Consider the following 56,087-nt stretch of genomic DNA (forward strand, 5'->3'; position numbering starts at 1 on the left):
CGACCGTGTCCCATTCCTCATCGATGGGATAAAATCTCCTGGCTCGTATACCTGGATATCCATGGCATCGGCGCCATCGTTCTGCCAGTCTTCCTCCAGGGTCCAGCCGGCAAATGTCTGGCTGAACAGGCTGATGCCGCTGGCGTCAGGGCTGGTAAGTTCCGATGGACATTCCGGGGCCGTCAGGGCGCCTTCTGTGATGGGAAGGGTCATGGATACGTCATCCAGGGAGACCTTTACCATCCGCTCCACACGCTTGTAGCCAGCGGCTTCCGTTGCTTCTATAAAGGTGATATTTTCTTCACTGCACTGGTAAATGCCGTTCTGACCGATGTAGAAAATCTCTTCGCCGATTTCCTGCTCGGTGATGGTCTCTACCAGGTATTCTTCTGTTTCCTCTGTTTCTTCGGTGGATAATTCCTCCGGCAGGGATTCGTCTGGGCCTGCGCCGTTGCCTGACAGACCGTCTCCCGCGCCATTGCCCGACAAACCGTCTCCTGCGCCGGCTCCGCCGCCTTGCAGACTTTCGCTGTCTTGCATGCCTTCGCTGTCTTGGAGGCCCTCGCTGCCGTCCAGACCTTCGCTTCCTTGCAGTCCTTCTTCGGTGGCAGATTCTCCGTTAGCATCTGTCGTATCCTCCATGCCTTCCAGTGAAGTTTCTCCGTCGACTCCATTGTTGGCACCGGAGGAGGCGCTGGTATCAGCATTATTGGCGTTGGTACTGTTATTGGGATTGGTACTGGTATTACCGTTGGTACTGCCGTTGCCGTTAGTCGTGTCATTGCCGTTAGCAGCGTTATTACCATTATCAGTTGTATGAGTGTTATTGGTGCTACCAGTGGTATCTGTGGTATCTGCTTTCGTTCCACCGTCTATCTTTTCCGTAGTATTGGATGCGGTTCCGCTGTTTCCTGTTCCCGTACTTCCTGAGGAGTTATTTCCACCCGTATTCGCAGTACCACTGCCTGGTTTGGAAGTTCCGCCGGATGTCTGGGAAGAATTGGTCTCTTTAGAGGTCGATGAACCGCCTCCCTGCGCTGTGTTTGATCCTTGGGAATCATGTGATTCAACGCCATCTGACAGTTTGGACGTCACCCAGACATGGTCTCTGGCGCTGCGTCGCACCATGGCAGTTCCCTGCATGAGAATCGGTGCTATATCCGTTGTCTGATAGCCAAAAATCTGGATATTGTCCGGCACCTGCTGATTGTCCTCTGCTGGTTGGTCAGACGCTCCATCACTGCCATTTCCAGAATTCCCGCCGGACTGGGAATCTCCCGCCGAGGCTTCCGGAACATGTGCATCCGAAGCAGGGGCTTCCGAAGCAGGTGCATCTGTCTGACTGCTGCCGGATTGGCTGTTATCGCCGACGTTCTGGTCACTTCCCTGTCCGTCATTGGACTGATTGCCATTATCCTGACTTTCATTTCCACCATTATCAGAATGGCTTTCTTTATTTTGGTCGCCGGTTGCATTGGTACTGTCGCTTGGCTGAGTTTCAGCGGCATTTCCATGGTTTCCATTCGTTGGCTTTTCTTCTGTATTGGTATTCGGTTTACTATCTGATGTGCCGGAACCGCTCTGGTTTCCGTCAGCATTTCCACCAGTCTGACCAGCATTCTGTCCACCACTCTGGCTTCCACTCTGCCCCTTCTTATCTTCCTCCCCAGCTTCCGTCTCACCCGCCGAGTTCTCCCCCTCAGCGCCATCGCCGGCCGCATGTTCTCCACCTGTCAGGCCTTCTCCGCCCTCCGGACTTTCCACCGCCTCAGTCGTCTCCCCTTCCAGCCCTTCTCCCAGGCCATCCAGTTCCTCATCAAGAGGCGTCACAACCTCCGCTTTTGTGAATTTATTAACGATATCATGAAACTTCGGTGCATCCTCCTTGCTGTCGCCGCTGAACGCATAATCCCCTATCCGCACCAGCGTCCCCGGAAGCACCAGTTCTCCTGACAAATTGCCGCAGTTATACAGCAGGTAGTCACCGATAGAGGTTACCCCCGCTTTTATCTCCAACGACGTAATCTTCCCCACATAATCCGCAAACGGCACTGTTTCCTCCGTGTAATCCAGAGTTTCCCCGTGCCCGCTGATAGTCAGGTGTCCGTCGCTGGTCAGCACCGCCGTCACATTGTCCCCGTCGACGCCGATGTCCATCTTCATTTCCCTGCTGGTCGCAAACGTAAGAAAGAGGGGGCCTTTGATTACGGTTGTAATCAGGGCACATATCAATAATATGGAGATTGCCCTCCTCAAACGTCCTTTTGTCTTCATGCAGTCTTCCTCCTACCGCGGTATCATAACCGTTTTCACCACGTTATCCGCAGTTACCGTAAATGCATCCGTATCCCCCAGCGCCCCCGTCATCAAAAATCTCAGGCGGCAGCTGTCTACTGTCTCAAACCCAATCCGGTAAGGCGGTGTCGTCGCCTCCGTCAGATAGGGGTTGGTATTGTCCGGCGTCAGCCCTGCGGGCCATTCGATGGAAACGCTTCCCGCCCCACTGACACCCAGCAGCAAATCCACATAGTCCGTGTGGTTCTCCGCCTCGCACTCCACATAGCTCTCCCCCTCCACCAGAAGGAACCGGAGGCTGATGGTCTTCACATATCCTTTTCCAGCCGCGTCCTGCACCGACTGAATCACCACGTTGAAGGCGGGATAAGCCGCGTTATCCGGCGTCCAGCCCGCGGGAACTGTTATGGCAATGGTCTGGTTCTCCGGGCTTCCATCCCCGCCAATCTTCCCATTCATATCGGAGTCCCCATGTATTTTATAAGTAAATGACGACGGCGTTTTCACCTCATAGTAAATCGGCTCCTCCGTCACATGGTATGCGTCCGTATAGTTTTGCACCCCCACCAGGAAGGTGTACTCCTCCCCCGGCGTCCAGCCGTACAGCTCATGGACCGCACTGGCCGACCGGCTTCGGTAAAGACTCTGCTCCTGCTCCAGCTCGCTGGTGAAATAGAAGCTCTTGGCAATCCCGTTGCCGTTGCTGGTAAATTCCTTCCGGTACCTGGAAAATGTTCCCATCCCCACCATCATCAGCAGGCAGTAGATCGTGATAATCCACAGCCCGATTCCCATGGAAATGTGGTGACGTCTGGGTTTTCCGGAGGAACCATGCTCATTTTTTGCTCTGTCTGTCCTGTCATGGTGCAATCTTTTTCTTTTTTTCAATTGACCGCACCTCCTGTTATTCTGCCATACTTGGTTCCGTTTCTTTTATGGATGGGTCTGCCTGGGAAATGTCCACCTTCAAGGTGACTGCGTTGGTGGACGCCGCATAGACCGCATCATTAGCCTCTTTCGGCCACGTAACTACCAATTTATAGGTATGAGTTGTCGGTACTCCCATGGGAAATGTCCCCTTCTCACTGTCAATAATGAGGTTTGTGGGGTCACCTACTCCTGCCTTTAAAACCACTCTCGTTCCATTTTTCTCCATATTCTCTGCCGTCATGTCTACCAGCGCAAATTCAAAGGGCACCTCCCCTACAAATGCGACCTGAGTTGTGTATTCCAGTGCCACTTCGCTGACTTTCCCATCGGCATCTATATTAGACACCTGAAACTGTGTGGAGGCCGATTTACCGACCTCAGTTGGCACCGCCACCGTCATTCTCTCATCTACATTGGAATTCACTGCAAATCTAGCCACCGTCGCCGTCCCAATTCCGGTCACCTGGGACGTATACCTTGCATAGGTCGTCGCCCCGAAGATTCCTCCTATCAGAATCACATACACCAGATACATCCAGAGAGGTCTGCGCCCCCTGTTTCTCCTATGATTCTTCCTCATTTCATGAATCCCCCTCTTTATCTCCAATCCAGTATGGCAGCTCCACCAGAACCACGCCGGCGAAGACCAGCACCACCAGGCCAACCGGTGTTCTCAAAAATGATATCAGCCAGCCCAGATAAGGAATCACAGCCACCTGTTTTCCCAGAATCTGCTCCTTCTCCACCGGGTCAATATCAGGCGTGTTGTTGGCGTCCCCCTGCAACAGGAACTGCCCGTCTTCCTCCCCGATAATCCGGTGGGTCACCGTCTGGCTCCCCATCTGGTAGGTCACTACATCGCCCACCTGGTATTCCGGCTTCTCCGTGATGAGAATCATATCCCCTGCTGAAAATGCCGGCTCCATACTGCCTGACAGCACATATACCGGGGTATATCCCAGAAATGACGGCATGGTCTCGTGAAACAGAAAGCGCTGGGCCATCAGCCACAGATTTACCACTACCAGAAATCCAAGCACCACGTACCCGGCTGCCTGTAATATTTTCACCACACGTCTCATGTCCGTATCCCCTTTGTCATGTCTCTCGTCTTAATTGTCCTCTGTATAGATGCCCATATTCAGCAAATACGTCCGCTCCGCCACGGATTCCCGGCTGGCTACGGCAGTATCATTTTCATCATCCCCTGGAATTCCGGTCTCGTAGGGCCACACCCACTCGATTCGGTAATGGCTGGTGGTGTCCGCCCCTATCTGCTGTCCGTCCAGCAGCATCACGCTGTGCCCCCGTGTCATGGGGGTGGTCCAGTCGGTGATGACGTTCTCGCCGCTTTCCGAAATCTGGAGAAGCCGGAAACGCAGCGGCAGGTGAATAGTGTCCTCCGTCATGCGGATAAACATGGTGACGGAACGGTGATTGGTGTTCTGCACGTCGAAGGAATACCAGCCGGAGGAGCCGGGGCGAATCACAGGGATTTCCCCGTTCTCGGCAGTCTCGTTCTGGTGGTAAAACAAATCAATCTGCTGGTTTTCCACCCAGGCATTCCATTGGCCATCCCGGTTTTCACCGGATATGGTGAGAGGGGCTTGGCTCTCCGGCTGGGTGGGGTTGTCATTGCCGCCATCGTCGCCGCCACTATTGTCTCCGCCATGATTGCCACCGTTGTTGCCACTGCTACCGCCACTATTACCGCCACTGCTGCCACCGCTGGAGCTGTGGTTGGGATCATTTTTGTCGTTTCCATCTATGATGGTAACGTTGTCGTTGGTAAATCCATTGTCGGCGTTGGTTTCTCCGGGAAGCTGAATTGCTCCGGAGCCATTCTGGCCGTCGGATGATGGTGGGTTTCCGCCTTCCTGTCCGTTAGCGGGGTTGCCGGCGCCGTCCGTGTCGCCTGTGTTGCTCATGTTTCCGGAAGATGCCGCTCCCGCTGTGTCTTCCTGACCGGGCTGCCGCTCATCCGGCTTTATCACTTCTCCGCCAGACTTCACGGATGTGCCATCCGGCAAAGTTACTTCCTCTTTTGTAATAATGGTGCCATCGGGCAATGTCATGCCCTCTTCCGGTATCCGCACCACCGTACTATCACTCTGAACCACAACGGGGTAGTGAATGACCTCGCTCTGCTGGTTGATAACGGTACCGGATGGAAGGATGATAATGCCGCGGCTGACGTCAAGAGCGCCATCTGCGGTGTATACACTTCCCTCATGACTGGCCCCATAGCATAAATCCGGGTTCACTGTCAAAGTGCCGCTGCCGGTATCCAGTTTGATATTCATTTCGATATAAAAAACATCAGAGGACAGAGCAACATTGACTCTCCCGTCCTCCATATCTTTCACTTTGAAGCTATTTCCCTCATTTTCAAGGCGTAAATCGAGAATCACAGACGCGATGGAATTGCCCTGGTCATCAACGGCAATCAGTTCGTGCCGTACCGGACTTGCGTGTTCAAATAAGAACCAGCCCTTCTCGTCGGTAACCGTCTCCTGGACCACGCTGTGAAGCTGGATTTTGTGATTGGGGATGGGCGTGCCGTCCGGATAGCTGACAACACCTGCTATCTGAATAGGGGTGGCTTCCTCCCCCTCACTGCCTGCTACGATGACGCTGGATGGAGGAGTTTCGATGTTGTTTTTCGTATAACTTCCTATCAGGATGCTGGAGGCGAAGAGTAAGCACACCATAACCAGGCTTAACACCAGGAATATAGGCGTTAATATGTTTAGTCCGTCGTTATCTTCTTTTTTCCCGGTACTCTCCTGTTCTGTCATCCGCTGATTTCCTCTTTATCACAATCGTATCTGCCCATGTCAAAACGTATAAGCCGGTATGTGGCTTATACGCTTTGATATGGGCCGTGCCTGGCACAGGAGGCACGGTCCGATTGATATGTTTCTGATATTATGCTGCTGGTGCTGGTGCAAGGTCAATCTGAGTTGCTGTGCAGGTGATAGTAAAGGAAGCATCGGCAGCCGCTTTCACACCATCTGCTGTATCATCTGCATCACTACCATCCGCAGCCCATTTCCAATAAACAGTAGTCGGTTCCACAGTTCCACCAACTTTCACATTGCCTGAAGCAAGCTGACATATGCCACTTACTGAATCAAAATTCAGTTCATCACTTGGTTCACATTTCTCGGCAGAATAAAATTTCAGATTTTTAGGCATATTTGTAATGGCAGAAATAGCAACTGTATAATCGAATGCCACCTCTGACCCCCCCTGCCCTACTTCGATTGCAAAACTACCTTTAGTCCCTGGCGCTATTTTACCAGTAGCCAATTTTGTATTATCAGTTATAGTGCTATCACTTAAATTTACTTCAAAACTCTGCCCATCGGTTCCAGCAATACCGTTAAATGTTGGTGCCCACTTTGCAACTACTGCCGTACCGTTTCCAGTCACCTCGCTGGTATACTTCGCCAACGTACTACCAACCATACAAGCACTAACCAACGTCAATGCAACTGCCGCCATCCCCAAACTCTTAACTACTTTCCCTGCTTTCATCTTTTAACATCCTCCTTCATTATCCTTCGCCGCCGATTGTGCCGACCCTCTGGGTCCCCGGCCTTTGTTTCACATACATTGTTTGTACGTCTACTCTATGTAGTCAGCTTTCTTCATATTCCGAAGCTGGATACACCTAATCTCAGGCATCTCCCGATGTCTTCTCCTTCTGGGCCGCCTTTAACGCTTCCAGTTCTGCTTCCAGCTCTTCCGCCCGTTTCTTCTCCTTGCTGCCATTTTTTCTCCGCTTCAGCAAATCCCACAGAAGCAGCGCTGCCAGCGGACAGATAATCAACACCAGCATTCCCATACTGGTCTGGGCGAACATAAGCACATTTCCAAGGGCCGGGATTCTGGTTCCGCTCCAGACGCCTTCTATCTGCTCCGGCTCCACGGCCAGTCTGTCCTCCACGTTGTTGTTGTCACCCTTGGTCACATAGGATACCTTTCCTTCCGTCTCCAGCACCTGCACCACTCTATGGGTGGTTGCCTTCCCGGAATACTGGTAGCAGATGACATCTCCCACCTGCAGGGCGCTGGGGTTCTCCGTGTCCTTAATCAGAATCACGTCCCCCGGATAAAACGCCGGCTCCATGGAACCGGATAACACGATGGTAGGTCGATATCCCGCCACCCCCGGCAGATGCGACGGGTCCTTGAAATTGTTGACAATCAGGACCACATTTACCACAATCACCGGTATCAATATCACACACAGGACAATCCCAAGTATATTCCAGACAATGCTGCCTGAACTGCCCTTTTTCTTCTGGCTGCGCCGTTTCCCCATATCAAAATCCTCCACTTTTCTCCGTTTTAAACATAAAAAAAGGGCATAAACATGCCCTCCGCTAATAAATATATGTGCAACTGGCTGGCATACCATTCGTTTCCAAATGGGTTAGCCCCTAAAGTTTTGCGACTCTGCTTTTCAACAGATGTGCCGAATATGTAATTGTCATTGTATTGCTAGGACGAAAACTCATCTACGCACCTTTATTATCGCTCATGTTGTCAGATTTTGCAAGCGGAAAATGAAGAAATATTAAGAATTTTATAAGAAATTGTGTTTTCTTCGCACTCCAGCCACAACTAGTTGGGCTTTCCGCTAATATTTTCATTTTTCTATGATTAATTGTCTATTTTTTTCTCAAATAAGATTATTTTTTACGCAATTCTACCTTTTCGAAAGCAAAATTACGGCACCCGGAAGTATATTCCAGGCGCCATAACTGTTGTAATTGCTGCATTTTTCGAAAATTATCTGAATATTTATAGCGGATAAATGTTCAGCCGTTTGATTTTTCCCTTGTCATCCACCTCCGACAGAAATGCCGTTACCGGCACCACGTGGTCGTTGTAGGTGATGAAATACCAGACGGTGTTGTCCCCTTTGTAGCGGATGCCCTTGATGGGAAATGGACCGCCGTTGAAGCCGAATTTGTGGTGGAACATCATTTCCACGGCCATCTTCCCTTCCAGATGGATGGTGTCCATGCCGGCCTTCATCACAGAGGAGTCGTGAAGGACGCCGTACTCGTTAAACAAATCCGCCAGCGCCACGGCATTGCCCTGCTGCATACAATCGATAAACTGTTCTAATATGGTCATGTCAAAACCTCCTTATCCTTTCCTTAAATCTGCTCGGAGCGGAGCAGCGCGTCGATGCCGCCGTCCACAAACAGAATCACACCGTTGATACCACTTGCCATAGGAGACGCCAGGAAAACGATTCCGTTGGCAATCTCCTCCGCATCCAGAAACTCCTTGCGGCCGTAGCGGGTGGGAATAGGAATCAGGAGAGCCGCGTCCATCTGCTCTGCTGTCATGCCCTGGGTCATAGGGGTTGTGGTGTTGCCGGGGGCTACGGAATTGATGCGCAGTCCGTCAACCGCCCAGGACGGGGAAATCCGGCGCACCCAGCGGGCCAGCGCCCGTTTGGAGGAGCTGTAACAGGATGGTGTCAGGTTCCGTGGAATGTCCTCCGCGAATTCCATGACTCTCTCCTCGTCCATCACGTTGGACAGCATATCCACCCAGTCCGGGCGGACGGTCATGTTGGTGATGGAGTTGGAGGAAGTGATGACGCAGTTGCCGTGTTTCTTCTTCAGCAGCGGCCGCAGTCCCTCCGCCAGCTGCACGCTTGCGAAGAAGTTCAGCGCGAAGATGGTCTTGGGCGGCGCCGTCGGGCCGACGCCTGCATTGCAGATTAACACGTCGATTCCATCCGGGTAACGGCGGAATACTTCATCAATGGCGCCCTGGCGTCCCTCCACGGTGGATAAGTCGGCCAGGTAATCGCCTCCCTTGTAATCAATATTAAATACCTCATGTCCCTGCCCCTGAAGCAATTTCCGAACGGCAGCTCCGATTCCGGTTGTCCCACCGGTAATTACATATGTACTCACATTCATTCCTTCCTTTCCTGTTTCTATTTTAATAATGATAACTTTTACTGTTTTAAGGATAACAGATTTGAAAATATTTGTCAATTAAAATAAATATTTAACAATAATCAGTATTATGTGATATTATTTTCACAATTGCCGGACGATTCTGAAATTCCGGCAGGACAACCGGAATCCTAATTTGATTCCTTTACCAATATATGCACCACTCTCCCCGGCAAGTCTTTCCCGCACAAAAAAATAACCGCTTGCGCGGTCATTTTTTTGAAACACCATTATTTCGGTAAAACGCCAATTTAAGTTCTTTCTTGCAACCATTTATAATAGAGATTCGTATCATCTGATTCATTTGCCTTGAGCGTTGCATTGTATTCCTCTAAATCTCTACTGAGCGGAAAGGATTTTTTGAAACAATTTACAATATCCTCATCTTTACTTATAAACAAAGTTAAATAACCATCCCATGCAACGAGTTCTACTGAAGCAAGCGGATGTTGAATTGAAAGAGTTTCTTTCCAAAATCCACCATAACCATCTGCATATGGTAATTCATACTTCAAAATATCATCTTTTGAACAGCTTTTATCAACCCCTGATAATACAGCCCACACCCATTGAAAATCATCTTTATTAATAATTCCGGTTAATTCCTCTCCACTTATCCATGCATATTTTCCATGCTTAGATTGGTGTATACGTTCTTCGTGCCCCCATTTTTCAGGGCATGCCTCACAATCTGTTATTAACCAATTATAGTCTTTTTGAAAATTGTTAAGAGCTTTGAATATCTTTTTGAAAGAAGTGTACCTATCTTCACCTTTATTAATAATTGCCCCTTTAATCATCTGAAATACCTCGCATACCTTGAAAGCATTCATCAATGCAATGTTCCGATAAATGGGAAATTATCAGTTTACCTTATTAAAAATAACCATCTGCTCTTTCATGGATATTTTTCCAACTTCATATCCATATTCCGTAAGTTCTTTTTTGTATTTCAGAAAAGAGTGGTCGATTGGGATTCCAGCAATATTCTGTATTTCTGCAAATGTCATTTTGAATGATGAACTTCCGTTTTTCTGAATATATTTCCACAAAGAATTATATTTGCTCATAATTATTCTTTCCTCCAAATACCGATTTGTCGTTCTGCACATTATCCGCCAAAAGCGCTCGTTGTCTTTATCCAATAAGGCGAAATTAAATCAGCACGACAAACTGGAATTTGTCTAATTTAAATCGATAGCTTTTCGTCGAATGGCAAAGATAATATCAATCGTCGGTTGCTTTTCCTTGCTTCTTTCTGTGTGATACTCATATTCCAAATTCAATGCTTCAAAGGAACTTTTAGGCAACCATTTTGTATAGAAATATTGTTTTGCCTCTCCAATAGAAGCCCCCCACAAAAATCCCAATTTAGGCTTTACTGTGATTTTGGCATACTCGCCGGCTGAAAGGACGTAGCTTTCTAAACCGCTTTTGTCAATCGCACTGCCAATAAACAATTCAAAATCGCGACTTTGCTCATTGTAATTTTGGGTCAGGACAAAATAGGGTAACACCTCTCCCCCCGGCATGGAAACCACGGCATAATACTGTTTAGACAGAGCATTTATATCTTTGGAAATAGTTCTGTCATTTGACTTTTTCCACAATCCATATATTGTTTGTTGTTCGATGTATTCTATGTTCACTTCTAAACTTGACATTACTATTTCTTCCTCCAAATTAGAATTTGTTGAGTACGCCTTAGTCCTCAAAGGCGTACTATGTCAAATGCTTATAATATATAGCTCAGAATATCCAAAAGATTATCGGTGTCAACAGAATGTGTTGACTTACTTTTCACTTTATCAGAAGCATTTAATGCAATAGATTTTCCGCAATACCTGAAAACAGGTATATCTGTTGAACCATCGCCTACTGCTATGCAGTCACAAGCAGCAATATTGTTTATCTGGCAAAAATCTTTTAAACAATCGACTTTATTTCCTGCTTTTATGTATTTAACTATTTTACCTGTGAATTTTCCGCATACAACCTCATAATCGCTTCCGTAATATTTATCAAATCCGTATATAGATGCCACAACCTTTGCCACTTGCAAAGGTCCTACGGTAATTAATAAACATTTAATACCGTAGCTGTGCAGAGTATTAATTGTTTCGGAAATATTTTTTAAAGGCTTGGCTACTTCTAAAAATCGTTCTGCTATTACAGCCTCATCAAGTCCTAAAAGAAGCTCCGCTCTAAGGTGGTCAGCAGTTATGTAATCAAGTTCACCTGTTTCCTCCCTTTCTTGTATGACAGAGTGCTCTTTCTCTTTTCCGTTCAATATACAAGGCAGCATAACAGAATGAATTTCTCTGATTAGAGTATCGTCTAAATCAAAACAAACAGCTTTTGTTGTCATAAAAAACCTCACATAATTTATATAACCTGTGGTGCGCCTTCTCCAAGGCATTACTATCACTTGGGCACCAAACAAGGCACCATTTTCTCATCCACCCCATGACCTGCTTCTTATAAACCCAGCACCCACGCGCATTTGCGGTTAAGCAGGCGTCCTTAAACAGCTGGTACAAACACTATTTTTTATCATCTTCCAATTCAATTAAGTAAAATCACGTCCACACCCCTTACATGTCAGAACGGACTTTCCGTTCAACTCCCCGCAGTCCGGGCAGTACCAGCGGCCATCCTCCATTGGGGATACCTTGACCAGGGTCCGGTGGACGGTCACTTCGCCCAGCTCCTCGGCCTGCTTTTCGACGGCCATGGCCCCCAGGGGCGCCATGGAGGTGCCTTTCTGTCCGGCTCCCGCCCAGGGCTTGGTATCGCCCCAGGCGAAGAGGGGCCTGTGGGCTTTCAGTTTCTTTCCGCAGCGCTGACAGTAGCGGGTTCCTTCCGCATTTTCAAATAAACATGTCTCACATTTCATAGGGTGTCCTGCCTTTCGCAAAGTATCATTGTTTTCAGGGGAACGCGGGGAAATGTCACTGGGGCTCGGTTTCTTCCCTGCGGGTCTTCATGGCTTCGTACAGTTCGTCGTCTGTCATGTGATTCTCCTTGTTGGTAATCAGAATCGCATGGCTGTCCTCCGGCGCGTAGGATGCCTGGCGCTGCCAGAGGTAGAAATAGGGGCCGTCGCCCAGAATCCGGATGTAGGACATGACGCGGCGGAGCAGGTAGACGGTCTCTTTGACGTCGGTGAGACATTCATTTTCATAAAAGCCCTTCCACTTGTCGTGGGAGCAATGATCCATGGCTTCCACGGCCGCGCGGTAGTAGTCCGCGGACTGGCCCAGGAGATAGAAACAGTTGTAATACTCCTCTTTCCGGTACTCCTCAAAGGCCCGGCAGAATTCCACGGCTCCCTTCATGCAGTTGTAATAGATGCGGACCTGGAGCAGCAGGGAATCCTCCCACAGCTGCCCGGCTTCCGCGGCCAGCTCCTCGCACTGCTCCAGCAGGCTGGCATAGCCAGGGATTCCGCCCTCGCAGAAGGTCCGGTACCACTGAATCTGGCCATCCAGGGTCTCTTCTTTGGTGCACCAGGATAAATTCCCACAGGGGGTCTTGCTGTCTTTCACCCAGCAGCAAGCCAGTTCCCTGGTGACGTAATTGTAGAACTGCTCTCCCGCATGTTCGTCCTCAAATTCCCCGTAAACAAGGGCCGCCTCGTGATATCCCCGGAAGCAGGCTTCCATCTTGTCCCGCAGGGTCGTGTCCTTGTTCGGTGTCACGCAGGCCGGGAAATATTCCTCCAGATAGCGTCTCAAATGCTCCTCCATGGACTCCCTGCTTCCGCTCCACTGGCTGGCAATGAAATCCAGCATGAACACGTGGGGTTTGATGTTGGAGGAATCGATCAGCCACATATCACGGATGCCGTTGTCGTAGGCCTCCTGAAGCTCTTTTCCCACGAACTCCGTGGAACTTGGCAGCATGGTGATGTGGTTGGCGGCCTGAAGGTCGTAGTAGGACACCCGGTAGTTGGCGCCGTGGCCCAGAGCATCCATGGTCATATCCGGCAGGGACGGGGTTCTGGGATTGTCGGCGCCCTGGCGTCTCGATACCATTTTCCCGTATCCGTTATCTGCCCATATGAGAACCACATTTTCAGGCAGGGTCAAAAGGCCCTGGCGGTACAGCTCCATGGTCTCGTCGTCGAAGCTGACGCTGAATACCGGTGAATCCACGTACTGCTTCACCAGATTGCTCTGCTGTTTCATGATGCTGCCCAGAATCTTTCCTCTCTTCTCCGGCGTGTCGAAGGAGGGGTCCTCCACCCATATGGGCACATCACCCTGGCCCCGGTAGCCGATGTTCCAGATAACCTGTTTGTCCGCCTGGCGTTTGACCGCCTCCTCCCACAGCTTGTAGAAGGCCAGCGGGTGGTTCTTGTAGGAGGGTGTCTTGTCCGGGTACACTCTGCTAAACTGCTCCGCTCCCAATGGCTCCGAGTGATGGTGGGAAATCCACAGTCCCATGGCGGATGCCAGCTCTTCGTATTTTCTGGCGTTCTTATCCATCCCCGGTATCACCAGGTTGCCGCCGCACCGCAGCAGGGTCTCAAAGGCCATCTCCCACGGGTATTCACTATCCACGCCGCCGTTCCAGTGGTCGAGCAGCACCTCGTCGTTGATAAACCAGCCCCGGTATTTTACCGGAAATGGCTCCGATATGTAGATGGAATCGGTGACGCACACCGCCTGTTTCTTCTCAATCACCTGGTCATTCCAGAACCAGAAGGGCAGGATTCCCAGATATTTACGACTCAGGTAGCAAAAGCCATAAATAATTCCCAGGTTATTGCCGGCCTCTATCACCAGCTCGTCCCGCTCCGAGATGCAGATGCGGAAATCGTCGTCCGGCAGCTTCCTGCGGCTGAGCCGAATCATCCCATAACTCCCCCGCTCCATTTTCCCAAGCGGCCGGAGCGCCATCTCCATATCCCGCCGAAACCGTTTCACCGCCCGAAGCACCGGCTCCTCCGGAAAATCCGTATTAATAATCACTGTCGCCAGGTTCAGTATAAAACTCACCATAACTGTGGCCTCCTTTGTAACCTTCGCACTGGAACTAAATTCCATAATCGTATTTATTATACCCCACTCTGCTCCTACATGGCAACAGTTATAATCTGATATATCTGAAAAACAGCAGTTGGCTCTTCTCCAACTGCTGCAAATTTATCCCCTCTCACCAGGTTCTTCCTGTAAATTCAAATCACAATACTGCTCCACCAGTTGAATCAATTCCAGTGCTGTTTCTAGCTGCTCTTTTGCCTCCTCCAAAGTCGCAATATAAAAATCATCATAGTCACTGGCATGTCGGATTACTTCGGCGGCGGCAATTCTTCTTCCAATTGTTCTTGGAAAAATCTCTGTTTTAATATAATCTTTATTAAAATTGGCCAGCGCATCTTTGTGTCTCTTGTAACTTCTTCCATCCAATGCATGAATAGCAGAAACAGCATGATAGATTGCATAATACGCCCTGTTGTTGGCTCCTCTGTATTCTTTTACATCCAACAGGACCTGTGCCGCTCTGCAATCACTTTTTGCGGTTTCTATCCTATATAATACCAAATCTTTTTTGGTTCCCTTCTCATTATGCTGCTCCAAATAACCGCACCCCTTCCCTGGCTACATTTGTGTAAAACGGATATACATCCAGCCATTGCTCAAAATGACTTTTATTCTTTGCAATCGGCTTGATATCCAAATCATTATCCATATTAAAATCATAGGTCAGGTCAGATAATTGGTGCCGATACTTCTTAATGTCCATATCAGATAAATCCAGAAGAATCATAATGTCGATATCTGAATCATCCCGGTAATCGCCTCTTGCATAGGAACCATACAATATGACTGCTTTCAGATGACTGCCATAAACTGTTTTCAAATTTTCCGTATACTGTTTTAATAATGTCTGCATGGATACTGGCATAATGTCCTCCCTTCTATTTCTTATCACAATTATACCCTCCACACTGTGATTATTCAAGGAAAAGATATCTGATTATTTTCTGCAAAATGAGATTTGGGACTAGCCATCCCTCGAACAGCTTGGTACAATAATCTTAACGTTTACCAGCAGAGAATTCGAAGTTATTTCAGGAGGGATACGGATGATTGACCAGGCGGGGCTTTTGATGGAGCAGGGGAATCAGATTGCTACGGAGAGGGTTCAGGGGATGAATGATAATATGGTGAAATCTCATTATCATGAGTACTTTGAATTGTATTATCTGGAATCGGGGAAGCGGTTTCATATGGCGGGGGATGAATTGTACTGTATCAATCCGGGGGAGTTTATTCTGTTTCCGCCTTATGTGATGCATTATTCTTATGGGGAGAGCGACAGCGCGTTTAAGAGGCTGGTACTGTATTTTACGAAGGAAATGATTGCGGTGCCGGGAGCGTTGGAGGCCCTTGGAGGGGCGGCCCACGTCTACCAGGCGGATGAGAAGAGGGAGATTCACGGGCTGATGTGCAATATTTTGAAGGAGCAGAAACTGATGGATCATTACTCGGAGGAGGAAATGTATCTGCTGCTCAACCAGCTTCTGATTCAGCTGGTGCGCACGGTCTCCGATACGGCGCGGCCGGAACAGGAAAGCCGGATTACCGGGATTCTTCATTATTTGCAGGAGAATTATACGGAGACGGTGACATTGAATGAGATTGCTTCCCTCTTCTATCTGAGTCCCTACTATCTGTGCAGGGAGTTTAAGAAGCATACGAACAGCACGATTATCCAGTATGTGAACAGTCTGCGCATCAGCCATGCGCAGCGGCTGTTTCATGAGACGGATAAGAGTGTGACGGAAATCAGCAAGATTGTGGGGTTTGCAAATGTGACCCACTTTAACCGGATTTTTAAGGCAGTGACCGGACAGTCGCCCTCCCAGCACCGGAAGCAGGCTCTGGAGAGGAAACAGGCAATTGAAAACAGCAGCTTTCCCATGGCGCCCATCAGTAAAAACTGATGGGCGTTACTGTTTGCAACGGCTATCTTCTCTGCATTTCCCAGAATCCGGCCGCTTCCTCCAGCCAGCCGTGCATCTGGGTGTGATTGCCTACGCCGAAGCTGTGGCCGCCGGTCTCGGCGATTCTGGATTGGTGGGGAATGTGGTGGTCTTCCAGGGCTTTTAACAGGACATAGCTGGATTCTATGGGCACCACCGGGTCGTCCTTGCATGCCAGCAGATAGACCGGCGGATAGCTGTCATCCATGTGATACTCAATGCTGTACTCTCTCAGGCTTTCTCTTGTGAAATCAGGACCTCCCACACGCTCCAGGTAGTTTCTGCCGGATGCCATCTGGGCTTCACTGGCTCCGGCCGCTTTGGCCTGCTCCAGGGCATCGCAGAACACGTCGTTGGAGGCGCTTGGGTAGGCGAGGAACAGGGCGCCGGGTTTTGGAAGGCCGTAATGGCTCCAGCCGTGGTTGGTCGTCCCCCACTCCGCCGCCAGGTGGCCGCCCGCTGAAAATCCGGCTACGGCATAATTTCCCTTTTCCACCCGGAACTCTTCCGCCCGCTCTTCGATCATCCTGATGGCCGCCGCCAGATCGTCTATGGGCTTTGGCAGCAGCGGTTTCTGCGCCGTCCGGTAATACAGAATAAAGGCGGGATACCCCAGCCGGTTCCACACGGCTCCCACTGCGATGCCCTCAATCAGTCCCCACTGTCTGGCGTAGGCGCCACCGGGACAGACTACCACATAGGGCAGACTGCCATCCACTTTGTTATCCGCCTTGCCAACTGTCTTGCCATCCGCCTTGTTATCCGCATTTTCACCGATAGCTGGCATATAGATAAGTTTGACCTCCTCGGCCCCCACATTATAAACCATGGGAATCTTCTCCGCAAGAATCGTTCTCACCCGCTCCAGGGCTTCCTCAAAGCCGCATTTCTCATATCCATAATGTTTCAACGGATTCTCCCACACATCCTCCGTCATGTTTGTGAAAAAATAGTCAGATACCGGGCGGTATTCCTCATACCCGCACAACTCGCCAATGGTCGTATTCTCTGTTATCTGATGCATCTGCGCTCTCCTCCATTTCTATTTCCATCTGCACTTATAGTAATACTTTCCTCCCCATAATACAATACTCCGGCACATTCGTGCCGGAGTATCCTCTCCTCTTAAACCAGTCCCATCAACCTCGGAAGCGTCAATGAAATCTCCGGTATATATGTCACTAACAGCAACACCAGCAGCAGCGCTCCCACATAAGGCAGCAGCGGCTTGACCACCTCCTCGATGGACACCTTGCTGATACCACAGGACACAAACAGCACGGAGCCAACCGGCGGGGTCATGGTTCCCATACACATATTGAAGGTGAGAACCACGCCGAACTGTACCAAATCCATGCCCAGACTCTGCACAATCGGCAGGAATATCGGGGTGAAAATCAGGCAGGCCGGAGTGATATCGAGGAACATTCCCACCACCAGCAGCACCAGGTTCATCATCAGCAAAATCACATACTTATTGCTGGAAATGGACATCATCGCGTTGCTGATAGCCTCCGGTATCCCGGTATATGCCATCACCCATGACATCGCCGAGGAGGCGGAAATCAGGAACAGGATAATCCCGCTGGTAGCCGCGCTCTTTAACAAAATATTCATAAAGCTCTTCCAGTTGATAGAGCGGTAAACCAGAGACAGAATCAGGCAGTACAGCACACAGATGCCCGCTCCCTCCGTCGCCGTGAAGATACCGCCCACAATTCCGCCGATGACAATCACAATCAGCAGCAGGCTTGGAAGCGCATCCAGAGTAATCTTCATGGCCTGGGACGCGCTGACCTTCTCGCAGACCGGGTATTTATGTTTCTTCGCATAGAAGTAGGCAATCAGCATCGTCGCCACGCCCATCAGAATTCCAGGCACATAGCCGGCCATAAACAGGGCTGATATGGACACGCCGCCCGCCACCGTGGAGTACACGATAAACGCGCTGGTTGGCGGAATCAGAAGCCCGGTTGGCGCCGACGCAATATTCACACAGGTGGAAAATGCGGGGTCGTAACCATTTTCCTTCTCCATCGGGTCCATGATACCGCCGATCGCGGAAGCCGCCGCCACAGCCGAGCCGGAAAGGGCCCCGAAAAACATGTTGGCCAGCACGTTGGTGTGGGCCAAGGAACCGGGAATCCGCCCGGACAGCAGCTGGGCAAAGTTAATCAGCCTTCTAGCAATCCCGCCGTTGTTCATGATATTTCCGGCAAGGATAAATAAGGGCACCGCAAGCAGGGAGAAACTCTCCACACCGCTGTTCATCTTCTGCATCACGATGAACGAGGTCTGGTCCCAGGGCAGGTTAATCAGCGTGGTTGCGATGGAGGATATGGCAATGCTTATGGATATCGGGCATCCCAGAATCAAAAGAATTGCAAACACCCCAAACAGTACAAGAGCCGTAATAGCAATATTCATCCTTAAATCTCCTCCTTAATCGTAATTCCGGTCAAATCTTCCCAGATATTGATAATCTGCGCCGCCATGATAAACACACCGGAGACCGGCGCCATGCTGTACACAAGGCTTCGTGAAATTCCAAGAAGTGACGAAAATTCCTTCCGCGCGCTGAAGGCCAGCTTTGCGCCACCAACCGTAAGCACCGCCAGGGCAAACACGAACACCAGAGCATCGATGAAGCACATCAGATATTTTCTCCGCTCTGGCGCCAGCTTGTTGTGGACAATCAACAGCGCCATATGCTGGCGTGTGCTAAAGCCGTAGGCCGCGCCGATAAAGCCGGTCCATATCAGTAAATATCTCACGATTTCCTCGGTAAAGTCGCTGGGACTGTTGAGGACATAGCGGGTAAATACCTGGTAAATCACCAGAACACTCATGGTAATCAGCAGCGCCGCCGCAATCCAGGCTAATAAACGGTTCATCCCGTGTTTAAACTTTGTAAAAAACTGTTCCATAATCCCCCTCCTATTCTACGGAATCAATGATATCCAGCACGGTTCCCACCTTCGGATACTGTTCCCGGTACTCGCCAATCATGCCGGCCGTCGCCTGGCGGAAGGCTTCTTTGTCCACGTCCTCCACAATGGTGACACCCATCTCTGTCTTGGCCGTCTCAAGGGCGTCATTGACAGCCGCCTCCCATTCCAGAATATGGTTGTCCGTGGAGTTTCTCGCCGCGTCCAGCAGTATCTGGCGGTCCTCCTCCGACAGACTGTTCCAGGTGTCCGTCGCAATCACCAGTACATCCGGAATCATGGTGTGCTGGTCGACAGAAAAGTATTTACAGATTTCGCCGTGCATGCCGGTGGTGAGAACGGTCTCGTTGTTCTCACTGCCGTCGATAATGCCGGTCTGAAGGGCCGTGTAGACATCGCCCATAGCCATGGCAACCGGGGTTCCTCCCAGGGCCTTCATCATGTCGGTCTGGGATTTCATATCCTGCACCCGCATTTTCAGCCCCTTCAAATCCTCCGGCTTGCGGATGGGTTTGTCTATGGTGTAGAAGGAGCGGGAACCGGAGGTGTAGTAGGTCAGCGTCACGAAGCCGTCCGCCTCACTGGAGCGGAAGAATTCTCCCATGGCGTCCGAGCCCATCACCTTGTAGTAGTTCTCATTGTCATCAAAGATGTAGGGAAGGCCAAATGCATGGTAGCCCTCGTTGTAGGTGGCCAGTCCCGGAGCCGACACACGGGTCATATCCACCACTCCCGCCATCAGCTGCTCCAGCACCTCGGTCTCGGAACCGAGCGTGCCGTTGGGGAATATCCTGATTTGCAGGCGTCCCCCGCTTTTTTCATTTACCTCATCCGCAAACTGCTGGAGCGCGATGGAGGTGATATGGCTCTCCGCCAGATTGTGGGCCAGATTCAGCACCATGGGATTCTCCGCCGTCGCCTGCGCGCTGTTCGCCGCGCCCGAATCCGCGCAGCCGGACAGCATGGACACCGCCAGCGCAGCCGACACGAATAACCCTGCCAATTTTTTCTTCATAACCGTTCTCCTTTTCCTAATCTATGTATTTTCAAACACTCGTCATTGACTCATCTATCACTCTCTTACATCCCAATCATGTCAAACATTTCAAAGGACACCACCAGTTCATAATCCTTCTTCGGGTTTGGATATTTGATCTGAACGGACTTCAGTGTCTGGCTGTAATACCAGCCCTGCTCCGCCGCCTCGAACTTCTTCCTGTGAAGGAAATGCGGCAGCTCCTGACCGTCCACCAGCACGCCAAACGGCGCTTTCTCCCGGTGAATCATGTCCACATACATATCCTCCACCGTGGTCTCGTAGGTTCCCTCATGGGTAAAGGCCAGCGTGGTCTTCACTCCCGCGTTCATGGTGATTCTGGTCTTTAAGTAAATGCCATTCTCATACTCCCTGGTGCATCCGTCATCCTCATACAGCGTAAAGGTATTGTCCTTGTCTGGCGCACACACAAGATGAATGCCGGTCTCCTTCTCCGTCGCCAGGTTGTTGAGCTGATTCAGCGCCAGCGGGATAATGCCGCCACCCCGGACGAACATGGGGATACTGCCAAGGGTCACCGGATACTCCATCGTCTGGCCGCCCTCATAGCGCTCTCTGGTGTTAAAGTCGTAGAATATCTCTCCCTCCGGCAAATAGATGCTTCTCACGGAAGCCCCCTTCTCCACCACATTGGCAACCAGAAGGGAATCGCCTATCATGAAGTCCACACCCTCGTCGTAGCACTTTGCATCCTGCTGGAAAGCGCTGCACATGGGCTCCATAATTGGAAGTCCTGTCTCGTGGGCCCGCTCCATCAGAGAATAATAATATGGTATCATGCGGTAGCGCAGCTTCATGGCCTCCCGGATATATTCCGTGCAGTTTCCATACATCCACGGCTCCGTCACCGTGTTGTCCGTATTGACGGAATGCACCGAAAATCTTGGCTGGAAGATACCGTTCTGCACCCAGCGCACAAACAGCTCCGCCTCCGGCGACGGCCCGTAGAAGCCGCCGATATCGGCTCCCTGGTTTGCCACGCCGGACAGACTCATGCCGAGAATGGTCGCAATGTTGTATTTCAATGCCTCCCAGCAGGTCAGGTTGTCGCCCGCCCAGGTCTGTGCATACCGCTGGATTCCGGCATGGCCGGAGCGGCACACGATAAAGGGTCTCTCCTGCTCAAAAGTCTCCTCAATGGCCTCCGCCGTCACATGGCACATCAGGTTGGACATGGTGGCCTTAATCTGGCCGATGGTGATGCCCTTTCCGTCAAAGTCACACCGGCAGTCCTTGTCCGCCAGGCTGTCGTACTCGCAGTTGTCGTTCCACACGGAGCTGGTTCCCATTTCCAGAACCGCCTCCTTTAACATCTGCTTCCACTCAGCCCTCGCTTTCGGATTGGTGAAATCTACAAACACGCCAGGGCCGCCCCACCAGGTTCCGACGCCGTCTTCCCCGCTTTCGCTGTCCTTCACCAGAATCCCCTTCGCCTTGATCTTCTCGATGTCCGGATGGGCCAGCAGAATGCCCGGTTTCACATTGGGGGACACGGTGATGCCCCGTTTTTTCATCTCCGCAAAGAACTGTTTCGGGTCCTTAAACCGTTTCTTGTTCCAGGTGAACACGCAGCGTCTGAGTCCGTCCTTCGTCTCCTGCTGGGTGTAGCCGGAGGAGAGCTGGAACCCGTCCACCGGGATGTCCTCCTCTTTGGTGGTGTCGATAAATTCCAGTATCGCGTCATCGCAGTTTTCATCCAGCTCCGGGTAATACATGGAGGAGCCAAGATATCCGAGAGCCGTCCTCGGCAGCATGGCGGACTTTCCGGTCAAATCCGTGTACCGCTCCACCACCTGTCGCACCGTCGGCCCGGCGATGAAGAACAGGTCGATATCTCCCGCGTCCGCCCGGTAACTGCTGTGCATCTTCCAGTAATTGCTCTTTGCCCGGCCCATATCAAAATCACATTCCGCCGTGTTGTGGTAGAAATAACCGGCCGCCTTCCTCGTCTCCCGGTTCAGCTTGATGTAAAATGGAATATGTTTGTAGAGGGAATCCGTCTCCTTCGGGTCGTAGCCCATGCAGTCCGCCGGACTCATGGTCATGTACTTCTGCGCCTTGTTCCACTCGCCGCTCTTCTCCCCAAATCCGTAGAAACAGTCGGAGGGCGATATCTCGCTGGTGTGGATTCTCCGGTGGTTGGAATCCTCCCGGTAGCCAAGCTCCACAATGTCTTTGTGAATCGGGGTGCCGTCCTCATCATAGATATTGATAGCAAACGGTTCCTTCTCGATGACAACCTTTAAGAGACGCCCCTGAATCACCGCTTCTCTCTCGCCGTCCACCAGTGTTGTCTTCGCCGGCTCCACCCGCTTTCTGTACGATTTCAGCAGGTCATCCATGCGGTCCTCCCACGCTGTCATCACCAGATTGTAGGATTCCTCCGCAAAATCCCCGTCGAATCCCGCCCGGATTCTGACGATGGAATCTGTCAAAAACCACAGCCTGATTTCCACACAGTTTGTCATAATGGAATAATAGCTGTCACACGGTTTAACAGATAGTGCCTTTTTACATAGCTTCATAATTCCCTCTCCTTTTCCCTGATTAAAAGCTCGTTGATTCGCTGCTTTTATCTTACGAAAATCCGGGTGTAAAAACTAGACAGATTTTGCATTTTTTATCTCTATTCTTTACCTATCTTGCTATTTTGTGTTTTAGAGTGTTTCTCTCGTATGATTGCTTTTTCTTTAGTTTCAACTATCTTTTCCTTATTTAATATCAAATTATCCCTCTTTTCTTCTCTGTTCTCCACGTTCAAAACGCAAAATAAGTAAATTTACAGGCTAAATACAGCAAGATGCGTCTGGTTTTTCATTTTGCATTCCGCTATAATATTGGTTAATTTCAAGTAACAGTTCAGACGGCGGAGATATCGGTAGAAGAATTCGTGTCAAGCTTGCTTGAAAGCGGATTTTTCTATCGATATCCCCATCGGATGGACATCCGATGCTTCTTGACCAGCTTTTTCGGTCAAGAAGATGAGCCGTCTGAACTGTTACAATTTATTTCAGGAGGTAATTTCAAATGGCTTGTATGACCTGTCATTATTATAGTTCCGTTCTGGGAAGCAACATTGCAGTCAACGTCATTATCCCGACGCCCAGCGGAAACGAGCAGATTGTAGATAAGAAAATTCAGAAACAGTACGGCTACGAATCCGGCCTTCCCGTGGTCTACCTGCTCCACGGCGCCTACGGGGATTTCAGTTCCTGGCTCCGGTTCAGCAACATCGAGCGCTACGCCCAGGAGCGGTGCTGCGCCGTAGTCATGGCATCCGCCGGCAACAATTTCTATCAGGATATGTACCGGGGCCTTAAATACCGCACCTTCTTCACCGAGGAGCTGCCGGCCTTCATCACCAACGTATTCCCGGTCTCCAAAAAGCGGGAGGACACCTTCATCGCCGGTTTCTCCATGGGCGGCTACGGCGCCTGGTATCTAGCACTCTCCACGCCAACGCTGTACGCCAAATCCGCCAGCATGTCCGGCGCCCTGGATATCGCCGCCCTCTATGAGCAGGCCATGAACGGCTCCGTGGACAGCCCATTCCCATGGGATGACATTTACGAGGACCCGAAAAAACTGGCAGGCAGTGATAAAGATTTGTTTGAATTATATTCCGGATGTCAGAAAAACGGACTGGTACCGGAACTCTACCAGACCTGCGGAACCGAGGATTTTCTCTATGATCTCAATGTCTCCGTGAAGAACCGGATGGAGCAGATGAATGCCAGTCTCGTCTACCGGGAAGGCCCCGGCGGGCATAACTGGGATTTCTGGGATGTTGAGATTCGTGATATTCTGGACTGGATGCTGAAGGGGCGATAGCTCGCCCTCCCAAAAATAGAGCGCAAAAAAAGAGGATGATGCCAAACCGTATTTTCACCGGTCAAACATCATCCTCTTTTGTTAAGCTCCTGCCCCAATCAGTCACTTATTCTTTCATAATCTTCACTAATCTGCTGGTCCCCAAACGGTCCGCCCCAAGCTCCACAAACCGCTCCGCGTCCGCAAAGTCTTTGATACCGCCGGCGGCCTTCACCATCTTGTCGGCCCCGGTGTATTTTCTCATCAGCTCCACGTCCTCGAAAGTCGCGCCGCCCGTGGAGAAACCGGTGGAGGTCTTGATATACTCCGCGTCGGACTCCGTAACCACCCGGCACAGTTCCTTCTTCTCCGCCTCCGTCAGCAGGCAGGTCTCGATAATCACCTTCAAAAGCCGGCCGTCGCAGGCTTTCTTAATCTGCTGAATCTCGTCCTTCACCAAATCATACCTGCCTTCCTTCACCCAGCCGAGGTTCACCACCATGTCAATCTCTTTGGCCCCTCCGGCCACCGCGTCCGCCGTCTCAAAGCATTTCACCCCCGTGGTATTGTATCCGTTGGGGAAACCAATGACCGTGCAGACCGGCATCCGCTCTCCTAAATATTCCGCCGCCTGTCTCACATAGGAAGGAGGAATGCACACGGAAGCAGTATTATAAGTCACCGCGTCATCACAAATCTCCTTAATCTCCTGCCAGGTAGCTGTCTGAGCCAGCAGGGTATGGTCTACCCGTTTCAGAATTTCCTGTCTGTCCATATCGACTCCTCTTTTCCGTTATTTCGCCTTATCTTCCTGAATCAGAATTCTCAGCGCCTCCACAGCCACCTTGATGGCCGCATCCGTATCATGAACCACCGGATTGTCAAGACCGGCCTTCTCTCTCTCCTGGTTTGCCACCACCAGGAAGTTGGAGCCGCAGCGCACTCTCAGATAATTGGCAACCACAAACAACGCTGCCGATTCCATCTCCGAGGCCTTGCAGCCAAGTCTCAGCCATGCCTCCCACTTATTCATCAGCTCGTAGCTGACCGGCTTCGTCTCCGGCTCGTGCTGGCCGTAAAAGGCGTCCTTGCACTCCACCACGCCCGCATGGTAGGTCTGGCCCAGCCGTTTCGCCGCTTCCACTAACGCGTGGCTGACTTCAAAATCGGCAACCGCCGGATACTCGATAGGCGCGTACTCCTTGCTGGTGCCCTCCATCCGGATTGCCCCGGTGGACACCACAATGTCGCCGCCCTTCACATCCAAATCCATGCCGCCGCAGGTTCCCACCCGGATAAAGGTGTCAGCCCCGCTCTTCACCAGCTCTTCCATGGCGATGGAGGCGGATGGACCGCCGATACCGGTGGAGGTCACGCTGACCTTCTCCCCATCCAGGTAGCCGGTATAAGTCACATACTCCCTGCTGTCCGCCACCAGAACCGCATCGTCAAAGTAGGCGGCGATTTTCTCGCAGCGCTTCGGGTCTCCGGGCAGCAACACATATCTGCCCACATCCCCTTTTCTGATATTTAAATGATACTGAACTCCCTCTTCTGAATAATTCATCTCTATTTCCCCTTTCCTGGAACCGCTCTGTCAGGCCGGTGTCAGACGTTTGGATTAAATCTCTGAAATGCCATGGGAAGCAACTCCCCCAGCGTGCATTCCTTCCAATCCGTCTCGTCCACCGCCATAATAATCTTAAATGTATCCAGACTGCAAAACTGTGCCATCAGCTGGCGGCAGACACCGCAGGGCGGACAGTAATCCGCCAGCGGCTTCCCCTTCGGTCCCCCGACAATGGCAATGGCCCGGAACTTTAAGCAGCCCTCGCTGACCGCCTTGAAAAATGCCGTCCGCTCCGCACAGTTGCTGGGTGTCAGCCCCGCGCACTCAATGTTGCATCCGCGATAAATCGTCCCATCCTCTCCCAGCAGCGCAGCCCCCACCGCAAAACCGGAGATCGGGCTGAACGAATACTCCCTGGCTCTCAGCGCTTCCCGAATCAATGTCACCCGCATGGAATCTGTCATATCCGCCATATTACAGCACCTCGACAGGGTCATCGGTCCGCACCTGCCATGCCCGCAGACGTTTGATCAAATCTTCTTTTATCTCCTTGTACTCCTCGTCGTCAATCCGGTTGTGCAGCTCATATGGGTCTTCCCTTAAGTTGTAAAGCTCCGCCTTCTGTCCCTTGGTCACCACCAGCTTATACTCGTCGTGAACCACCAGACGGCAGTCGATATCGTCCCCATAGCCGTGACCGAAGGTCTCCGACATCACATCGTCATCCCACTCCGTGGACTTCCCTGTCACCAGAGGAAGCAGACTGCGCCCGTGAACTTTGTTCTTCGTGAACTTCGTGCCTGCCGCGTCCAGAATCGTCACCGGATAATCCACGGTGTTGATGTACTCATGGCGCACCTGGCCCGCCGGAATCACATCCTTCCACTTGATTGCAAACGGAATTCTCATCACTTCCTCAGATAAGAAAGAGCCCTTATCAAAATGTCCGCCGTGGCTGGCCAGCGCATCGCCGTGGTCGGTGGTCCAGATAATCATGGTATTCTCATCCAGTCCCAGTTCTTTTAACTTATTGAGAATCATTCCGCCTGCCGCGTCTATCATCGTGATGTGGGCGAAGCAGTGGCGGATAATCTCTTTCCACTCGTCCCATGACACCGGACTTGGAATAATCAGCTCGTTGTCCTTGCCAAACGGCGTACTTCTCTCCCGGAAATAGGTCTCCGGCTTTCCTTCCAGCTGGGAGCGGAAGTTTCCGTACTCTGGCAAATCAAAGCTCTCCGCCGGATACATATCCAGGAATTCCTGTGTCGGGAAATGCGGCTGGTGAGGTCCCCAGAAATCCACTCTCAGGGAAAATGGCTTGTCGCTCTTCTCCTTCGCCAGCTTCTCCAACTGCTCGCAGGCCAGGGTCGCCAGGAAGAAGGACTCGTGGGTCTCCTTCGGCGTCTTGGTGATGCCTACGGCGTGCTCGCCACACCAGTTGGCCTTGCACTGATAGTCCACGTCATCGGCACACTCCGCCCAATCGCCGCGGATACTGATTTCCGGAATGTCAAAGTACCGGTCGATGTGATGTACTGCCTGAGGCAGATTGTAACGCTCCAGATACGCCTTGTACTCCGGCTGGATGTAGGGGTTGCTGTAATCCGTTCTGGAAAAACCGCTACAGTGATGCTCGTTGGCCGCCCCGGGACCTGCATGCCATTTGCCGAAATAATAGTTGTCATAACCGGCCTCCGCCAGCGTATCCAGATATACCTCATGGTTGTATGGCGGGTCCGTGTAGTTGTGGTGCTGTCCATGGGTATGGGCATAGAGGCCGGTCAGCATGGTTCTTCTGGTTGGTCCGCACAGCGGTGTGGAACAGTAGGCATGGTCAAACATGGCCCCCTCTTTTGCAAGCTGGTCAAAGTTGGGACGCATAGGTTTTGGCCCGTCGTTCCACTGCCAGCGATAAAACGCCTGATGGTCATTTTGGATAAAAATGATGTTCGGTTTTTGTGACATTTTTCTAGTTCCTCCTTTATTTTTGCTTCTTCAGCGTATAAAAAACACGCGGTCAGCGGTTTTCACACAGACCGCGCGATATTGAAAACTTCTTAACCTATCATCGCTGTTGTACAAATTTCGTATAGGGCTTTCCGCTTGCGGCAATGCCAACCTGCCCGCCCTTATTCTTCTTAAGGCTGAGTGCCAGCACCACCAGACTTGCCAGATAAGGTATCATCTGGATAAACTCACTTGGTACCGGGTTGTTCGGAATAGTCTGCACATAGAGCTGAATGGCGCTGAACAATCCGAAGAACATGGCCGACGCGAATGCTCCGATAGGAGTCCACCGTCCCATGGTAACCGCTCCGAGAGCCAGGTATCCACGGCCTGCCACCATTCCTTCCTGGAACAGGTTCATCTGTCCAAGGGATAAGAAGGCGCCGCCAAGACCGCCAAGCACACCGGATAAAATCACGGAAAAATAACGAATCTTATGAACCGAAAGTCCGGCTGTCTCCGCCGCTCTCGGGTTCTCACCGACGGTGATAATCCGAAGTCCCAGCGGGGTGTATTTAAACAGACAGTGAACCAGCGCCAGCACGATAAACGCAATGTACACAAAGGGCGATAAATCGGCCAGGAACCCGCCAATCACGGGGATTCCCGATAAGATCGGTGTATGCTCCAGACTTGCCACCTGTGGAGAACTTCCCTGCTGTCCGAATATGGATTTCAGTCCCACACCGGAAAATCCGGTTGCCAGAAGCACCAGCGCCATGGAGCTGACCGACTGGTTGCCGCCCCAGGTGATGGAAATCACCGAGTGGATGGCGGATATCAGCACGCCCACCAGGATGGCAAACAGCACGCCGATCCAGGGATTGCCGGTCAGATAGCTTCCAATGACTGCGCCAAAGGCGCTGGCCAGCATGATGCCCTCCAAACCGATGTTAACCACGCCGGAACGCTCGGAAGCCAGACCGCCCATAGCCGTAAGCGCAATCGGCGTCCCCATACGCAGAGTAGAAGCCAGCATGAATATTAAAAAATTAGCCATTCTATTTTCCTCCTCTACGTTTCTTGATATAGTAACGAATCACATTTTCCGCACACAGGAAGACGATGACCAGTCCCTGTATGATATCCACCATGTTCTTGGAAACGCCCACGCTGGACTGCATCATCAGCGAGCCGCTGCGCATGCTTCCCATCAAAAACGCGGTGATAATGATGGCAAATGGATTGTTGCGGGCCATCAGGGCTACCGGGATTCCACTGAATCCGTAGTTGGCCGAGAAGCCGTTGATTACCTTGCCCATAGTTCCGGTTACTTCAATTCCGCCTGCCAGACCGGCAAGTGCGCCGCTCATCAACAGGGCCAGGAACATGTTGCGCTCCACATTGATCCCGTTGGTATAAGCCGCATTCTTGTTCAGTCCCACCGCGCACATCTCATAACCGAGAGAAGTCCGGTTTAACAGGATGTAGACCAGAACCGCCGCTGCCAGCGCAATCACAATTCCCAGATTCAACACGAAGGGTGATGGAAGCAGCTTCGGAAGTCTTGCCGTCTCCGCAATCGCTTTTGTGGCGGAGGCCGCTCCCTCCTCCTTGAACGGGCCCAGAATCAGGTACTGCACCAGATACTGCCCCACATAGTTAAACATAATAGTACTGATAACCACATTGACGTCCGCTTTCTGTTTCAACACGGCCGGGAAGAACGCCCACACCATACCTGCCAGCATGGAAGCCGCCAGTACGATGGGAATGTTTAAAATCGCCGGCAGATGAAGGGCATGCCCCACAATTCCTGCTGTGATGGCTCCCACAAGCAGCTGTCCCTCAGCACCGATATTGAACACCGTACATTTGTATGCCAGCGCCACGGCAAGACCGGTCAGTAACAGCGGCACCGACTTGGTCAGAGACTGGGTAAATGCCATCGGCGTTCCGAAGGCTCCTTTCACCAGTGCGCCGTAAGCCTGAAACGGATTGTTGCCAAACAGGGCGATGATGATTCCGCCTGTGACAATTGCCAGTACAAGGGCAATCGCCGATATTAAAAAGTTCAGTGCCAGCTCTTCGAACTTATGCTGGCCCGCCTTCTGTACTTTAGCCTGCTGTGCCAACTGCCGCACCTCCTTTTCCTTTGGAGGACCCCAGCATCATCATACCCAGTTCCTGTCTGGTGACACTCTCCGCGTCCACAATGTCGATGATTTCCCCCTTGAATATGACTGCAATTCTGTCGCTGACAGATAAAATCTCATCCAGCTCCAGGGAGAATAACAGGACTCCTTTTCCCTGGTCCCGCTGCTCAAGCAGCGTCTTCTGTACAAATTCCATGGCTCCCACGTCCAGTCCACGGGTGGGCTGCACTGCCACCAGCACGTCGGGATTGCGGTACGCCTCCCTGGCGATGATAATCTTCTGCTGGTTGCCGCCTGACAAGGTTCCGGCGTTGACGTCCACATTGGCGCAGCGGATATCGAAGCGCTCTTTTAAGGTCTCTGCCGTCTCATGAATCTTCTTGAAATCAAGCCACACATTCTTTTTGGCGTATGGCTCCTGGTACTGGCAGCCCAGTATCAGATTGTTGGCGATGCTGTACTCCAGCACCAGGCCGTCTCTGTGGCGGTCCTCCGGAATCAGGCCCAGGCCGTTATCCTTTCTGGTGCGGATTTTCTCGCGGGTGATGTCCTGTCCATTCATGATGACGGAGCCGCTGTCCGGTTTGATTTTCCCGCAGATGACATTGACCAGTTCTTCCTGACCGTTGCCGTCCACGCCGGCGATGCCTAACACCTCGCCTTTTCTCAGTTCCAGATTGATATGGTTTAACTTCTTCACCGTCTTATCGACCGTGTAGCTCACATCCTTCACTTCCAGGATGTTCTCAATCTTCTCCGCCTGTTTCCGCTCTCTTCTTCCCAGGTTGACATCACGGCCTACCATCATTTTCGTCAGGCCCTCCGGGTTGGTCTCGCTCTTGTCCACGGTGCCAACCACCCTGCCCAGACGGATGACGGTGATTCTGTCGGAGATTTTCATGACCTCCGCCAGCTTGTGGCTGATGAAGATGATGGTCTTTCCCTTCTCCTTCAGCTTCAGCAAAATGTCACAGAACTCCTCAATCTCTTGAGGCGTCAGAACTGCTGTCGGCTCGTCAAAAATCAGGATTTCCGCTTCCCGGTAGAGAACCTTCAAAATCTCCACTCTCTGCTGCTCAGTGACGGAAAGCTCGCTCACCTTTTTGTCCGGGTCAATCTTCAATCCGTACTGTTCTGACAGCGCCTTGATTTTCTGGCTGGCTCCGGCCCTGTCCACTTTGAGGGCCGTGCCGACTTCCTGGCCGACGATAATATTTTCCGTCACGGTCAGTTTGGGAATCAACATGAAATGCTGATGCACCATACCAATTTTGTGATGAATGGAATCCCTGGAGCTTGTAAAATGCACCGGCTCCCCCCGGATGAGAAGCTCGCCCTCATCCGGCTGGTAGAGTCCGTAGAGAATATTCATCAATGTTGATTTGCCTGCCCCGTTTTCCCCGGCAAGCGTATGTATTTCGCCTTCCTCAATATCGATTGAGATATGGTCGTTGGCTACAATACCCGGAAACCGTTTCGTGATTTCCTTTAACTGAATAATGCTGCCCATGGTGGTGCCACCTCCGTCTATGGTAGTCGCTTATTTCGTGTAGGAATAAGTGAAACTGTTAAATTCGCTCTCATCTGCCGGAACCTTGATCTCACCGGACTCCACCTTTGCTGTCAAATCTTCGATGGCGCTCATCACATCCTCAGGAACTGTCTTTAACAGCTCGTCATTGTTGGTAAATAACAGCTTCACGCCGCCTTCTTTCAGGCCCAGTGACATGGGTTTGCTGGTGTCAAATTCGCCGGTCTCCATGTAGCCCTTGATGATGGAAAGAATCGCCTGGTCTGCCGGTTTTACAACGGATGCCACAATCTTGTCTGGCATCTTGTCAAACTGTCCGTTTGCCGCGCCAAGACAGTATTTTCCGTCTCCAGCGTCCTTTGCCGCGTTGAAAACGCCAAGGTTGCAGGCGCCTGCGTAAGTTCCGATGAAATCAGCGCCCTTGTTGTACATGATTTTGGCAACCTCGCTGCCCTGTCCCACATCGGTGTAGCTGTTTGTAAATGCTGACTGAATCTCACAGTCCGGATTCACAGCCTTCACACCGGCGGAGAAACCAAACTGATAGCGGTACTGAAGGGTCTCACCGACTGCCATCACCGCACCTACGTTGTTGGTCTTTGTCATCATACCTGCTAAAGCGCCGCCAAGGAAGGCCGCCTCGTTCTCACGGTATGCAACGGACATAATGTTATCCACGCCGTCAATGGCCTCTGCCAGATACAGGAATTTCACATCCGGGTTCTCTGCCGCTACTTCCAGCATGCCGTCCTTGTACTCGGAAGACGGTACCATGATGAAGGTGGCTCCCTGGCTGATTAAGGTACGGATACTGTTGGCGGAGTCTGAAATCTCCGGAACCTCCAGCGGAATCCCCTTGATTCCCAGCTCCTGCTCTGCCAGCTCCAGACCGGCCAGCACGTCATCGTTGTAGCTCTGGGTGCCGAATGCATTTGCAATCATGCCCACGGTTAAATCAGCGGTCTTGCCAGAGTCCGTGGCAGCCTTGGATTCTGCCTTTGTGTCTGCGGCCGGTGTGGAGGAACTGCTTCCACATCCTGTCAGTAAACCGATTGCCATTGTTGCTGCCATACCTAATGCGATTAATTTCTTCATAATTTCCCCATCCTTTTTCTTTGATGTTATTTCTTTGATGCTTTTTTGAAAATGTTTCAGTTACATATTCTCATGTCTGCGTCTGATTACCTCCAGCTGTTCGGGGGTGAACATCATGACTCCGCCATTCATGACGGTGATGAGATTTTCTTCTTTCAACTTGTTGATTGCCCGGTACAGGGTTCTGACACTGACCCCCATATCGGTCGCGATAACGCCGTGCTTCTCTTTGATGTAGAGCGGCTTATCGCTGAATTGTCCCTGCTCCAGCCATTTCCGGCAGATGTAGGCCAGAAGGTTGTCCGTGGAGCTTAGGAACATCATTCTGTCCATCCTGGCGCGGTTTCGCTCGATGATTCTTGACAGGCTGTCAATCACCACCATGGCTGCATCCCCGTCCGCTTTAATCTCCTGTAAAAAGTATTTGCAGTCGATGTCCAGCATCAGGCACTTCTCTGCCGCCAGTATCTGGGAATAGAAATTCTTGTCATCGGAAAACAGCTGGGTGATCCCGATAAACATGGGAGCCGCTGTCGCCGCCAGCATATTCATGTCCCCCCTGGGGGAAACACGGATAAAATAGGCTTTTCCATTGACAATGAGGTTGATGGAACGGAGAGTATCCATCGGCCGTATGATATCCTCTCCCTTTTCCACCGTGCGCAGCGTGATGTAGGAATTTAAATAGGGGGCCAGCTCTTCTCTGGTGAACTGTCTGCCCTTGTTGTTTAAGTATGTAAATTCAAACAGTTCTCTCAGACTTCGTTTTCCATGTTCCTTTGCCTGCATGAGCGTCCTCCTTATTCCGTGTGCTGCCTGTTGACAGATACTGGTTCCTCACAAGAAACCTGCTTTTTTCCCTTCTTTTTTTGTCTATAATCATGATAACGTCTTTGAGGGAATCAAACTATGTCACGTGTCACACCTTGCTAATTTTTATATATTTACTATATTTTCTGTCGATATTTGTGCATATTTCACAAATGATTGATTTTATCTACCCGAACCTGGTGTTTCCCTCCCAGGAAGGAGGCGCCAAGGTAGCTTTTCACAATTTCCCAGGCCAGCTCCACCCCTACGGTTCTCGCACCCAGGGTGATAATGTTGGCGTCGTTGTGCTCTCCTGCCATTCTGGCGGAGAAGCAGTCGCTGCACAGGGCCGCCCGGATTCCAGGCACCTTGTTGGCGGCAATGCTGACGCCGATTCCCGTGCCGCAGATGAGAATTGCGCAGTCGTACTCTCCCGCCGTCACGCCGGACGCCACCGCCACGGCGATATCCGGGTAATCCACCTCGTGGAGTGTCTCAATTCCCTTGTCCGTCACCTCGTAGCCGTCCGCCAGGAGGCGCCGTTTCAGCTCCTCCTTCAGCTCAAACCCGCCGTGGTCACAGCCGATTCCTATGGTTCTATCTTTCATATCATTTACTCCTGTCCTTTTGTTTTTGCAGGCGGCTTGATGGTATCCCCCTGGCACACCGTGCAGGCAAACACCATATCCTCCATGAGCGCTTCCCGCTCCTCCCCCTCCGTCTCAATCAGGGCGATTAACCGCTCGGTTCCCTCAAAGCCGTACTCATAACGGCGGGTGTCCACCGTGGCTATCTCCGGGGAGAAATATTTCAGGCACTCAATTCCATCAATGCCGAAGATGGAAAATTCCTCCGGCACCTTCCGGCCCATATCGGTGACGCCCTTTAAGCACCCGATGGCCAGCGTGTCATTGACGCACATCATGGCCGTAATCTGGGGATAACGCTCCAGCAGCTGTCTGGCCGCCGCTCTTCCGTCCTCAATCAGGAAGCCGCCATTTACCACATATTCCGGATGATACAGTCCATACTGCTCCAGAATGCTCTTAAAATAGGCTTCCCGTCTCGTGGAAACCCACGCCTCCGGATAGCCGGAAATGCAGCCGATATGCTTATGTCCAAAAGCCGCCAGCTTGCTGAGCAGCATATCCACGCACTCTCCCTCCTCCGTCACGATGAGGGGAAATTCCCCCCAGTCCATAAACCGGTTGCAGGATACGATTTGGATTCCGGACTGCAAAAGCGCCAGAATCTTCTCCTTCATACCCTGGGAAATGCTGTTGGTCCCAGTGATGAAGATTCCGTCCACCCGCTGGCTGGCCGCCCGCTCTATCTGGATTTCCATGTCCTTCTCATCCCTTGACAAGTCATGGATGATCACGCTGTAATTGTGGAGTCTTGCCGCCGCCTCCACGCCTTTTATAATCTCCGGGAAAAAGGGATTGCTGATATCCCCGGCAAACAGAGCCAGAATGTGGCTGCGGTTGGTCTTCAGAGTCTTGGCCGCGATGCTCGGAATATAGTTCAGTTCCTTCGCCGCCCTCAAAACACGTTCCTTCGTCTTCTGTGTGATACACTCTTTTCCATTGAGTACCATAGATACCGTCGCTATCGAAACATTTGCCGCCTTTGCCACATCTTTTATGGTTGCCATCTTTTCCCTCTCCTTATCCCCTTATGGTGTCCCGTCCTCCAGTGCAGCCATGATATGCTGGCGGAAGGCCAGGTAGTCCTGTTCCAGTCCGTCTCTGTTCCGAAAGACACCGAACGCGCCTGACACCAGGATATCGGCTCCGCGGCGGATGCAGACAATGCTGTTGTCATCGTCTATTCCGCCGTCCACCTCGATGAGGAAATGGTATCCCTCTTCCTCCCGGATCCGGCTCAATTCGCTGATTTTGTCTATGGTACCCGGGATAAAGCTCTGTCCGGAAAAGCCCGGCTCCACGCCCATCAGCAGAATATAATCCGCGAAGGGAAGTGTCTCTTTTAACAGAGATACCGGCTGGGAAGGATTTAACACCACTCCCGCCTTCATTCCCGCCGACCGTATCTGGTTTATCAGACGGATGGCGAAGGACGTGGCGTCCAGATGGAAGCTTAAATAGGCAGCTCCCGCCTGTCTTAAAGGTTCGATATAATCCTCCGGATTGGTGACCATCAGATGGACATCCGGCAGAAACGGATAGTTCCGGCTGATGAGCCGTATCTGGTCCAGGGTAAAACATAGATTCGGAACGTAATGACCATCCATCACATCTAGGTGCAGGATGGTATTACCGACTTTCTCTAATATATCTAAATTCTCCTGATAGTTCAAGAAATTTCCACAAGCCAGGGTCGGATTGATCAAAAGCTCCCGATTCTTCATAGTGTCAGTTCCCGCCTTTTTTTGTGAAGGTTTCAAGGGCATCGAAAAAAGACTTTCATGTAGCCGTCCCGGTCCACGGAATTGATGAAGACAATGTTCTTCTCCTCCTCCGGTTTTCTAAGGATATCTTCATAGTCTATCATGGTGAAACCGGTCGTCAATTCGCCCTTTGTCTCCACATCGCCGTAATAGGTGACGGTCTCAAACAGCTCCGGGTTGGTGACGTAGGCCACCGTGCACAGGTCGTGGATGCACAGGCCCTTGAACCGCTTCTGGGCGTTGTTGCCCTTCTCCACCGTGTCGTTGTAGAATTTGCAGATGGAGTGGGCCATGGCCGCAACCGGGCTGTCCATCTGTCCCATCCGCTCGATTTCCTCGTCGGTGGTGTAGGCGTGTCTGGTGGTGTCCAATGGACACATGTGGAAGGGAACGCCGCTCTTTAACACATATTTGGCCGCCTCCGGGTCAACCAGCACATTGAAGGTGGAGACCGGGGTTGGGTTGCCGGTGCGGATGGAGCCGCCCATGAAGACGATGCGCTCGATGTTGGGCTTGCATTCCGGGTAGTTCTCTAACAGCAGGGCCAGGTTGGTCAGTGGCGCCAGGGCCAGAATGGTCACCGGCTCTTTGGCTTCCATCAGGGTTTTGTGCATAAATGCCGCCGCGTCTAAGTCTTCCACCTGCTTGTCAGTGGGGTTCTCGAAAACGTAGTTGCCAAGGCCGGAGGCTCCGTGGATGTAGCCCGCGTCTCTTAATGGGCGTTCCAAGGGCTTGGAGGCGCCTTTGGCTACGGGGATTTCCTCTCTGCCCATGAGGGCTAAGGCGTTTAAGGTGTTGTAGGTGGTCAGCTCCAGCTTCTGGTTGCCTGCCACGGTGGTGATGCCGAGAATGTCCAGTTTCTCGGAGGACAATGCCAGGATGAAGGACAGCATATCGTCGATTCCTGTGTCACAATCAATGAGGACCGGTATTTTCTTCATGGTTATTTCTCCTGTTCTTTTTTATATTTGTTATGCTTGTTTTTGTTATGCCTGTTTTGTTATACCTGTTTTTTTGCCGTGCCGGGTTTTACCGTCCTGTCAGCTGGATGACGCGGCTGACGATGTGGCTGGCGGTTAACTCGTAGGCATTCATCAGTTCCTGCAAATCGCCGGACTGGCCGAACTTATCCTGGATTCCCATCCGGGATACCCGGCAGCCCAGGCCGGAGCCGGCTGTCACCTCGCAGATGGCGGAGCCAAGGCCGCCAATGACGGAGTGCTCTTCCACCGTGACCATGAGAGGACATTTCCCCGCATAGCGGAGGATGGTTTCGCTGTCCAGCGGCTTGATGGTATGTACGTTTAAGACCGCGGCGTCAATTCCCTTTTCTTTCAGCTGCTCGGCGGCGCTGCACGCCTCGGCCACCATGATGCCGGTGGCGGCGATACAGACATCCGCTCCGTCTCTCAGCACGTCGATGACGCCGATTTGCAGCAGGGCGTCCGGTTTCGTCACGGTTGGCACCGGGTGCCTGGAAAGGCGGATATAGGAAGGCGTTTTAATGTCCTTCATCTGCTTAATCATGGTCTTCGCCTGGTTGTAGTCACAGGGACTTAAGACCGTCATTCCCGGAAGGACACGCATCAGGGCGATATCCTCGATGGTCTCGTGGCTTCCGCCGTCGGCGTTGGGGGAGAGACCCGCGTGGGTTGCCACAATCCGCACACCCTCTTTCGCATAGCAGATGGCGTTGCGCACCTGCTCAAAGGCTCTTCCCGCCGCGAACATGGCGAAGGTGGAGACGTAGGGCTTTAAGCCGCTGACGGCCATTCCCGCCGCGGTTCCCATCAGGTTCTGCTCGGAGATGCCCATGTCAAAGAAGCGCTCCGGGTAGTTCTTCGCAAAATTTATGGAAGATGTGGCTTTCGCCAGGTCCGCGTCCAGTACCACCACGGTCTCATCATCCGCCAGCTCCAGTAAGGCATCTCCGTATGCCTCTCTCATGGATTTATCGGCCATGTCACATTCCTCCTTTTTTGCTTGATTGTTCTGCTTGGTTCGGTTGCTTTGCTTGGTCCAGCTGCCCGGCCATGCCATGCTGCTCTGCCTCGTCCAGTTCCTTCATGGCGGCCTCATACTCTTCCTGAGTGATGGCCTTGCCGTGCCACTCCGCTTTTCCCTCCATGAAGGAGATGCCTTTGCCTTTTGTGGTTCTGGCTATCACGCAGATCGGCTTTCCGTTTGGCGCTTCCTTCCAGATTCGGTCAAGGGCTTCCATATCGTGGCCGTCGACTTCCTTCACCTCAAAGCCGAAAGCCCGCATCTTGCCGGGCAGATCGCCGAGTGACATGACGGAATCGGTGGCGCCGTCAATCTGGAGACCGTTGCAGTCGATAATCATGGTTAAGTTGTCCAGCTTGTAGTGGGCCGCCGCCAGAGCGGCTTCCCAGACGATTCCCTCCTGAAGCTCCCCGTCTCCCAGGATGGCGTACACGTGGTAATCCTTCTTTAACACTCTGGCCGCCAGCGCCATTCCGATAGATGTGGAAAATCCCTGGCCCAGCGAACCGCTGCACGCGTCAATACCAGGCGTCTTGTTCATATCCGGGTGTCCCTGGAGTTTTCCTCCCAGTTTCCTTAAACGTTTAAACTCATCCTTTAAAAAATATCCATGCTCCGCCAGAACTGCATATATCGCAGGCGCCGCATGGCCTTTGCTGATAACCACTCTGTCTCTGTCTTCCCAGTCCGGCTCATCGGGGCGGACGGAAATGTGATGATACAGGGATACCAGTATCTCTGTGATTGATAAGGAACCTCCCGGATGGCCGGAACCTGCGCTGTGGAGCATGGTTACAATGTCACGGCGCACCAGAAGGGCCTCTGCCTCTTTTTTATTCAATGTTTTCCTGACTCCTTTCCTGAACTTATTCTCTTGTCTATTGCCTGATTTTTGTGTGGTTTTATCATAGTTCATTTATACGTTTAAATCAATAGGGAATTCACAGAATTTTCTCATTTTGTTAATTTTGTATGTTTTTTTGTGGGATGTATTGTGCAGTTATCACAAAGAGAAAAAGAGCAGGACCTTCCGCGGCCAGGTAGGCGCCTGGCCGGGAGGTTCTGCTCTTGTGGTTATATTTGTATTTGTGTTTGTGCTTCTATACGTTAGCTTTTATTTTATCTCGCTTTTGTTACTGTTCATCCTTCCGCTTATGTAATGATGATATCACAAAAGCCACAGGTTCTGGCCAGCGCGGCAAGCTCTTCCATATATTCCTGAGATGGCGGCTCCATGTTCTGCATCCAGCCTTTGACACCGTATGGCCGGAAGGCAATCAGCTTCAGACGGAAATCCAGTTTTCCCCGCAGCCGCTCCGCGATACCCTGAATGGCAGACTCCGCATCTACGACGTCCGGTTTGCAGACAATTCTCACTTCCGCAAGCAATCCTTTCTCCGCCAACAAATCTAGGTTTTGCAGTACCACCTGGTTGTCTCCCCCGGTCAGCTTCCGGTAGACATCCGGGTTCCAGCTCTTTACATCCAGCATGACTCCGTCGCAGACATTTAAAAGCTCAGGATATTCCGATAAATCCACCATCCCATTGCTGTCCATCAGGCAGGTGAGTCCCGTTTCCCTGGCAAGGCCAAACAGCTCCGTCAAAAATTCCGGATACAGGCTGCACTCCCCTCCCGATACGGTGATTCCCCGGATGAACGGCCGGTTCCTCTCAATCTCCCGGAATACCGCCTCCGCACTCATTTCCTTCACCTTCGGCGACGCCCGGTGAGGACAGACATGAATGCAGGTATCACAGCCGGTGCACAACTCTTCCTCCCAGCGTATGCCCTTCTCCGTCATGGACAGCGCGCCAGCCGGGCACTCCGCCACACAGAGGCCGCAGCCGCAGCAAAGCTTCTGGGTCTCCGGGTTATGGCAGTAGGCACAGGCGATATTGCACCCCTGGAGGAAGACGGCTGTCCGGCTTCCCGGTCCGTCCACCACGCTCATGGGAATGATTCTGTTTACAGGCGCCGTCTTCATCAGGAACGCACCTTCCTCTTGGCCAGCTGGTTGGTGTCATAGTTCTTGCTTCCCAGAACAGTGGTATTTTGAAGCACCACATCGTTATTCCGGTATTTCTCCATCTCACTGCGTTTCACCAGGAAGCCGGTGATACGCACCAAATCGCTGTCCGACGCGTAGAAGCTGATGTATTTGACCCCCAGTTCAAAAGCGCCTTTCACCACATCCAGCACCGCCGCCGGATTCTTTCTGGCCGTCACCTCGAACGGGAAGATATCGCCCACTCCTGTCGGGAAATAGTGGTGGAATCTGGCGCTGTGGCGCAGATGGTCAAACAGTTCCTCCGGCTCATCTCCCACCGGAATCCGCACGCCGGATGTGATGCCCTTGTCACTGTCCAGTCCCACCTGGGCATGAAGCTTGAAGTGGCCGTCTCCCATCTCGGAATAGACCGCCGGGAACTCCGCCACAAAGGCCTCGATGATGTCCATGATCTGCACACCCAGGTCATCGGCCTCCTTGCTGTGGCCGTACTTTAAGCCCTTCGGCGCCATCAGGTGATTGACGCACTCCGCCAGACCGGTGACTCCGAACATTCCCACAAACTTATCTCTCTGAATCAATCCCTCCCGTACCAGGAAGGAGGACTCGAAAAAGCCGGACTGCTCCACCAGGAAGGTCACACGCGCATTCATGTAGTCGCCAACGGCCTTTAGGCATTCCGGAAGAAGCACATTCAGGAAATGCTCAATGGACTCCGCGCTTTTTACCAGTTCTGTCAACGTGATACGTGACAGGGTGTAAGCGCCTCCGCCGATGGGCAGAATGTTGTAGCAGCTGGAAATTCCGTACTCGCAGGGGTAGGCATCTCGGTTCAATACATCATTGCAGATGGCGGGGTTGGCACAGAACAGGGATGTGTAGATGGCAAGCTGCGCATACTCGTCCGTGGTCACCTCCGGGTCATATTTCAATGTCAGATTTGGAACCGCGTTCTGCAAATCCTTCTCCAATTCCAGAATCAGTCTCCCCGCTCTGGTAGGCTTTGAGCCTAAGTTAGCATGACAGAAGCTGTCCGTAATCGTCCTGTCCAGGAAAATCAGGAACAGGCGCAGTTTCTCCTTAATCTCCTCGTCCGTCATTTCCTCACTCAAAAATGGCTCTATCATGGTATCCAGCTCCCCCAGATAAACCGGAAATCCCGTGATAGATGGGACATGGTGATAGAGCACCTGCAACGATGACAGCAGCTCATCCAGCGTCTTCGGCGGGTCCAGCCGCAGAAACTCACTCCCCTGCTCCACAAACTTTTTGTAATCCGGCATAATATAACGCGGCCGATAAGGCGCATGCCCCTCAAACAAATCATTCAACGCCCCTGTCTCAAAAAATTCCTTCGTCCTGGCAGGAATCGGAAGCACATCCAGGCTGTCTTCCGCTTCTTTCGCCAACGAAAACACTTTCTGCTCATACGTCAATGTCTTCGACGTGAGCACATCCAATACATGTTCCATAATGTTCCGTCCTTTCCTTTGTCTGTTAATAGATTAGCTTCATTATAGCATTGAATTCAGGGCAGTAATATGACAGGTGGCACAGCGGGGATAATAAAAATACCGCTGGTTTCCAAATACATGGGCCAGCGGCTGTTCTGCTATAATTTTATGGATATAAACGTGCCATCCCGGGCTTCCACATGGACAATCTCGAGACCTTTATTCTCCGCCAGAATGTCCTGGCATTCGCTCAGTATCATGCTGATATTGGCTTTGGTCACCAGGCAGTCGTAGGGCTCCGGGGTCTGCTCTCTCAGCTTTTCGAAAATGCTGTCCGGCAGCAGTCTGGTGACAAAGCCAATCATGGTGACTGGGACGGGCATGGCAAAGTGGACATCTTTTGTCCTGATTTTTACCTTCATGCAGTTATCCTCTATTTGTCAACAAAAATCCGGACCGTGGTTCCGTCCATGGCATCCACGTTGACAAAATCCCCTTCTATCTCCGCGTCCAGGCACTCGGAGACAGCGTCCATCATGCTGGCGATATCCACACCCTCCAGGTTTTTCTCCGAGATGGGAAGTTTCCCGGTTACCTTCAGAATCTTCTTGATGGCGCCCACCGGGAACTGGATATTGACCTTGTCTCCACCCGTGCTGTCCACAATGATACGGAACATCTTTTTGTCATAGTTTGTCTTTTCCATCGCTGTCTCCACTTCCGGCGCTTCCACGTTCATGGCCGCCATCAGTTCCGCGGCCTGCTCCGCCGTGATGGTTCCCTCTTCCACCATTTTTAAAATTCTCAATTTCTCATCCATCATTTATCTCCTTTTTCCTATCCGTTGTTCCCGCTCCTATCTGTTGTTCCGGCTTGAATCTACTTCAACTGGGCAATCGCCTGCTCCGCGGTTATCTCTCCATTTTCCAGCGCTTTCAGGATTTCTTCCCGCTTCATCGCCTGCTCATCCGGCCCGGCGTCGTATCCCAGCTTTTTGATAATCCCATCCAATTTGGCACGGACCGTCGGATAAGATATTCCAAGCTCCTTCTCCACCTCCTTGATATTCCCCCTGCACCGGATAAATGTCTCCGTAAAGTACAGTTCCTCATCGGAGAGATAGTCGAACTTGCTGAGACTGAAATTATTTTCAATCACCGTCTCACAGGAATCACACCTCAATCGTGTCACGGTCAATTCCCTGTTGCACACCGGACAGCGGCTGATGACTTTTTTCATGGACTCACTTCCCTTCTGTTATGATTTCTTGTAACTTATCATTACTATAAACCTTAATATCATAAATGTCAACTATAATATTAATATTTTTAATCTTTATATTAATATTATTAATTTTATTCTTGATTATTTGTTTTTTTATTTATTCATCCGCGAAACCGCTTCTTCATCTCCTCACCGGATAAAACCCCCAGTTCTCCATCCTCTATGGCATAGATGTGGGTGCAAAGCGTTTCTAAATCGTCATAATTGTGGGAGGTCATCAGGATTGTCCGGCCTTCTGCCTGGAGGACGCGGATAATCTCTTTTGTGTCATTGTAGGTCTTATAGTCGAGGGCATTGAACGGCTCGTCCAAAATCAGGATATCCTGATTTTCCATGATGGCCTGGGCGATGCCCAGCTTTTGTTTCATGCCAAGGGAGTAATGCTCCACCTTTGTTTTATCCTCCGGGTCAAGTCCTGTCTTCTGCATAGCCAGGCGAATTTCCTTCTCGCCGGCCACACCGCGAATGCCGGCCAGATACCGCAGATTCTGAAGTCCTGTATTGAGACCAATAAAGCCGGGGGAATTTATCAACACTCCTACGTTTTCTGGGAAATCCCGTCCTTTGCCCAGGACCTGTCCTCTCACACGGACCTGACCGCTGTCAGGGACCAGAAAGCCACAGATGATGTTGAACAGCACCGACTTTCCGCTTCCGTTCGAACCGACGATGCCAACGGTGCTTCCCTTTTCGATATTCAGAGAGATATCGGACAGAACACGCCGTCCGGAAAAACTCTTGCTTACTTGATTTAATGAAATAATAGGTTCCATAGATTGATTCCTCCTTAATGATTGAATAGCAGTTTGATTCCCCACTTATAAAGCCAGAGAATCAGAGTCAAGGAAAGAGCTGACAATAGCATGGCTGCGGCCGCAGCCGATATGGTTCCTCCCGTCTGCGGAAGGTTCATCTGCGGAAAGTTCAGCCGTGCCAGACTGGAAAGTCCTGCCGGGAGCCATGAAATAGGCAGTATGCAAAGAAAATGTAACAACAGAACAGCCACAAATCCGGCCGTCGCCTGTCCCGTCACGCAGAGAGCGGACAGAATTATCAGGAATTGAAACGCCACATCCAGAAGTTTTAATCCCACTGCGGCTGCAGTCAAACCTAAATCCAGAGAAAAGTCTAACAGCAATGGCGGCACGATGGCCGCAAGGAGCAATAGGCAGCCATATAGAAGTATCCAGAGAAGCCCCATATTAAGGAGCGCCCCCAGCAGTTCTCTTCGCCTCCGCAGCCGGACGGTCAAAAAAGCGGACCGCTCTCCGACTGCCTGGGTACAGAATACCCCCAGCGGCCACAGAGGGAGTACCTCGATAACCAGCAGTGTCAAAAGGCCCATCGGGTAAAAATATCCGGTGCCGTGTCCCGCAAACAGGCGAATCAGCCAATCCGTGCTATCCTCCGGCGCTCCCCCGGAAATCCAGGTCCAGGCCGTCACAAGAAGAATCAGCCCGGACAGTATCAACCCATTATTTCCGGTAAACAGGATGCGGCGGTAACAGGAGGCCAGTCCCTGCCCGCCGCGTCTGGGTAAGGAAATCCTCCACTGCCATCTTCGGGCAGCCAGCCACACCATCATGGCCACAGGAATTGCCGTAGTCACCACAGTCAATGGCAGGCGCCATGGCTCCGCCAGATTGTGAAGCAGAAACACCCAATGATTCAGTCCGGTCAAATACACCAGAGGCGGCCGTGACATAACCGGCAGTTTAATCCAGAGTGCCGCGAATAAATAAAGGGCCATGAGCAGCTTGACCGCCATAGAACGGCTGCAAAAATGGCCCAGGAAAAGACTTGTCAGCACAATCAGACAGTACCCCAGAAGCATTTGCCCGGCACATCCGAGGATAGCGGCCCACATTGATGGAAAATGCCTTTCCAACAGCAGAAACACTTCCTGCCACTGGCTCCCCGCCGCTTCCGTCCAGCTTCCGGCGATAGGAAGACCTATGCCGGAGAGCAGGAGCGCCGCCATCTGCCCAAGCCAGAACAGCGTCGCAACGCTTGACAGCGCCAGCCATTTGTGAAAAAAGTACCGCCCATACGTCCCATAACGCACCAGCACCAACGGCGTGTCGTCCTCCATCTCGCCGGCGCAGAGAAACAGAATCACAGGCAGCACGGCAAATGTGACGTAATACTGGTCGTTTAAGACAGTCAGCAAATGCGTCGGGAGCGAAATCTGCGCCCCCATCCTTTCCCCCAGTCCAAACAGGAGGGTCAGCCCAAAAAGCAGGAAAAATTTCCCCAGTCCAGCCTTCCCCCATACCCGGCTCATCATACAATCACACCTGGTAAATGGAGCGTTTCTTCACTTTTTGAAAATAAAGCGCCACCAATCCCATCACAACACACATCAAAACCGGCCCCGCTACAAATGATGTGGCATGAACTGCCGGAGCGCTCATGCTGGTAGGCTCAAAGGCCGTCACAAAGCGCAGTCCCGGTGCTCCAAGGATTGCCCAAAAGAAATTCTCCAAAATGACATAGATAAACGGTCCTGTCAGAATTACAAATATATTTCTGCCGTAAAGTGCCAGCACAAAGCCAAACGTCATGGTCAGCACGCCCATCAGCCCCTTCCACAGAGAAAGCAGGAATGCATAGAGAACCGGCTTATTGGCATAAAGCTTCAGAAAAACATGGTCATAGCCTGTGGGAAGCGGCCAAAGTTCCTGCGGCTCCCTGACGTACAGCGCAAACAGAGCGGAGATAAAATAAGGTACCATGATAATGATAAATGCGGCCGCCGCACACGCGCCCCACTTTGTAAACAGGTAACGCCGCCCTCCAAGCCGTGGCAGGGTGTAGGTCAGAAAACGGTCCCGGCGCTCATAGTAAAGCTGCCAGCAAATCGGGATGGTGACAAACAGGGGAAACAACAGGCTTAAAAACTCCGTGCCAATCTCCCATGGGTCAAGTTCAAAATGGAGGGTATAATTCCGATACAGGGTGCAGGAAAGAATACAGGTCAGCAGCGTAAGGAGACACGTTGTGACGAGAACCGGCCTGGCTATTTTCTTCCCCTCTAATATAAAATTTCGCATGTCTGCACTTCCTTTCAGTTGAATTTTATCGTTTGCATCTCTATCTTATCATCCCCGGCCGTAAAGGCAAGACTCTGGGAACAAACAAGGGTTTTATGGGAACGAAACGGTCCGCCCCATAAAACCCCTGCTATTATTTGTCTCCATTTTCATGAAACCAATACCCCTATGGTGATATAGGGGATTCCATCCAGCCTGTCATTGCCAGTAATAATCTTCCCTCCATGGCGTTCCACAATGTGGCGGACATTATACAGGCCGTAACCGTGCCCGGCCTCCTCTTTCGTTGACCAGCCGCGCCGGAACATCTGAACAAACTCCATATTGGATAACGCCATATGTGGATTCGAAACGGAAAACCGGAGGCCCTCCGTTTCCTCTATCGCTCTGACATAGAGCACATCTCCGGGCGAAGCCGCCTCGATGGCATTGTCCAGCAAAATGGCAATCAGCTCCACCCAGTCGGCCTCCGATAATGCGCGGCCGAGAAACCCGCCCGCTATGGTCACTTCCACGCGGACCTGTTTTAACTCCGCCTGCTTCATTTTCCCAAACAGAAGACCGCTTATCACCTTACTGTCGCATTTTAGCAACTCCTTATCCATGCCGTCCAGCCTTACATGTTGAAGCAGTGAGGTCACCGCCTCCTGGGCTTCCTGTAAATCATGGGCGGTGGAAACTGCGGCCGCAACCGCCATCATCTGGTTGTTATAGTCATGCTGGCGGGCACGCACCTGTTCAATCAGTTCCTCCACCAGAGGAAGATACTGCTCCAGCATCGCGGTACGCCGCCTGGCCTGTATCCGGTGCTGGCGAAGAAGCATGACCGTGACGTCGCAGACTGCCAATAAACCTACCGCTCCCGCCGTCACTGGGAGCCAGCGGAGCATGGCGGAGAGGTCGAACTGAACCAGAATGAGGAGCAGTAAAAGCAGCAGCGCCGTGTTGCTGCACACGATACAGATGACGAGGTCCCCGTCCGCCAGCTTCTCCCTCAGCCACCGAAGGGCTCCCGTGCTCCAAAGGACCAGCCACAGGCAGAGGGAAAGAACCCGGCCCACATAGAGATACCACACGGGCTCCTTCAGGCCACACAGGGCCAGGAACAACAGGCAGGCCTCTCTCAGCAGAAGATACAGCGCAAATGCAGCCGCCGTGCCGAAGAGCGTATGTCCCTCACTCTTTTGAAACCACAGGCTGTTTAATAACAGAACGCCGAGGAACAGAAACAAAAACGCCACGATATCGTCCACCGGAAGCACGGCATATGCCATTTCGGCTTCCTGCTCCCCAAGTCCCAGACGGGTAAGCAAACAGATGCCGGCGAGCAACAGTGGCAACAGCCGCTCCATTTTCCCCCTTGACCGGCCAAGAAGACCGAGACTGGAGAGAGACAGAAGAAGCCCGTCCAGTGCGCTCTGAAAAATGATGGAAATTGTCATGGCAGTTCACGCTCAAACACTGCTTTCTGATATTTCTCACCAATCGGGACAGCTGTCTTGCATCCCTTCAGGTAAAGCAGGCGGTTTGCCTTGTCTATTTTATAAATATAAACCGGATTGACCAGAAAACTCTTATGACATTGCAACAAACGGTTCTGCGGCGCCATGTTCAGCAGCCGCGACAGGCTGTAACCGGAAATCTGGTCTGTCACTTCGCTTCCACCGTCCTGGGCGGTGTGGATAAAAACCTTTTTCCCAAAAGATTCCATATACAGGATATTTCCGATTTCGTATTCAAACAGAAACTGTTTCTGCTCAATCCGAAGGATTTCCGGAGCCGCCTGCATCTGCTCTCCCATCTCAAGAGCCGCCTTTAGCGTTTTTTGAAATTCATCCTCCGTGAATGGTTTCACCAGAAAATCGTAGCATTTAATTTCCCGGTAAGCCGACAATTCCTCCCCGGCCAGCTCCGTGGTAAACAGGATGGGTGTAAACCGGTATTCCGGCATGGAGCGCAACTGTCTCGCCAATTCCGTCCCCCGGTAATCCAGAAGCTGAATATCCAAAATGAATAAATTTACCTTGTTTTTCTCCGCATAGGAAAGAGCCTCTGCTGCCTTTGCAAAAGCTACGAGCTTGTGCTCAAACGGACTATTCTCCATATACCGCCGCATGAGCGCCACCGCCCCCGGCTCGTCTTCCACTAATACAATCAGTCCCATAAACGGGGCCTCCCTCCACATTCTTATCTAGTCCTTTTTGTATGTGTATACATCAACAGTTACCATTTCTTGGCCGCCCCAATTCTTTTCTTGCACCGTAAAATCCTCTTTTACAAAGCCATTGTTTAATAGCACTTTTGATGAATATATATTTTCTGGCATAACAAATGCTTGAAGTGTTGCAATATGAACTTCATTTACTAAATAATCAACCATCAATTTCAAAACATTTGTTGCAATTTTCTTATTCCAATAATCCTCATTTAGACGATAACCCACAGTTATTTTATTTTCTCTCTTTTTATAGTCAAACATTTCTGCCAAACCTACAAGCCTATCAGGATTATCTTTTAAATAAACTCCTGCAATGATATACTTTTTCTTTTCAAAATCTTTTCCACCAAGATTTTTGATTGCAGTCTCTAAGGCTTTGTTACTTTTCTTATATAAAAACGGCGGTATATACTTATAAATATGATCGTTGCTGCTTATCTCTGACAACGCTGCAACGTCATTTGATTCCATTTTTCTTATCACAATTTTTTCGTTTTCTAAATATGGAAATACACCAAATAATTCTGCCATCATGACCTCCGCTAATTTCGATTTATCATTTTTCTATAAAATAAATCATTGTACTGCTCAATCGCATTGTCAAACTCTTGATAATCCATCGCATTTGCTCCATAGCTTTTTATAACCATATTCCCCAGTCACCATAATTAAATGTACCACTGCCATGATGAAGCTTCCCTTCTGCTTTCAATTGCTTCAATGCTTCCCGCATACGAATTAAAATTTCCGGCTGTATCTCCAACGAATGATGTGCAGGAAATACTTTTTTTACAAGCAATGCGGAAACCTTTTCCAGTGAGGCAAGGTATGCTTCCGGGTCGGTAGATGGATAATAGGCAAATAATATATCTTTATAAACCAAATCGCCAGTAAATAAATACCCTTTTTCTTCTTCCCAAAAACATAAGTGTCCAGGTGCATGTCCGGGCGTATGTAATACCTCAATTTTTCTTCCACCAATGTCTATTACATCATGGTCAGTTAATACTTTTGTCGGCTTTCCCTGGAAAAGCTCATAATCGTTTACGTCAAAACCATTCGGTATATCGCAGCGGTCAACAACCATTTCTCTAATTGTTTTCAGGGACAATGGAAATTTACCGTTCAGCCACTCTAATTCCTCCGCATGCGCATAAAAATCCGGAAAATAACTGTGCCCTCCAATATGGTCCCAGTGAATGTGAGTTGCAGCTGCCGTAATGGGCTTATCCGTAAGTCTTATTACTTCATCATATATATTTGAAATGCCAAGTCCGGTGTCAATAAGCAGACTTCGCTGACTTCCGTTCAGCAAATAGCAATGCGTTTCCTCCCAATGCCGATATTCACTGATCATGTAAGTTTGGGCGTCTATTTTATCTATTGTAAACCAGTTATCCATTTACTTTCTCCCTTCTCATGTTATAGCTATTCCTCAGCAAGTTTTTTCAGCGTATCTCCGGCAATTCGGTATACCGTCCAATCCGACATCGGTTCCGCTTCCAGCGACAGATAAAAGTCAATGCTGGGCTTGTTCCAGTCAAGGCACCACCATTCCAGTCTTCCACATCCTCGTTCCACCGCAATAGCCGCCAGCTTTTTCAAAATGGCTTTCCCATAGCCCTTCCCCCGGTATTCCGGCCGTACATATAAATCTTCAAGGTAAATACCTGCCCGTCCAAGAAACGTTGAGAAATTATGAAAGAACAACGCAAAACCAACTTCTTTGCCATCTTCCAGCAAAAAAATCACTTCCGCTTTCTGTTTATCAAACATCCATTCCTCCAGCATCTTCTCATCTGCCACAACTTCATCCAGCATCTTTTCATAATCAGCCAGTTCTTTTATAAATTGTAAAATCAATGAGGTATCTTTTCTCTCTGCAAATCTAAATTCCATGTGCTTTTTCTCCGTAAATTCTGATTTTTGCGTTCTGTTCATTTCTCTGTTTTTAACTGTTTTTATAATATGTTTATTTGCTCTACAATTAATATTACATTTTCCTCAACGGACCTTGTTCCATCCACTCGTATAATAGGGCAGCTTAACGATTGCAGCCATTCTTCCACATCCTCTTCCTTTCTGGATTCGACAAAATGGAAAAATTCTTCCTCCTGCTCATGTAAATCTCCTCCCGGCAGCATTCTGTTACCAAATTTTTGATAGGAACGATTTTTAACTCGTTGTAACCGAATATCTTTCGGAACATCGATCAAAACGGCGTACTGGAAAAAGGGATGGATGAACTCTCCATAATCTCCTTTTACGGAAGCAAAAACAAAGTTTTTATGTAGTGTAATCTCATGGAGCAGGAGCTTTTCAGCTTCTTTGCGGGTACGCGGAAACGCATAGTTGTAACAAGAGTCTGTCACAGGAAAATATAAGTTTTCACTATCAATAAAATAAAAATCCAATTTTTCTGCCAGGACTTTTCCCAGTGTACTCTTTCCCGTGCCATTTAAACCACATATAATAATTCCGGTTCCCATAAATTTTTTCTCCATTAAACATACATTTTACACTCTGAACAACGGTCCAGCCAATGAGAATTTAATTGCTTGGCAGCTCCATTTCATCATTCATTTTCACAAACCCGAATTTTTCGTACAACGGCCGTCCCATGTCTGTTGCTTCGAGAGAAATGTGAGTAATTCCTTTTTTTCTCGCATCATCTACCAGTAATTTCAACGTCTTATACGCTATCCCTTTTCTCCTATAATTTGGATTTGTGTACATGTTCATGATATAGGCTTTGTTTCCGCTGACATTGTGGTATGTGGGCATTACCCTGTAATAGCTGATGCCTCCGGCGCCTGCAACTATATCGCCATCATATATCAGATATGCGGTGTGGGTTCCATCTGCAAGACTTTTCTTATAATAGTCATAGGATTGTTTCTTTACTTCCGACATATCAACATCCTCTGATAATTGATTGGCGGCCCTCAATACCTCTATCCTTGTGTCCGTTAATATTTCTATATCATCTATCGTCGCTCTTTTATATATTAAATTCAACTTCAGACCTCCATAAATTCACTCTTTCGTTCCGCGTATATCTCTGCATTTATCTGCCATTCACCGTCATCTTTTACCGTAACATTTTGCCAATGAAATTGATTGTCACCAATCTCGACAAAAACCCACTTTCTCTTCTCATCACTGGTGAATGTAAGAACGATCATTTCCCCCTGTTTTCTCGCTACCAGTTGTATTATTTTCCCCGTATAGCCGTAAGCCACATCCCACGCGTGTGTATCAGGATTGAAGATACGAAGTGACGTCCCATATTCATAATCCGGCAAGATAATAACATCCTGTATTGCCATTCCCTCCAGAACCCAGGAAAAATGCCATTCGCCCTGGATTACACGGTCATTGTCACCCTCAACATAGTGAATCTGCCAGCTTCCAATCAGTTTTCCAAAATAATTATACTCTTCCGGCAGTGTCGTACTTTTCCTTTCGCTCTTCAGCGCTTCCATAAAATCTTTCATATAATGCTTCCTCCTGCTGCGTACAATACGCTTCTCCCTCAGAAATGCTTCTGATTTTATAGTCCATAACCGTTTCCTATACCGATATAGCGGCATACCCTTTTCTTATATTGCAGATATTCATCCCCAAATGTGGCAAGCAAAAACGCTTCCTCCACATAAACGATTTGTAAATGGTACATGAGAATGGCAAATACGGACGCTGCGCACAACCCCCAGTTGAAAAACATCAGCAATATGCCTATGTACAAAAGGTCAAATCCTAAAAAAGCAGGATTGCGGCTGAATTGATAGATACCGTTTGTCACAAGTTCGGTTTTATCCGTTGGAGACACGCCAGCCCGCCAACTGTCACGCATTGTCAAAACTGCGGTAATAAATACGGCTGTGCCTGCAGCGCTCACTACAGCACCTATGATCCGAATTGAAATAGGGCCGTTACTCGCATCAAGAACAATACTGATAATCCCTGCCCCCAGGACAAGAAAGGCAGAAATCTTCATGGTGACTTCAATCAACTTTACAAAGCCAGCCTTTCCTTTTCCAATTTGATCTGTTTGTATTCCTTTCTTTTTCTGACAAATCATTTTTACAACATAACAGCCATAAAAAGCAGCCAAGACCGCCATGGCAATCAACTGAATTCCCATGATTTTTCTCCTTTCAATACCGAATTTCTTCCCTATGATGCGCTCCAACCACATGAAAGTTGTCAACATGACCAGACAAAACGAGGTCCTTCCGCACCCATACATCCGGTTGCAATAAATCCACATTTTTCAAGCACTCTTTGAGACGCCGCATTTTCAAAATCTGTTTCAGCTTCTATGCGGGTTACACCTGGCTGCTGAATGGCCCAGTGCACAATCGCGGAAACCGCTTCCGTGGCATAGCCATTTCCTCTATATTCTGTCGAAATCCCATAGCCAATCTCTACTACACCATCCAAGCCCATACCTTTAAAAGACAATTCCCCAATGTGGACTCCGTCCTTTAATTCAATCATCCAAATCGCATACCATTCCCATTGCTCCGGATACTTAAGGACCCCCTCCAACATTTCCATATAAGCCGCTTTCAGTTCTTCAACTGTCTGTTTCTCAATAAAGTCTTCCATAACATCGCGAGACGCGGCATATATGTTTAACCGATTTGTTTCAATCATAAATACCTCTTTCCAATCATTTTTCATCATCCAATAATTGAATCTTTACCACATCCAATATACGCGCTGGAGAAGTTTCTTGAATCTCACCGGAATAAGTGATTGACACAGAATCTCCGATATGAAACTCTGAGATGGTCATCTCTGTTCCTCTCCACACAAGTTTTGTCTCATCACTAACTTCAAAATCAAACGCGCCTCTGTAATTGATATCATTGACACGCATACCTTCCACAGAAAAATTGTTATCCCTGATATCCGTGATTGTTGCATAAAATGTTTCTGTCTGAACATTAGGCTGCGCTTTTTCTAATCGGTTATATGCAGTCCTATATCCTGTAACATAGCCGCCTATTCCTGCTAAAATTAATACTATAATGCATAAAATCACTTTTATGGTCTTATTCTTCATATAAATTTCCTTCCTGCTCCATCAAATAATAACTCCTTCTTAATCCCTATTTCTTCAGCCCGGCATATTTAGTGGAGTTTATGAAAGCAAATCACACAGCAACTTATTAAACCTGTCACTCTCACTCCATTGTGGAAAGTGACAGGATTGCTCAAACCAGTAAAACTGCTTTTCCGTTTCAATCCGGTCAAAATATTCTTTAGCCAGAGCAGAGGATACATGGCTGTCATATCTGCCCTCAATTAATATGATTGGAGCCCCATATTGTGTTTGCGCTTCAAAGTCTGTCTGCATGACTTCCTGCCACAGGTATTGTATGGATTGCAGACTGCCCTTTTGGCGCCGAATCAAATCGGGGAGTGTGTAATATGTTGAGAACAAAAAGGGTAGAACCAAATCATTATAGTTCCTTCTCCCATATAGGGAACCCTTATGTTTTACGACCTGCCTTGTGACAAAAAGCAGGTCATCCAGCCAACGGTCCGCTTGATAGGAGCAATCTATCTCCTTCAATTTTTTCAAGCTCTTTTTATCAGCGTGCGCCAGTGCATAATCATAAGCTATTTTGCTGGATTTTTTCATATTAACGACTTGTCCACAGCCTATATATGTACGAACCAATTCCGGATATTCCTTGACAAAACGAAGCCCCAGAATGCTTCCCCACGAATGTCCCAGCAAGTACAATGAACTTTGGTGAAACCGGGATAGCAGGTAATCCACAAGGGTGTGGATATCATTCAGAAACATGTCAATCGTTATTGTGTCATCAAATTTATAATAGGATTTTCCCGCGCCACGCTGCTCCCATACAACAACCGTGAACTGCTGTTCCAGCATTTTATTGTATTTCATAACTAAAGGAAGTGCCGCATCACCAGGGCCTCCATGCAGGTAGAGCAGCAAAGGAGAATTTTCTTTTTCCGCTCGTATGGAAATAAACTGCGGCACACCGTTTAAATACATTTTCGATTGTTCATCCAGATACATCTGTTTTGCCCCCTATCTGTTCATCCAATAAAGCGTACCACAAATACTTATTTGATGTATCAGTATTTTTTACTTAACCATTTGTAAATGATTTGCATTATTACAACGGAAATCAGCCAATAAGCAGCCACTCCCAGGACAATATATCTTGAAATTCCTTTTGCGATTATCTCAAATTGACTTAGCAATGATATGGTAACTATAAAAATCGACAGGATACCCCAATTCACCAGAGTTGATACCCTCAGTGCTTTGCCCCTAATCATTTCTTTTCTCTCATCGTACAATTCTATGTTTTCATTTTCGATTTTTTCATCATATTCCTCTGGTCTTTTTCTCCAGTATAAATATTTATAAAGCATCATGATTGCAGGTCCAAAGCAGCCGCCAACAAAGCCTGCAAATATACTGATATCTGGAAAAGCAAACGCTAATATCAGAAAAACGATACCGAAACAGAAAAACAGAATGCTAGATTTTAGTTGTTTTTTCATGGCTATACCTCCTATCATAAGTGAAAATCTCTTCAATGCTCATTCCAAAATAATCTGCAATTGCAAAAGCAAGCTCTAGTGAGGGATTATATTTTCCATTTTCAATGGAACTTATTGTCTGCCTTGAAACTCTCATCTCTTTTGCAAATGATTCTTGACTAATTCCATTTTGCTTTCTTAATAATTCAACTTTATTTTCCAATAGCAAAACCTCCTCTGTTGTCAAGTTTCCTTTACAACTCAATCATATCATGCTGCATTAGTCTTGTCAAGTTTCCTTTACAACATATTGAAAAAGAAAAGCAGACTCGATTCAAGTCTGCTAAAAGATATGTCCAAACCGGATTAGTTGATTATATACTCATGTTTCTGTATCTCCTTCATCCATAAGGCAGGGAGAATGCCGCCTCTCACGTCATTAAAACATTGACTATTGATTAGTGACTACTGTAAAACTAACACTCCCTTTTGCTTTTTTTCCTGTTATCGTAACTACATATGTTCCACTTTCTTCAATTTCAACATCAACTTCATCGGATAAGGAGACATCCTTACTTTCATAAATAGGGGCCTCATTATCTTTCTGAATCTTAAATGATAAGCTGCCGCCCTCGACGATAATAGATGCATGGATAGTGTCCCCCTCTTCAACGATTAAGTCTTGAGAGTCGGTAGTATTAAATATCTTATAGTCCATCACAAACTCATTATCATTTCCCATTCGTCTGCCATCAAAATCTGCTCCACAGGCCGTTAATGATAAAGCTAATATTAAAAAACACAAGATACTCAAATATTTTTTCATAATCTTCCCTCCTTCTGAATTTCCAATTTGTCCTTCCAAGGAACTATACTTGTTTCAATTCCTTACACCGCTCCAATACTCCCCGCCAGTCTTCTTCGTCGATTTCTTCAGGTTTCTTCATCCCTGCGGGTCCATCAAAATCAATCTTTCTGCCAATATATGCTGCTGCCCGCAAAGCCGCCTGCTGCAATGTCTCATCTGCTTCAGATGTCTGGGATGGAATATTTTTATCCTTTGAAAATGCATGGTCGTGGTCCATCAGTGGATATAAGCCCCGAAGTTTCCCAGTATGGTTGTCCATAAAAAATCCAAAATTAGCGCCATGGCGGTCCTCATTTCCAAGAATATAATCTGCCACCTGCATGCTATAGTAATTGTCTGGGTCCTCTTTTTGTATCCATTCATATTCATTGACATCATTCCAGCCGCAGTAAATCTGGAAATCTTCCCATGGCACAATGGCTGTCTCTTCCGAAGAAATAATTTTGCACTTTACGATTTTTTCACCATTGTCGTGTATCCTGTCAAGATATGACTGGGCGGCAATCTGCAAAAGGCGCTCTGCTTCACTCTCCTCATAGACGACATGAGAAATTCCAAGCGCATCCAGAATCCGGCTGGCCGCCAGTTCTTTTTTCCCCACTTTGTACAGGTACAGGCCGTCTTCTTCCCGTATCCACGCTTTCGCCGCCATCCCCTGAGCTGTAAGTTCCGGCGTATGAATCCGCTCTACCATTGGGCGGAAATGATTGCTGGCTCCTAAAAGGGCCGTTGCTGACACCGCTTTTTCCAACGGATTTTGAAAGAGGCTCACCTGATTCCAAGTAAGATTCTCCCCCTCCTCCTTCAGCCAGTAACAGTCCGACAGTGACGCAAAATGAAACAGCCGGGCAATCATATAAGGATTACTCTGACTGATGCGAAAGCCCGCAAGCAATTTCTTGGCATTCGTTTTCCCAATATTCATGGTCCGGTTTTCTGTCCATCCATGCATAATATCATCATAGGTTACACCTGAATAACGCAGAGAAATGGGGAGTAATTCAAAGTTTAAAATCCGGCAAGCATAATTTTCTATCTCCAGGACTGGTGTGTCCTTCAGCATAATATACGTTTTTTCCATGGAAAAGCACCTCACACTCTCATGATAAT

Annotated in this window: 64 protein-coding genes and 1 riboswitch; of the genes, 2 read left to right on the forward strand and 62 right to left on the reverse strand. The window is 49.8% G+C overall.

What is annotated here, in order from left to right; all coding sequences use genetic code 11:
- The 18 genes from HMPREF9473_RS14025 to HMPREF9473_RS14105 all read right to left on the reverse strand — a co-directional run.
- Positions 1 to 2,274, reverse strand: a 2,274-nt coding sequence (locus HMPREF9473_RS14025; RefSeq protein WP_006780792.1) for a leucine-rich repeat protein, incomplete at its 3' end; no start/stop codon positions are given.
- A 12-nt stretch (positions 2,275 to 2,286) separates the two neighbouring features.
- The gene (locus HMPREF9473_RS14030) at positions 2,287 to 3,183 is read right to left on the reverse strand and encodes a hypothetical protein (RefSeq protein WP_006780793.1); all 897 of its coding nucleotides are present in this window, start codon (positions 3,181 to 3,183) and stop codon (positions 2,287 to 2,289) included.
- A gap of 16 nt (positions 3,184 to 3,199) precedes the next feature.
- Positions 3,200 to 3,805, reverse strand: a complete 606-nt coding sequence (locus tag HMPREF9473_RS14035; protein WP_006780794.1) for a hypothetical protein — start codon at positions 3,803 to 3,805, stop codon at positions 3,200 to 3,202.
- 1 nt (position 3,806) lies between these two features.
- Positions 3,807 to 4,307 carry a signal peptidase I gene (locus tag HMPREF9473_RS26280; protein WP_006780795.1) on the reverse strand — a complete coding sequence of 167 codons (501 nt, stop codon included), beginning with the start codon at positions 4,305 to 4,307 and terminating at the stop codon, positions 3,807 to 3,809.
- Between the two features lie 30 nt (positions 4,308 to 4,337).
- Positions 4,338 to 6,023: a carboxypeptidase-like regulatory domain-containing protein gene (locus HMPREF9473_RS14045; protein ID WP_006780796.1), complete on the reverse strand. Its 1,686-nt coding sequence runs from the start codon at positions 6,021 to 6,023 to the stop codon at positions 4,338 to 4,340.
- A 130-nt stretch (positions 6,024 to 6,153) separates the two neighbouring features.
- Positions 6,154 to 6,765: a hypothetical protein gene (locus HMPREF9473_RS26285; RefSeq protein ID WP_006780797.1), complete on the reverse strand. Its 612-nt coding sequence runs from the start codon at positions 6,763 to 6,765 to the stop codon at positions 6,154 to 6,156.
- Positions 6,766 to 6,907: 142 nt separating this feature from the next.
- Complete coding sequence (locus HMPREF9473_RS14055; protein ID WP_006780798.1) at positions 6,908 to 7,555, reverse strand: signal peptidase I; 648 nt, start codon at positions 7,553 to 7,555, stop codon at positions 6,908 to 6,910.
- Positions 7,556 to 7,627: 72 nt separating this feature from the next.
- A riboswitch (cyclic di-GMP riboswitch) is annotated at positions 7,628 to 7,720 on the reverse strand.
- A gap of 317 nt (positions 7,721 to 8,037) precedes the next feature.
- Positions 8,038 to 8,376 (reverse strand): hypothetical protein, encoded by a 339-nt coding sequence (locus tag HMPREF9473_RS14060; RefSeq protein ID WP_006780799.1) that lies wholly within the window; start codon positions 8,374 to 8,376, stop codon positions 8,038 to 8,040.
- A 23-nt stretch (positions 8,377 to 8,399) separates the two neighbouring features.
- The gene (locus HMPREF9473_RS14065; RefSeq protein WP_034859337.1) at positions 8,400 to 9,173 is read right to left on the reverse strand and encodes an SDR family oxidoreductase; all 774 of its coding nucleotides are present in this window, start codon (positions 9,171 to 9,173) and stop codon (positions 8,400 to 8,402) included.
- A gap of 129 nt (positions 9,174 to 9,302) precedes the next feature.
- Positions 9,303 to 9,491 (reverse strand): hypothetical protein, encoded by a 189-nt coding sequence (locus HMPREF9473_RS27930; RefSeq protein WP_187388711.1) that lies wholly within the window; start codon positions 9,489 to 9,491, stop codon positions 9,303 to 9,305.
- Positions 9,470 to 10,018 (reverse strand): hypothetical protein, encoded by a 549-nt coding sequence (locus HMPREF9473_RS14070; RefSeq protein ID WP_006780801.1) that lies wholly within the window; start codon positions 10,016 to 10,018, stop codon positions 9,470 to 9,472. The genes HMPREF9473_RS27930 and HMPREF9473_RS14070 overlap by 22 nt, the downstream gene beginning before the upstream one ends.
- A 63-nt stretch (positions 10,019 to 10,081) precedes the next feature.
- Positions 10,082 to 10,288 carry a hypothetical protein gene (locus HMPREF9473_RS14075; RefSeq protein ID WP_006780802.1) on the reverse strand — a complete coding sequence of 69 codons (207 nt, stop codon included), beginning with the start codon at positions 10,286 to 10,288 and terminating at the stop codon, positions 10,082 to 10,084.
- A gap of 114 nt (positions 10,289 to 10,402) precedes the next feature.
- Complete coding sequence (locus tag HMPREF9473_RS14080; protein WP_006780803.1) at positions 10,403 to 10,882, reverse strand: GyrI-like domain-containing protein; 480 nt, start codon at positions 10,880 to 10,882, stop codon at positions 10,403 to 10,405.
- Positions 10,883 to 10,953: 71 nt separating this feature from the next.
- Positions 10,954 to 11,586 carry an HAD family hydrolase gene (locus tag HMPREF9473_RS14085; RefSeq protein WP_006780804.1) on the reverse strand — a complete coding sequence of 211 codons (633 nt, stop codon included), beginning with the start codon at positions 11,584 to 11,586 and terminating at the stop codon, positions 10,954 to 10,956.
- Between the two features lie 201 nt (positions 11,587 to 11,787).
- Positions 11,788 to 12,114, reverse strand: a complete 327-nt coding sequence (locus tag HMPREF9473_RS14090; protein ID WP_006780805.1) for a double zinc ribbon domain-containing protein — start codon at positions 12,112 to 12,114, stop codon at positions 11,788 to 11,790.
- 55 nt (positions 12,115 to 12,169) lie between these two features.
- Positions 12,170 to 14,224, reverse strand: a complete 2,055-nt coding sequence (locus HMPREF9473_RS14095; RefSeq protein ID WP_006780806.1) for a glycosyl hydrolase 115 family protein — start codon at positions 14,222 to 14,224, stop codon at positions 12,170 to 12,172.
- 144 nt (positions 14,225 to 14,368) lie between these two features.
- Entirely contained in the window at positions 14,369 to 14,803 is a 435-nt protein-coding gene (locus tag HMPREF9473_RS14100) for a HEPN domain-containing protein (RefSeq protein WP_006780807.1), read from the reverse strand.
- Positions 14,790 to 15,131: a nucleotidyltransferase domain-containing protein gene (locus HMPREF9473_RS14105; protein ID WP_006780808.1), complete on the reverse strand. Its 342-nt coding sequence runs from the start codon at positions 15,129 to 15,131 to the stop codon at positions 14,790 to 14,792. Before HMPREF9473_RS14105 ends, HMPREF9473_RS14100 begins: the two co-directional genes overlap by 14 nt.
- A gap of 181 nt (positions 15,132 to 15,312) precedes the next feature.
- On the opposite strand from HMPREF9473_RS14105, the gene HMPREF9473_RS14110 reads away from it, so the two are divergent.
- Positions 15,313 to 16,173, forward strand: coding sequence for a helix-turn-helix domain-containing protein (locus HMPREF9473_RS14110; protein WP_006780809.1), 861 nt, complete (start codon positions 15,313 to 15,315; stop codon positions 16,171 to 16,173).
- 22 nt (positions 16,174 to 16,195) lie between these two features.
- Here HMPREF9473_RS14110 and HMPREF9473_RS14115 read toward each other — a convergent pair whose 3' ends face one another.
- The 5 genes from HMPREF9473_RS14115 to HMPREF9473_RS14135 form a co-directional block, all read right to left on the reverse strand.
- Positions 16,196 to 17,236: an alpha/beta hydrolase gene (locus HMPREF9473_RS14115; RefSeq protein ID WP_006780810.1), complete on the reverse strand. Its 1,041-nt coding sequence runs from the start codon at positions 17,234 to 17,236 to the stop codon at positions 16,196 to 16,198.
- A gap of 101 nt (positions 17,237 to 17,337) precedes the next feature.
- Positions 17,338 to 18,639, reverse strand: coding sequence for a TRAP transporter large permease (locus HMPREF9473_RS14120; protein ID WP_006780811.1), 1,302 nt, complete (start codon positions 18,637 to 18,639; stop codon positions 17,338 to 17,340).
- A 2-nt stretch (positions 18,640 to 18,641) separates the two neighbouring features.
- Positions 18,642 to 19,139 carry a TRAP transporter small permease gene (locus tag HMPREF9473_RS14125; protein WP_006780812.1) on the reverse strand — a complete coding sequence of 166 codons (498 nt, stop codon included), beginning with the start codon at positions 19,137 to 19,139 and terminating at the stop codon, positions 18,642 to 18,644.
- Positions 19,140 to 19,149: 10 nt separating this feature from the next.
- Entirely contained in the window at positions 19,150 to 20,175 is a 1,026-nt protein-coding gene (locus HMPREF9473_RS14130) for a TRAP transporter substrate-binding protein (RefSeq protein WP_006780813.1), read from the reverse strand.
- Between the two features lie 65 nt (positions 20,176 to 20,240).
- The gene (locus HMPREF9473_RS14135) at positions 20,241 to 22,742 is read right to left on the reverse strand and encodes a TIM-barrel domain-containing protein (RefSeq protein WP_006780814.1); all 2,502 of its coding nucleotides are present in this window, start codon (positions 22,740 to 22,742) and stop codon (positions 20,241 to 20,243) included.
- Between the two features lie 502 nt (positions 22,743 to 23,244).
- Between HMPREF9473_RS14135 and HMPREF9473_RS14140 the strand changes: the two genes are divergently transcribed.
- Complete coding sequence (locus HMPREF9473_RS14140; protein WP_006780815.1) at positions 23,245 to 24,048, forward strand: alpha/beta hydrolase; 804 nt, start codon at positions 23,245 to 23,247, stop codon at positions 24,046 to 24,048.
- A 106-nt stretch (positions 24,049 to 24,154) separates the two neighbouring features.
- Here HMPREF9473_RS14140 and deoC read toward each other — a convergent pair whose 3' ends face one another.
- The 39 genes from deoC to HMPREF9473_RS14335 form a co-directional block, all read right to left on the reverse strand.
- Positions 24,155 to 24,802: a deoxyribose-phosphate aldolase gene (gene deoC / locus HMPREF9473_RS14145; protein ID WP_006780816.1), complete on the reverse strand. Its 648-nt coding sequence runs from the start codon at positions 24,800 to 24,802 to the stop codon at positions 24,155 to 24,157.
- 18 nt (positions 24,803 to 24,820) lie between these two features.
- Positions 24,821 to 25,594, reverse strand: coding sequence for a uridine phosphorylase (udp, locus tag HMPREF9473_RS14150; RefSeq protein ID WP_006780817.1), 774 nt, complete (start codon positions 25,592 to 25,594; stop codon positions 24,821 to 24,823).
- A 41-nt stretch (positions 25,595 to 25,635) separates the two neighbouring features.
- The gene (locus HMPREF9473_RS14155) at positions 25,636 to 26,070 is read right to left on the reverse strand and encodes a cytidine deaminase (protein WP_006780818.1); all 435 of its coding nucleotides are present in this window, start codon (positions 26,068 to 26,070) and stop codon (positions 25,636 to 25,638) included.
- Position 26,071: 1 nt separating this feature from the next.
- Complete coding sequence (locus tag HMPREF9473_RS14160; protein ID WP_006780819.1) at positions 26,072 to 27,565, reverse strand: sulfatase-like hydrolase/transferase; 1,494 nt, start codon at positions 27,563 to 27,565, stop codon at positions 26,072 to 26,074.
- 100 nt (positions 27,566 to 27,665) lie between these two features.
- Positions 27,666 to 28,607 (reverse strand): ABC transporter permease, encoded by a 942-nt coding sequence (locus HMPREF9473_RS14165; RefSeq protein ID WP_006780820.1) that lies wholly within the window; start codon positions 28,605 to 28,607, stop codon positions 27,666 to 27,668.
- Between the two features lies 1 nt (position 28,608).
- Positions 28,609 to 29,682, reverse strand: coding sequence for an ABC transporter permease (locus tag HMPREF9473_RS14170; RefSeq protein WP_006780821.1), 1,074 nt, complete (start codon positions 29,680 to 29,682; stop codon positions 28,609 to 28,611).
- The gene (locus tag HMPREF9473_RS14175) at positions 29,666 to 31,213 is read right to left on the reverse strand and encodes an ABC transporter ATP-binding protein (RefSeq protein WP_006780822.1); all 1,548 of its coding nucleotides are present in this window, start codon (positions 31,211 to 31,213) and stop codon (positions 29,666 to 29,668) included. The genes HMPREF9473_RS14170 and HMPREF9473_RS14175 overlap by 17 nt, the downstream gene beginning before the upstream one ends.
- Before the next feature lie 30 nt (positions 31,214 to 31,243).
- Positions 31,244 to 32,329 (reverse strand): BMP family lipoprotein, encoded by a 1,086-nt coding sequence (locus HMPREF9473_RS14180; protein WP_006780823.1) that lies wholly within the window; start codon positions 32,327 to 32,329, stop codon positions 31,244 to 31,246.
- Between the two features lie 60 nt (positions 32,330 to 32,389).
- Complete coding sequence (locus HMPREF9473_RS14185) at positions 32,390 to 33,118, reverse strand: Crp/Fnr family transcriptional regulator (protein WP_006780824.1); 729 nt, start codon at positions 33,116 to 33,118, stop codon at positions 32,390 to 32,392.
- A 188-nt stretch (positions 33,119 to 33,306) separates the two neighbouring features.
- Positions 33,307 to 33,747: a ribose 5-phosphate isomerase B gene (gene rpiB / locus HMPREF9473_RS14190; protein WP_006780825.1), complete on the reverse strand. Its 441-nt coding sequence runs from the start codon at positions 33,745 to 33,747 to the stop codon at positions 33,307 to 33,309.
- Between the two features lie 5 nt (positions 33,748 to 33,752).
- Positions 33,753 to 34,793, reverse strand: coding sequence for a LacI family DNA-binding transcriptional regulator (locus tag HMPREF9473_RS14195; RefSeq protein WP_006780826.1), 1,041 nt, complete (start codon positions 34,791 to 34,793; stop codon positions 33,753 to 33,755).
- Positions 34,794 to 34,814: 21 nt separating this feature from the next.
- Positions 34,815 to 35,510: a ribulose-phosphate 3-epimerase gene (locus tag HMPREF9473_RS14200; protein ID WP_006780827.1), complete on the reverse strand. Its 696-nt coding sequence runs from the start codon at positions 35,508 to 35,510 to the stop codon at positions 34,815 to 34,817.
- 32 nt (positions 35,511 to 35,542) lie between these two features.
- A complete protein-coding gene (locus HMPREF9473_RS14205; RefSeq protein ID WP_006780828.1) occupies positions 35,543 to 36,490 on the reverse strand; it encodes a nucleoside hydrolase in 948 nt (315 codons plus the stop codon).
- 88 nt (positions 36,491 to 36,578) lie between these two features.
- Positions 36,579 to 37,511 carry a transketolase family protein gene (locus HMPREF9473_RS14210; protein ID WP_006780829.1) on the reverse strand — a complete coding sequence of 311 codons (933 nt, stop codon included), beginning with the start codon at positions 37,509 to 37,511 and terminating at the stop codon, positions 36,579 to 36,581.
- 1 nt (position 37,512) lies between these two features.
- Entirely contained in the window at positions 37,513 to 38,394 is an 882-nt protein-coding gene (locus HMPREF9473_RS14215; protein ID WP_006780831.1) for a transketolase, read from the reverse strand.
- A 311-nt stretch (positions 38,395 to 38,705) separates the two neighbouring features.
- Entirely contained in the window at positions 38,706 to 39,539 is an 834-nt protein-coding gene (locus HMPREF9473_RS14220) for a YjjW family glycine radical enzyme activase (RefSeq protein WP_006780832.1), read from the reverse strand.
- Complete coding sequence (locus HMPREF9473_RS14225) at positions 39,539 to 41,035, reverse strand: YjjI family glycine radical enzyme (protein ID WP_006780833.1); 1,497 nt, start codon at positions 41,033 to 41,035, stop codon at positions 39,539 to 39,541. The genes HMPREF9473_RS14220 and HMPREF9473_RS14225 overlap by 1 nt, the downstream gene beginning before the upstream one ends.
- Before the next feature lie 140 nt (positions 41,036 to 41,175).
- A complete protein-coding gene (locus HMPREF9473_RS14230) occupies positions 41,176 to 41,439 on the reverse strand; it encodes a hypothetical protein (RefSeq protein ID WP_006780834.1) in 264 nt (87 codons plus the stop codon).
- Between the two features lie 11 nt (positions 41,440 to 41,450).
- Positions 41,451 to 41,837, reverse strand: coding sequence for an SHOCT-like domain-containing protein (locus tag HMPREF9473_RS14235; protein ID WP_006780835.1), 387 nt, complete (start codon positions 41,835 to 41,837; stop codon positions 41,451 to 41,453).
- Positions 41,838 to 41,896: 59 nt separating this feature from the next.
- Positions 41,897 to 42,256, reverse strand: a complete 360-nt coding sequence (locus HMPREF9473_RS14240) for a DUF2089 domain-containing protein (RefSeq protein ID WP_006780836.1) — start codon at positions 42,254 to 42,256, stop codon at positions 41,897 to 41,899.
- A 146-nt stretch (positions 42,257 to 42,402) separates the two neighbouring features.
- A complete protein-coding gene (locus tag HMPREF9473_RS14245) occupies positions 42,403 to 43,074 on the reverse strand; it encodes an ABC transporter ATP-binding protein (protein WP_006780837.1) in 672 nt (223 codons plus the stop codon).
- 14 nt (positions 43,075 to 43,088) lie between these two features.
- Entirely contained in the window at positions 43,089 to 44,588 is a 1,500-nt protein-coding gene (locus HMPREF9473_RS14250) for a hypothetical protein (protein WP_006780838.1), read from the reverse strand.
- Positions 44,589 to 44,592: 4 nt separating this feature from the next.
- A complete protein-coding gene (locus HMPREF9473_RS14255) occupies positions 44,593 to 45,354 on the reverse strand; it encodes a hypothetical protein (RefSeq protein ID WP_006780839.1) in 762 nt (253 codons plus the stop codon).
- A gap of 149 nt (positions 45,355 to 45,503) precedes the next feature.
- The gene (locus HMPREF9473_RS14260; protein ID WP_006780840.1) at positions 45,504 to 46,796 is read right to left on the reverse strand and encodes a sensor histidine kinase; all 1,293 of its coding nucleotides are present in this window, start codon (positions 46,794 to 46,796) and stop codon (positions 45,504 to 45,506) included.
- Positions 46,793 to 47,518: a LytR/AlgR family response regulator transcription factor gene (locus tag HMPREF9473_RS14265; protein WP_006780841.1), complete on the reverse strand. Its 726-nt coding sequence runs from the start codon at positions 47,516 to 47,518 to the stop codon at positions 46,793 to 46,795. Before HMPREF9473_RS14265 ends, HMPREF9473_RS14260 begins: the two co-directional genes overlap by 4 nt.
- Positions 47,519 to 47,545: 27 nt before the next feature.
- Positions 47,546 to 48,103 carry a GNAT family N-acetyltransferase gene (locus HMPREF9473_RS14270; RefSeq protein WP_006780842.1) on the reverse strand — a complete coding sequence of 186 codons (558 nt, stop codon included), beginning with the start codon at positions 48,101 to 48,103 and terminating at the stop codon, positions 47,546 to 47,548.
- A 109-nt stretch (positions 48,104 to 48,212) separates the two neighbouring features.
- Positions 48,213 to 48,974, reverse strand: a complete 762-nt coding sequence (locus HMPREF9473_RS14275; protein ID WP_006780843.1) for an MBL fold metallo-hydrolase — start codon at positions 48,972 to 48,974, stop codon at positions 48,213 to 48,215.
- A gap of 26 nt (positions 48,975 to 49,000) precedes the next feature.
- Positions 49,001 to 49,471 (reverse strand): GNAT family N-acetyltransferase, encoded by a 471-nt coding sequence (locus tag HMPREF9473_RS14280; RefSeq protein ID WP_006780844.1) that lies wholly within the window; start codon positions 49,469 to 49,471, stop codon positions 49,001 to 49,003.
- Positions 49,472 to 49,533: 62 nt separating this feature from the next.
- Positions 49,534 to 50,061 carry an AAA family ATPase gene (locus HMPREF9473_RS14285; protein ID WP_006780845.1) on the reverse strand — a complete coding sequence of 176 codons (528 nt, stop codon included), beginning with the start codon at positions 50,059 to 50,061 and terminating at the stop codon, positions 49,534 to 49,536.
- 61 nt (positions 50,062 to 50,122) lie between these two features.
- Entirely contained in the window at positions 50,123 to 50,590 is a 468-nt protein-coding gene (locus tag HMPREF9473_RS14290) for a GNAT family N-acetyltransferase (RefSeq protein WP_006780846.1), read from the reverse strand.
- Positions 50,591 to 50,592: 2 nt separating this feature from the next.
- Complete coding sequence (locus HMPREF9473_RS14295) at positions 50,593 to 51,069, reverse strand: hypothetical protein (RefSeq protein WP_006780847.1); 477 nt, start codon at positions 51,067 to 51,069, stop codon at positions 50,593 to 50,595.
- 56 nt (positions 51,070 to 51,125) lie between these two features.
- A complete protein-coding gene (locus HMPREF9473_RS14300) occupies positions 51,126 to 51,719 on the reverse strand; it encodes a methyltransferase family protein (RefSeq protein WP_006780848.1) in 594 nt (197 codons plus the stop codon).
- Positions 51,720 to 51,781: 62 nt separating this feature from the next.
- Positions 51,782 to 52,264 (reverse strand): GNAT family N-acetyltransferase, encoded by a 483-nt coding sequence (locus HMPREF9473_RS26885; RefSeq protein WP_242830800.1) that lies wholly within the window; start codon positions 52,262 to 52,264, stop codon positions 51,782 to 51,784.
- The gene (locus tag HMPREF9473_RS14310; RefSeq protein WP_006780850.1) at positions 52,251 to 52,646 is read right to left on the reverse strand and encodes a hypothetical protein; all 396 of its coding nucleotides are present in this window, start codon (positions 52,644 to 52,646) and stop codon (positions 52,251 to 52,253) included. The genes HMPREF9473_RS26885 and HMPREF9473_RS14310 overlap by 14 nt, the downstream gene beginning before the upstream one ends.
- 78 nt (positions 52,647 to 52,724) lie before the next feature.
- Positions 52,725 to 53,636: an alpha/beta fold hydrolase gene (locus HMPREF9473_RS14315; RefSeq protein ID WP_006780851.1), complete on the reverse strand. Its 912-nt coding sequence runs from the start codon at positions 53,634 to 53,636 to the stop codon at positions 52,725 to 52,727.
- Between the two features lie 59 nt (positions 53,637 to 53,695).
- Positions 53,696 to 54,130 carry a hypothetical protein gene (locus HMPREF9473_RS14320; RefSeq protein ID WP_006780852.1) on the reverse strand — a complete coding sequence of 145 codons (435 nt, stop codon included), beginning with the start codon at positions 54,128 to 54,130 and terminating at the stop codon, positions 53,696 to 53,698.
- The gene (locus HMPREF9473_RS14325; RefSeq protein ID WP_006780853.1) at positions 54,108 to 54,332 is read right to left on the reverse strand and encodes a helix-turn-helix transcriptional regulator; all 225 of its coding nucleotides are present in this window, start codon (positions 54,330 to 54,332) and stop codon (positions 54,108 to 54,110) included. The genes HMPREF9473_RS14320 and HMPREF9473_RS14325 overlap by 23 nt, the downstream gene beginning before the upstream one ends.
- 228 nt (positions 54,333 to 54,560) lie before the next feature.
- Complete coding sequence (locus HMPREF9473_RS14330; RefSeq protein ID WP_006780854.1) at positions 54,561 to 54,935, reverse strand: LptM family lipoprotein; 375 nt, start codon at positions 54,933 to 54,935, stop codon at positions 54,561 to 54,563.
- Between the two features lie 43 nt (positions 54,936 to 54,978).
- Positions 54,979 to 55,902, reverse strand: coding sequence for a hypothetical protein (locus HMPREF9473_RS14335; RefSeq protein ID WP_242830801.1), 924 nt, complete (start codon positions 55,900 to 55,902; stop codon positions 54,979 to 54,981).
- Positions 55,903 to 56,087: the final 185 nt, after the last annotated feature.

Origin of the sequence: Hungatella hathewayi WAL-18680, assembly GCF_000235505.1 — a bacterium.
In the GTDB taxonomy this organism is placed as follows: domain Bacteria; phylum Bacillota; class Clostridia; order Lachnospirales; family Lachnospiraceae; genus Hungatella_A; species Hungatella_A hathewayi_A.

Coding starts and splice junctions, on each gene's coding strand:
- HMPREF9473_RS14090 (WP_006780805.1), bottom strand. CDS start 12,114: ATGAAATGTGAGACATGTTTATTTGAAAATGCGGAAGGAACCCGCTAC.
- HMPREF9473_RS14200 (WP_006780827.1), bottom strand. CDS start 35,510: ATGAAGAATCGGGAGCTTTTGATCAATCCGACCCTGGCTTGTGGAAAT.
- HMPREF9473_RS14140 (WP_006780815.1), top strand. CDS start 23,245: ATGGCTTGTATGACCTGTCATTATTATAGTTCCGTTCTGGGAAGCAAC.
- HMPREF9473_RS14110 (WP_006780809.1), top strand. CDS start 15,313: ATGATTGACCAGGCGGGGCTTTTGATGGAGCAGGGGAATCAGATTGCT.
- HMPREF9473_RS14070 (WP_006780801.1), bottom strand. CDS start 10,018: ATGATTAAAGGGGCAATTATTAATAAAGGTGAAGATAGGTACACTTCT.
- HMPREF9473_RS14155 (WP_006780818.1), bottom strand. CDS start 26,070: ATGGCGGATATGACAGATTCCATGCGGGTGACATTGATTCGGGAAGCG.
- HMPREF9473_RS14285 (WP_006780845.1), bottom strand. CDS start 50,061: ATGGGAACCGGAATTATTATATGTGGTTTAAATGGCACGGGAAAGAGT.
- HMPREF9473_RS14230 (WP_006780834.1), bottom strand. CDS start 41,439: ATGAAGGTAAAAATCAGGACAAAAGATGTCCACTTTGCCATGCCCGTC.
- HMPREF9473_RS14135 (WP_006780814.1), bottom strand. CDS start 22,742: ATGAAGCTATGTAAAAAGGCACTATCTGTTAAACCGTGTGACAGCTAT.
- HMPREF9473_RS26280 (WP_006780795.1), bottom strand. CDS start 4,307: ATGAGACGTGTGGTGAAAATATTACAGGCAGCCGGGTACGTGGTGCTT.
- HMPREF9473_RS14165 (WP_006780820.1), bottom strand. CDS start 28,607: ATGGCTAATTTTTTAATATTCATGCTGGCTTCTACTCTGCGTATGGGG.
- HMPREF9473_RS14055 (WP_006780798.1), bottom strand. CDS start 7,555: ATGGGGAAACGGCGCAGCCAGAAGAAAAAGGGCAGTTCAGGCAGCATT.
- HMPREF9473_RS14245 (WP_006780837.1), bottom strand. CDS start 43,074: ATGGAACCTATTATTTCATTAAATCAAGTAAGCAAGAGTTTTTCCGGA.
- HMPREF9473_RS14315 (WP_006780851.1), bottom strand. CDS start 53,636: ATGTATCTGGATGAACAATCGAAAATGTATTTAAACGGTGTGCCGCAG.
- HMPREF9473_RS14075 (WP_006780802.1), bottom strand. CDS start 10,288: ATGAGCAAATATAATTCTTTGTGGAAATATATTCAGAAAAACGGAAGT.
- udp (WP_006780817.1), bottom strand. CDS start 25,594: ATGAATTATTCAGAAGAGGGAGTTCAGTATCATTTAAATATCAGAAAA.
- HMPREF9473_RS14120 (WP_006780811.1), bottom strand. CDS start 18,639: ATGAATATTGCTATTACGGCTCTTGTACTGTTTGGGGTGTTTGCAATT.
- HMPREF9473_RS14265 (WP_006780841.1), bottom strand. CDS start 47,518: ATGGGACTGATTGTATTAGTGGAAGACGAGCCGGGGGCGGTGGCGCTC.
- HMPREF9473_RS14105 (WP_006780808.1), bottom strand. CDS start 15,131: ATGCCAGTATCCATGCAGACATTATTAAAACAGTATACGGAAAATTTG.
- HMPREF9473_RS14220 (WP_006780832.1), bottom strand. CDS start 39,539: ATGAAGACGGCGCCTGTAAACAGAATCATTCCCATGAGCGTGGTGGAC.
- HMPREF9473_RS14160 (WP_006780819.1), bottom strand. CDS start 27,565: ATGTCACAAAAACCGAACATCATTTTTATCCAAAATGACCATCAGGCG.
- HMPREF9473_RS14035 (WP_006780794.1), bottom strand. CDS start 3,805: ATGAGGAAGAATCATAGGAGAAACAGGGGGCGCAGACCTCTCTGGATG.
- HMPREF9473_RS14270 (WP_006780842.1), bottom strand. CDS start 48,103: ATGGCAGAATTATTTGGTGTATTTCCATATTTAGAAAACGAAAAAATT.
- HMPREF9473_RS14115 (WP_006780810.1), bottom strand. CDS start 17,236: ATGCATCAGATAACAGAGAATACGACCATTGGCGAGTTGTGCGGGTAT.
- HMPREF9473_RS14180 (WP_006780823.1), bottom strand. CDS start 32,329: ATGAAGAAATTAATCGCATTAGGTATGGCAGCAACAATGGCAATCGGT.
- HMPREF9473_RS14335 (WP_242830801.1), bottom strand. CDS start 55,902: ATGAATATTGGGAAAACGAATGCCAAGAAATTGCTTGCGGGCTTTCGC.
- HMPREF9473_RS14095 (WP_006780806.1), bottom strand. CDS start 14,224: ATGGTGAGTTTTATACTGAACCTGGCGACAGTGATTATTAATACGGAT.
- HMPREF9473_RS14175 (WP_006780822.1), bottom strand. CDS start 31,213: ATGGGCAGCATTATTCAGTTAAAGGAAATCACGAAACGGTTTCCGGGT.
- deoC (WP_006780816.1), bottom strand. CDS start 24,802: ATGGACAGACAGGAAATTCTGAAACGGGTAGACCATACCCTGCTGGCT.
- HMPREF9473_RS14045 (WP_006780796.1), bottom strand. CDS start 6,023: ATGACAGAACAGGAGAGTACCGGGAAAAAAGAAGATAACGACGGACTA.
- HMPREF9473_RS14300 (WP_006780848.1), bottom strand. CDS start 51,719: ATGGGAATTCAGTTGATTGCCATGGCGGTCTTGGCTGCTTTTTATGGC.
- HMPREF9473_RS14250 (WP_006780838.1), bottom strand. CDS start 44,588: ATGATGAGCCGGGTATGGGGGAAGGCTGGACTGGGGAAATTTTTCCTG.
- HMPREF9473_RS14085 (WP_006780804.1), bottom strand. CDS start 11,586: ATGACAACAAAAGCTGTTTGTTTTGATTTAGACGATACTCTAATCAGA.
- HMPREF9473_RS14310 (WP_006780850.1), bottom strand. CDS start 52,646: ATGAAGAATAAGACCATAAAAGTGATTTTATGCATTATAGTATTAATT.
- HMPREF9473_RS14320 (WP_006780852.1), bottom strand. CDS start 54,130: ATGAAAAAACAACTAAAATCTAGCATTCTGTTTTTCTGTTTCGGTATC.
- HMPREF9473_RS14210 (WP_006780829.1), bottom strand. CDS start 37,511: ATGGCCGATAAATCCATGAGAGAGGCATACGGAGATGCCTTACTGGAG.
- HMPREF9473_RS14275 (WP_006780843.1), bottom strand. CDS start 48,974: ATGGATAACTGGTTTACAATAGATAAAATAGACGCCCAAACTTACATG.
- HMPREF9473_RS14195 (WP_006780826.1), bottom strand. CDS start 34,793: ATGGCAACCATAAAAGATGTGGCAAAGGCGGCAAATGTTTCGATAGCG.
- HMPREF9473_RS14240 (WP_006780836.1), bottom strand. CDS start 42,256: ATGAAAAAAGTCATCAGCCGCTGTCCGGTGTGCAACAGGGAATTGACC.
- HMPREF9473_RS14280 (WP_006780844.1), bottom strand. CDS start 49,471: ATGGAATTTAGATTTGCAGAGAGAAAAGATACCTCATTGATTTTACAA.
- HMPREF9473_RS26285 (WP_006780797.1), bottom strand. CDS start 6,765: ATGAAAGCAGGGAAAGTAGTTAAGAGTTTGGGGATGGCGGCAGTTGCA.
- HMPREF9473_RS14185 (WP_006780824.1), bottom strand. CDS start 33,118: ATGCAGGCAAAGGAACATGGAAAACGAAGTCTGAGAGAACTGTTTGAA.
- HMPREF9473_RS14125 (WP_006780812.1), bottom strand. CDS start 19,139: ATGGAACAGTTTTTTACAAAGTTTAAACACGGGATGAACCGTTTATTA.
- HMPREF9473_RS14205 (WP_006780828.1), bottom strand. CDS start 36,490: ATGAAGAAAATACCGGTCCTCATTGATTGTGACACAGGAATCGACGAT.
- HMPREF9473_RS26885 (WP_242830800.1), bottom strand. CDS start 52,264: ATGATGAAAAATGATTGGAAAGAGGTATTTATGATTGAAACAAATCGG.
- HMPREF9473_RS14080 (WP_006780803.1), bottom strand. CDS start 10,882: ATGTCAAGTTTAGAAGTGAACATAGAATACATCGAACAACAAACAATA.
- rpiB (WP_006780825.1), bottom strand. CDS start 33,747: ATGAAAGATAGAACCATAGGAATCGGCTGTGACCACGGCGGGTTTGAG.
- HMPREF9473_RS14295 (WP_006780847.1), bottom strand. CDS start 51,069: ATGAAAGATTTTATGGAAGCGCTGAAGAGCGAAAGGAAAAGTACGACA.
- HMPREF9473_RS27930 (WP_187388711.1), bottom strand. CDS start 9,491: ATGGTTGCAAGAAAGAACTTAAATTGGCGTTTTACCGAAATAATGGTG.
- HMPREF9473_RS14260 (WP_006780840.1), bottom strand. CDS start 46,796: ATGACAATTTCCATCATTTTTCAGAGCGCACTGGACGGGCTTCTTCTG.
- HMPREF9473_RS14330 (WP_006780854.1), bottom strand. CDS start 54,935: ATGAAAAAATATTTGAGTATCTTGTGTTTTTTAATATTAGCTTTATCA.
- HMPREF9473_RS14130 (WP_006780813.1), bottom strand. CDS start 20,175: ATGAAGAAAAAATTGGCAGGGTTATTCGTGTCGGCTGCGCTGGCGGTG.
- HMPREF9473_RS14235 (WP_006780835.1), bottom strand. CDS start 41,837: ATGGATGAGAAATTGAGAATTTTAAAAATGGTGGAAGAGGGAACCATC.
- HMPREF9473_RS14225 (WP_006780833.1), bottom strand. CDS start 41,035: ATGGAACATGTATTGGATGTGCTCACGTCGAAGACATTGACGTATGAG.
- HMPREF9473_RS14060 (WP_006780799.1), bottom strand. CDS start 8,376: ATGACCATATTAGAACAGTTTATCGATTGTATGCAGCAGGGCAATGCC.
- HMPREF9473_RS14255 (WP_006780839.1), bottom strand. CDS start 45,354: ATGCGAAATTTTATATTAGAGGGGAAGAAAATAGCCAGGCCGGTTCTC.